The following is a 57,671-nucleotide window of genomic DNA, read 5'->3' on the forward strand; positions in this document are numbered from 1 at the left end:
TCGGCCATGCGCCGCCTGCCGCCCAGATCGGGCAGTGGGATGCCGATGGTACGGACCCGTTCGCTGCCCGCGACCAGCCAGGTGGGCAGGTCGCGCTCCCCGTCGGCGAGCCAGATCACGGGGTTGAACAGCCGCCGTCCGCTTCCCGGGGAGGGGAGCGGCCGGGCGTCCTCGGCCAGCTTCAGGCAGTTGAGGAAGAAGTCCCGCTCCGGATCGCTGAGCCGGGTGACATCGGTGGGGATCCGGGCCGCGTAGTCGATCAACAACACCACCCGGTAGGGCTGTTGACGCTGTGCGGTGTCCGGGCGGGGCCGGCCGTCCGGTGTCTTCGGTTGGCGCCCCTGCTGCTTCCAGCCGGTGACGATGTCGCGCAGGGTCCGCTCCGCGTCGGCCAGGTGGACGGGGGTGTCGGCGCGCCGGGCGCGTCCGGGCCTGGCCGCGTCCCGCCCGTGCAGCAGCTCGCGGACCTCCTTTGCTGCCGGGCCCGCGACGGCGGTGAAGCCGTCCGCGATGTCGAAGCGGATCAGCGCCTCGTACCCCTCCTGCCACAGGGCGTTCCACAGCACCTCGGTGAGGGTGTGGTGGGCGTCGTATCGCCGCTCGGGACCGCCCTCGTCGGGGTTCTTGTCATGGCGGACGAGGTGGATGTCCCGGATGTTGCCGTGCAGGACGTACTGGGACTGGACGCCGAGCGTGCCGACCAGCTCCTCGGCGAAGGCCGGGAGCCTGCGGTCGCCGCGGCCCGGGGACATCACTGACTCGGTCATGACTGTGTCTCCTGGTCACGGCGGCGGACCTTGGGTCCGGTGCGGTGGTCATGGCTGGGCCGGGCCGCCGTGCGCGGGGCCAGCCGCGCGGGTGGCTCGTCGAAGTCGAACGGCATGCTGAGCCCGGCGCGTTCGGCCAGTTTCCGCAGCTCCTCCAGATGGTCGGGGGCCTCGGCGCAGCGCCGCCAGTCGAGGTCCAGGTCGTCGTCGGTCTCCTCACCGGGGTCGCGCTCACGGTGCATGGTGGAAACGCGGGCGGTGCCCCGGGTGTCCAGGCTGATGCGGAGCCAGTGCTCGTCCCCCCAGCCGGGCGGGGTCCAGTCGATGATCTGCACCGCTCCCGAGGTGGTGTATCCGGCCGTCTCGGGCTCCGAGTGCCGGACCGCCGCGCGGATCACCTCCGTGGCGTACATCCGCTGATACGCGTCGACCCGCTCGCCGACGCGGGCCGCGATACGGACCCGCTCGGCCTCCTCCAGCGTCCCGCCCTGGTGCAGAAGCCGCTCCAGGACGGCGATCTCGGCCGTGGCGTCGGGCAGGGGCACGGGGGTGCCGGGGTCGGCGCGGAGGAAGGCGAGCTGCTGGGCGGCCCACTCCTCGGTCTCCTGCCGTCGCTCGGCGTCGCGGGTCACCCGCTCGGCGAACCGGGCGGCCTCACGCAGATGGCGCTTGGCCGCGGCGGGCCGCCGGGCGGCGACCTCCGTGGCGACGGCGACCTTCTCCTCCACCAGCCGGTAGTCGGCCACCGACACCTGACGCGGAAGCATGGCCAGCAGGTCCCCGCCCAGCCGCAGCACCTCCTCCTCGGTGAGGTCCGCGATGGGGGCGGTCGGCGGTTGTGGCAGCGAACCGCGTGCCTCGGTTTCGGTGGCCGCCTCCTCGTACGCCTCCAGCGCCTTGCGGCGGCGGGCGCGCAGCTTGGCGTGCCAGCCGGTGCTCTCGGGGTGCGCTCCGGCCACCGGACGGGCCGCGGCCTCCATCGTGGCGCGGGCGTACGCGGCCTCGGCGTGGCGCAGCCGGCAGTCGGTGTCGGCGAGCCGTCGCCACGCCTCCTCCAGGCTCAGGCCCGTCAGGGCCAGCGGCGGCGGCAGGTCGGGCGGTTCAGGCGGCCCGTCGGGTCCTGCGGCGGTGGCGACCCGCCGTATCCGCGCCCGGAGCGCGTCGATGCGGGCGTTGGCCCGTACGGCGGCGAAGGCGGCGTCCCGCCAGCACTCGGCGGCCTGCTTGGCGTTCAACTGCTGCCTGCGCAGCTCGGCCTGGGCCTCGGCGGCGCGGATGGCGGCGGCCGCGAGCACCTGCGCCCCGGCCATGGTGGCGCGGCCCACGAGCAGCGCCCCGCTGAGCGAGCCGAGGCCGATCAGGGCGGGCACCATCAGGTCGTGCAGCTGGTCCATGGCCGCGTTCACCGCGTGGCCACCGGCGTTGTGCACGGCGTCGGCGATGTGCTGGCCGGCCTGTGTGCCCAGGTGATCCGACACCCCGGTGCCCTGGACCGCCTGGTGCGGCACTCCGGTGTTCTGGACGGTGTCCTGCGCCGTGCTCTGAACGGTGTGCTGGATGGTCTCGGTGGTCGGAGGCGGGGGGAAGTACACATCCGGCATCACATCGCCGATGCTGGGAATCGCCTGTCCCGAGCTCATACGGCCCTCCCTGACGTCGGCGGGGCGGCCGCCCTCCGGCCGCCGGGGTGGAGTCGGCCGCGCAGCTCCGCCACATAGCGGCGCCAGCACCGCGTCCGGTGCCAGGTCCACCAGAGCAGGACCGCCACCGTGGCCACCGGCCACACCCAGGGCGCGTAGGCCACGGTGGCCCACAGCACGGCGATGACCGGGAGGATCAGCAGGCCCTGGACGGGGAAACGGGAGCCGGGGCGGCGGATGAACCGGGCCACGGGGAGCGCACGGTCGATCAGCAGCCCGGCCAGGGAGCGGTCCGGATGGTAGCCGGGGCTGCCGATGCGATACGCGGTCCACAGCTCAAGTGCCAGGACGGCGGCGGCCGCCGGGACGGCCAGCATCCACGCCGTCACCACGGCGCGCTGGGCGGGCCAGCCCACCAGATCGCCCAGGCCGATCACGAAGATCCACGGGAAGACGAGGCCGACGGCTCCGCCGAGGGCCCAGCCGAGGGTGGGCAGCATGTCCTGTCTGCGCACCCACAGCGTGGCCACGTCCAGATCGCGCTCCTGGCGGAGCAGAGCGCGCTCATCGTCCAGCCGGCCCTGTGTCTCCGAGGACTCCTGCTCGGCGAATCCGGCCAGCCATTCGGCCAGTTGCGTCCGCACCAGGTCATCGGGGTCGCGCACCAGCCTGCCGTACCAGGCCACCTGCTGTGGCAGCGTGTCCTGAACACGGGCGATCCGCTCCTGGAGCCTGCGCCGGTGCGCGGTAGGGGCCGCGGCGAGGGACAGCAGGACGGCGAGCCGGGAGCGGTCGAGCCGGGTGGCGGCGCGCACCTCGGCACGGCGGTCGCGCAGCCAGGGCGAGGCGTGGAGCACCTCGTCGACGGTGTGCTGCCAGCGGGAGCGGGCCGTCAGCCAGCGCTGCTGCACCTCGGCGAGCCCCTCGCCGCCGGGCCGTGCGTCCAGCAGCGGCAGGATGGTGTGGTCCCGCAGGTCCGCCACGACGGAGAGGGCGAACTCGTCCCCGCGCACGGCCTCCCGCAGCAGGTCCTCCAGCCCCGCGTGGTCCATCGGCACCCCCCGGTAGGACGCGTCGAGGGTGGGGCCGAGCCAGGAGATCAGCCGCACCATCGTGGCCGGCTTCGGCTCACGCGGCGGAGCCGCGGCGTACTGCGGCTCCAGGAGGGCGAGCAGCGCCGTCAGTTCCTCGCCGTCGCGGTCCGCGGCGCCCTCGAACTGGCGTAGCCAGCGGGTGAATTCGCCGCGGCCGCGCCGCCGGGAGAGAAGCTGCCGGGCGGGCCGCCAGTTCTCGCTGAACGCCCTGGCCAGCTGCCTCGGCCGGGTGTAACGGCCATCGAGGAAGGCGAACGGCTCGATGTCCGGGTCGCCCGCCGGGTCCGAGGCACCGGGGGCCGTGCCCGGCTCCCAGGGCGCGGCCGGCGGCGAGCCGCCCACCAGCCACTGCGCCACCTCGTCGGTTCCCCAGCGGTGGTCGGGGTCCCGGGTGAGCAGCCCCCAGCACAGCAGCCGCAGCCGGTGGTCGGTGACCAGGGACAGATCCGGGGCGCGCGAGCTGATCTCCTCCCGGACGAAGTCGTTGTCGGTGAACCGGATGGGGTGACGCCCACCGGCCATCTCGGCGACGATCATGCCGAGCGACCACCAGTCGGCGGGCGGGTGGATCAGCTGGTGGCGCAGCGACGCCTGCGGGGACATGTAGAGGGCGGTGCCGACCCAGCGCTCGTCCCGGGTGTAGCGCTCGGCGGGCTCATGGGCGGAGACGGCGAAGTCGACGAGGGCGAGGTCCGGGGCGGCCGGGTCGAGGCTGCCGAGCACGATGTTGGCCGGGCTGATGTCCCGGTGGACGATGTCCAGTTCGTGCAGGGTGGTGAGGGCCTCGTGCGTCTGCCGTACGACGCTGTGGATGAGCACGGGGTCGGCCGGGCCCGGGTTGTCCCGCAGATATCCGGCGAGGTCGGTCTCGCCGTAGGAGGGCGCCAGGTCGTACGGATGGCCGTCGGCCCCGGTGTCGCTGGTCTCGGTGAAGTGGGTGAGATGGCGGCGTGGCCGGTCCCGCAGCCGCTCCCACACCCGGCGGTCCGGGGCGTGGCCGCGGTGGTACCACTTGAGGATGTGGCTGCCGCGGTCGTCCTCGACGCGGTAGACGGCCGCTTGGTGCGGATGGTCGGGGCGGCGCAGCACGGCCCTCAGCCGGAACCTGCCGCGCAGCGAGACCGGCAGCGTTCCGGTGTCCCCGCGCAGGTCGCGACCCCCGTCCGCGGCCTGCGCGGAGGCCGCCGAGGGGATCTCGTCCTCGGTGGGCCCGGCAGTCGAGGCGCCCGCCGACGGGGGCGGCTCCTCGTGTTCGGTGGGCGGCGGCCCGGTGTCATGGGCACGCCGCGGCTCTTCGGGCTCCCCGCGGCTGTGGTGGCTGTGGTGGTTCTGGTGATCCCTGTGGTCCCTGTGGTCCCTGTGGTCCCTGTGGTCCCTGTGGTTCTGGTGGTCCCTGTGGTTCTGGTGGTCCCTGTGGTTCTGGTGGTCCTGGTGGTCCCCTTGGCCTTCGTGAGGCGTGTTGTTCCCGCGGTTCGCCGCGTGGTCGTCGTGGGTCGCGTATTGCCCGTTACCCCCGTAAACCCCGTAGTCCTCGTCGTCCTCGGATTCCGTGGGGGGCGGTTGCTGGTGCGGATGGGTCACAAAGGTCACCTCGTAGGCGTGCGGGCGGCGTTGGCTTCATCGCGGCGATGACGGCGACCGCGGTCGCCGGGCCGTGGATCAAGAAAGCGGAGCCATGGAAATCGGAAATCTGTTCCAGCATGGGCGAATTACCGGCGGTACAAAGCCCCGCAGGGCACGGCCGCCGGAAGACCGATTTCCTCTTTCTCGACCGGTCGCTAGCCTGGTGACCATGAGTCAGGAGCCATTTGCGTCAAATTTGCCCACATACGATCAACTCCTGGAAGAACTCAAAAGCATACGCAGACCCGGACTCCCGGATCTGCGCAGAACCGATCGGCCGACGCTGCGCGCCGCGGCCGCGGCGGCCGGCCTCTGCGATGGCTCCGACGACGCCCCGGCCGGTATCGAGGCGCTGCTCAAGGAGGCGGTACGACGGCTCGGCGAGCGGGATCTGCTCGGCCAGGCCGCGGCCCATACCTTCGGACTGCTCCCCGACCGCCGGGGCGCCCCCGCCCATGACCGCCGTAAGATGGCCGCCGCCGTGTACGGAGTCACCTCCGAGCGGTTCCGCAAACAGCAGGAACCGCAGGTCATCCAGCAGCTCGCCGAGGCCGTGCTGACCGTCCTGCGGGAGCCGCCGCCCTTCACGGGAGGAGGCGGCTCGGCGGGGCGGAGCCCCGGACCGGACACCGGAGCACGGAGTTCCGGCGGGCCGAACGCGGCGGGGCCGAGCACGATCGCGCCGAGCGGCAGGATCGGCCAGGAACCTCCGCTGCGGGTCGACGCCGTGCCGGTGGACGCACGGAGCACGTTCACCCTCCATGTCTCGCCCATCGAACTGCTGCGGGACATCGAGGTGCTGGTCTCCTCGGAGAACGTCTACCTGGAGATGTCCAAGACCTTCCGCCCCACCGTCTCCGGCGCGCTGCGCCTGGCCGCCGCCGTACGCGACCCCGCCGGGGAGATCGTCGACGATGTGCTCGCCCGCGAACTGGCCGCGTGGCTGCGCGCCCACGGCCGCCCGGGGCTGCCGATCCGGCCGGGCACGGTGGTGCCCACCTCGCCGGGAGCGCTCGCCGCGCGCGGCGTCCGGCGGATCTACCACGCCGCGGTGGCCACACCGCGGGACGATACGTACGAGGTCCGCCCGGAGAGCATCGCCCGCGCGGTCAGCGCGTGCTTCGCGCTCGCCCGCGCGGAGCGCGACCGTTACGAGCCCGCCCTGTCCTCGATCTGCTTTCCGCTGCTCGGCGCGGGCCGGGGCGGTCTGGCACCGGCGGTGAGCGCGACCTGGCTGCGCTGGGCGATCCGCGACGAACTCGCCCGGGACTCCCGCTGGCGGGTGCATCTGGTGGTCCGCAACCGGGAGATAGCCGAGGCCGTCGGCGCACTGTGACCGCGACCGCAGAGGCCACCGCCACGGTGGCCACCGCCGCCGAGCACCCAGCCATACGGACCACAGCCGCAGAGACGGCAGCCGCCGAGACCACCGCCACAGGACCCTCTGCCACAACGGCTCCTGCCGCAAGCACCACAGCCGCCGAGGCCACCGCCACAAGGTCCGCTGCCGCAGAAGCCCCTGCCGCACAGATCGCAGCCGCCGAGGCCACGGCTTCCGGGGTCGCGGCGCGCCCTGCCACCCGAGCGGGCGCCCCCGCTCAGGGGCGCCAGCTCGCACCGGTGAGGGCGATCCCCGCCCGCCGCAACCGACGCTCCAGCTCGACCAGTTCGCCGCGCCGCGGCACTCCGTAGAGCCGCACATCGCCCTCCCCCTCGACCACCTGTAGACGCGGCCCGCTCTCCGTCCGGGCCAGATGCTCCTGGTAGCGCGCCCACCCGCGCGCCGTACGCGGCCGTATGCGCTGGTTCGCCGAGCCGCGCCACACCAGCGCGGTGGGCTCGGCCACCCGGAAGCGTCCGGTCACCAGCGCATCGGCGTGGCGGACGGCGGCGGAGCGCGCCGCGTCACGCTCCACTTCGTCCTCCTCGTACCCCGTGTAGAGGAGGATGTCGATCTCACGGCCTGCCGCCGGGCCGCCCGGTGCCACCGCCTCCGCACGGGCCCGCACCGCCCCGGCCAGCAGGGCCTCCAGAGCAGCGGGCTGGTCGAGCGGCTCCCCACCGCTGACCGTCAGCCCGTCCGCGCCGCGCGTCAACGCCTCGCGCCACAGCCCGAGCAGGGACGACACCGTACGAGAGGCGCCGCCCCGTGGATCCCAGGTGTGCCGGGACATACAGCCGGCGCAGGCCAGTCCGCACCCCTGTGACCAGATGGCCAGGCGCCGCCCGGGACCCAGGGTCTCCACCGGGAAGTGTGTCTGACTGATCCGGAGCGTGGGCTCTGCGCGCTCTGGGACGTTCTCCACCGACCCATCTCCTATTCCCCCGAGGTCGTGTTCCGAGATCCATGATCAAAGACGCCAGGCCCCCGGAACCGTTCCAGTATGACCCGGCGTCAGGCATCTACGAGGGCGTTCTCCGGTTGACTTCCGGGCGTTTTCAGGAGCGGGCCCTATGGGGAGCATTCCCGGGTACCACCTCACCGATACGGTCTGACAGAGAATCCAATCGACATCCACATCGACATCCACATCGGCATCGACAACGGCATCCACATCGGCATCGGCTACATCGGCCGCGAACCCTTTGCGGGAGAAAGCGGAATACCACTGTCCGCAATGCGGCTGTCCGGTGCGGGAATTTCCGTACCGGGGAAATCGGGGGATCCATTTCCATGATCACATCTGACAGTGTCAACGGGGTGGTGCGCCGCGGCAGGCTCGGCCGTACCGCCCGCTTCGCGGCCCGCTGGCGGGGCAAGCGCGACGGCGCGCGCGGCGTCCCCCGCATCGTGCTCCCGGAGCCGTCCGGGGAGCAGCGGAGCAAGACGCCGCCGCCCATCGAGCCACCCGCTCCCGAACTGCTCATCACCCCTTACGTGATGGAGGTGCGGACCGGCGTCCGCCGGACCACCGAGCAGATGCGCTCCGCCCTCATCGGGCGGGAGCACGCCCTGCTCAGCAGGTTGCGCGCCGAGTCGGTGCGCGTGGTCACCCAGTACGACGTCCGCGAGGACCCCCGGCCCGCGGCGCTCGCGCGCTACGGCCACTGGGTGGGTCAGTGGCGCACCAGCGTGGACCGGTGCCGATCGCATGCCCATGCCGTGGTGGACCAGGCCAATCAGCGACTCGCCTGCTACTGGGACGCGGTGCGCGAGACCCACCCCCAGCTCTCCCGCCTCCCCCGGCGCCCGCCCGGGGACTGGCTGCCCGGCCGAGTGGAGCTGGACCGGTCCTGGTACCAGCCCGACGTCTGGCTGCTGGCCGACGACGACAGCACGCGGACGGCCACCTCCCGGGCGCTGCACATACTCGAACGGCAGAACACCGACCGTGTCGACGGGAGGACCGCGTGATGACCGTCCACACTCCCGCTCCGGAGCGCCCGGCCGCCCGGCGGCACGGAAACCGGCGGCGCGCGCTGCCCGCCGCGCTGGTGCTCGCTCTCGCGGCGGCCGCCACGGCCTGTGGCTCCGACGAGCCGTCACGCTACTCGCAGACATGTGGTGTCGTGGTCGACGGCTCCGGCTCGGCCGACGCCTCCCGGACCGGCTTCGACGCGGAGGCCAAGCTCAAGGCCACCCTCCAGACGTTCCTGTCGGACAAGAAGTGCCGCAAGACGTCCTTCGCCCCCATAACCAAGGTTTCCGAGGCGTCGAAGTGCCAGGTCAGCCCGCTCGACCTGGACCCGGACACCTCGAAGACCGCCGACCGCGAGCGGACCCGCACCGCCATGCGTGCCGTCGCCCTCTCCAACGCCCTGAAGCTGCTGCGCTGCGCCCAGAAGGAGGAGCCCGGCTCCGATGTGCTCGGCGGGCTGTCGCGCATCGCACTGTCCAAGCCGAGCGGTGACGACGCGTCGTTCGACGTCCTGGTGGTCAGCGACTTCGACCAGGGCGACACCGACTTCCGGCTCGGGCGGCAGGACCTGTCCACCGCCACCAGCCGCCGGACCGTCATCGACGACTTCCTCAAGTCGCACGGCAAACCGAAGCTGTCCGGCGCCGATGTCTACCCGGTGGGCTACGGCATGAAGTACCACACCGACACCTCCCGGTACGAGCAGTTCAACGCCTTCTGGACGGAGCTTCTGGAGGGGAGGGTCAAGGCACATGTCAACACCACCTATCGCCGGTGACGACCAGACGCCGCGCCGGCTGAGGCCGCGCCGCCGCAGGGCCGACGCCGACCGCGGGCGCCGGGGCGGGCGGGCATCCGCACGGCGGTTTCCCGATGGCGCCCTGCCGCAGCCCGAGCCCGTCGCGTCGGATGTCATCCGGGCCGGTGACAGCACCTGGCTCCGGGACCGGGCGCGCAAGCACGGCGCGTCGGCGGCCACCCGGAAGGTCTTCGACCCCTGGGTCCTGGCCGGCCCGGACCGGGTGCCCTACTTCGCCGAACTGGCCAGTCTGCGCAACCGGGTCAAGCACCGGCTCGCCGAGGAGCATGCGCGAGCCGAGGAGGACGGCGCGCTGGAGGCAAGCCGGGTCAGGGCGGCCGCCACCGCGGCCGGAGAGCGGCTGGAGCGGGCCGGGCAGCGGCGGGTCGTCCTGGAGCGGCAGCAGACGGTCACCACCGCCCAGCTGGACCGGCTGGCGCGGCGGGCCGACCGGTGGCAGACCTTCCGCGACACCGTGCGGGGCGGTTTCGAGCGCCGGTGGCTGCGCGCCCGTATGCCTGCCGACGGCAGCGACGGGACCGACCCCGGACGGCAGGGCGCCACCCGGCGCGAGGACGAGCCGGAGACCACCGGCCACGCCAGCTGGCAGGCGGTGTCCGAACCCGATCCGGTGGCGGAGGCGGACGCGGCCGACCGCGCCCTGTCCACCAGGGCGGCGTGGGAGGGCGCGGCGGCGCGCCCCGGTATGCCGCGCTGGATGAAGCTCGGTGTGCTGGCCGCGCTGGTCGTGGTGGAACTGCCCGTCTACTACTCGGTGTTCGAGAATCTGCACGGTGTCGGGCGCTTCGCCGATCTGCTCTCCTACAGCCTCATGGTGGCCGTGGCGGTGGCGATGATCCTCGCCCCGCATATCGCGGGCTGGATACTGCGGCGGCGCTCCGCCACCGGTGCGGTCCGGCTGTCGGCCGTGCCCGCCCTCGCCCTGTTGGGCGTCTGGGCGTACGGCGCCTGGGCGCTGGGGGATCTGCGGGCCAAGGTGGCGTTCCGGGAGGAGCCTCCGCTGGATCTGCCGCCCGATGTGGCCGCGGACGTGGGCGACAGCGTGCGCAACCCGCCGAGCCTCCTGGAGTCCCTGCATCTGGACGCGCAGAGCGTGACCTGGATGTTCGTCGCGCTGCTGCTGCTCTCCGGCGGGATCGCCTTCCTGATCGGGCTGGGCGAGGAGCATCCGTATCTCGCGGCGTACCGGACCACGGCCGAGCGGCTGCGGGAGCTGGAGCGGGACATGGAGACGGATCTCGCGGGTTCCGAGCGTGCCAAGGAGGCCGAGGCCACCCTGGGTGCCCGCGCGGAGGCCCGCCGCGCGGCCCATGAGGCGCGGCTCTACGCGGTCGACGATCTCTACGAAGCCGCAGCCCACGCCTATCTGGACGGGGTGGCCATGGAGTCCAGCGATCCGGCGGTCACGGAGGCCGCCATGCGACTGTCCAAGCAGTGGCCGCTGCTGCCGCGCTGAGCGCGTGCGGCACACCGGAAGCACACGGAAGACCCACGGGGGTGGCGATGGAGCCGACGGCACCGGCACAGTACGTACTGATCACTCAGTGCTTGCAGAACGACTTCTTCCTCAACCTGGACTGCCAGTTGTCCCTGCCGGACAGCGCCGTCTCCAAGCTGCTGCTGGACAGCGAGAGCGGTGCGTCCCTCCACACGGAGGGCCACCGCAGGGTCTTGTCCGAGTCGGAGCTGCGCCGTTCGCCACTGGCCCGTTTCCTCGACGCCACCGTGGGCTCCCGTACGCGCGGACACGGGGACGGGGTTCTGCATCTGATCAACATCCGTGACTGGCATGTCCCGGGAGAGACGTACGACCTGGAGCGCAGGCAGTACGGGGCCCATTGCGAGGCCGACACCTGGGGGGCGGCGTACGTCGACGGGCTCACGGACCTGCTGGCCCCGGATGAGTACGCGCCCGCGGACGGCGAGGGCGGCTGGGGCGGGAAACTCCATGTGCACCATGTGCGGTCCAACACCCTCTTCGACTTCCAGCACAGCGCCGGCGGACGTCCCGACCTCAGCGAACCGGCGCCGCTGACCACACTGCTGGACGGTCTGCTGGGCGATGGACGTCAGGAGACGACGCATCTCGCGGTGGTCGGCGTCCTCACCGATATCAAGGTGCAGCTGCTGCTGACCGGTATCCGCTCCCGCTACGACGTGCGGCAGCTCGTCGTCTCCGACGCGCTCACCGCCAGCAGGACCCTGGAGCGCCATCTGACGGCGCTGGACTTCTGCCAGCGTGTGCTGCGCACCGAGGTGATGATCGGCCTGGCGGAGCTGGCCCGTTTCCTGGGCTCCCGGCCGGACGACGACCGGCTGTCCCGTGGCGGGGACGAGGAGTTCGTGGGCTACTCCTCATACATCCAGGACAAGCAGGGCATCCTGTCGTACGAGGACGCCAGGATGCGGGACTATCGCATCCAGACCTCGGAACGCCTCCGGCGAACGCAGCACACGGTTGGCTTCGCCAGCAAGTTCCTGCTGGGGCTGGGCACCTGTCTGCTGGCCAGCGCCCTCGTGCTGTCGCTCGTCGGCGTCTTCCTCCCGGGCCGTATCGGGTGGCAGAGCCCCGCCGTGCTCGGGGCGCTCGGGGTGGGGCAGATCGTCACGTTGTTCTTCACCCGGCCGGTCAGATCGGTGCAGGACGCGCTGGCGGAGGAGACCATCTACCGGATGATCCTGGAGAGCCGCAGCCTGAAGGTGGCCCTGGCGCGGTTCCACATCACCACGGCCACCGCGCTTCGACGGCATGACGATGTGAACGGCCAGTCCGACGCCCTGGCACGGCAGTTGGAGATCCTGGAGAAGATCGACACGGCCGACTTCGAACGGCTGAAACAGCTGGGGGTGACCCCGCGGGCCGAATCGTCCGGGACGGGGCGGCCCCGCAGAAGAATCCGCTCACAGGTTTCCTGAACACGTCGGCCTGCCGGGCGGACGGGCGCGTGTGAAGCGGGCGCCTTCCGAGCAGGCACCTTCCGCGCGGGCGTCTCCCGAGCGGACTTCTTCCGAGCGGGCGGGCCCGTGTGCGCGGGCCCGCCCGCCCGTACCTCCGCCGCGGCCCCGCCGTCAGACCTGGACCACCGGTGTCTGGAGTTCCGTGACCCATTCCGCACGGTTCTCCGGGCACTCCAGGGTGATCTCCCGGGGGTAGCCGGTCGACCGGTAGCCGTTGCCGTCGATCCAATGGGCCAGGGCCTGGGCCGTGGGCACCACGGCGTCCATCGGGCCGCGGTGGACGATGGTGGCGGCGTGGTCGATGGGCGGCAGATCGAGGATCCGGAGGTCATCGCCGTCCCGTGGCGGGGCGGACACCTGGACGGAGGCGTGCACACTGATGGCGCCGCCGCCTTCCGGGGCGTCCTCGTAGTACGCGACACCGGGCCCCGTCGGGGTGATGCCCGCAGCGTCGAGGCGCCGGAACAGCTCCTCGTAGAGGGGTGTGATGACCGGGCTGATGTCCTGCGGGTCGAAGCTGGCGGCGGTCGCGGTGAGCTCCGCCACCCGCACCGCGGGGACCCTCTTGATGACGACGTCGTCGGTGGGCATGTGCCCCTCGCTTTCGATCGACCGGAGCCTCGCCTCGACCTGCACCAGCCGTGCCGCCACGGCTTCCACCGTGGCTTCCAGCTCGGCCCGGCGCAACCGCAGCATGCCGCGCAGCTCCTCGGTGCCGACCTTCTCGTCCACGATGTCCCGCACCTGCTGGAGGGTGAAGCCGAGCTCTTTGAGCGCGATGACCCGGTTCAGGCGGCTGAGCTGGGCGGCCGAGTAGTGGCGGTAGCCGGTGGCGGGGTCGACATGGGCCGGGCGCAGCAGTCCGATGGCGTCGTAGTGGCGCAGCATCCGGACCGAGACACGGCCGTGCCGGGCGAAGTCTCCGATGGTGAACATGATGTCTCCGAGTACAGCGCCTGACACGGTGTGAGGGTCAAACCCCGTTCAGGTTCTACATTCGACGACGGGGAACTCCCGGTCAAAGGCCCCGGCGGTCGCCACGGCGCCTACCGGGGCGGAGGGGGCCGCCTCGTATGTCCCGGCCACGTCGTAAAACCATCGGCCGGACCAGCAGTCGCCGATCAGTCCGGCAGTCCCCTGGCCAGCAGCACGGCGCCGTGCAGTGAGGACAGCCCGCCCAGTCGCGCGGGCCGGACCGGTGGCGGTGGATGGCCGGGGCGCCCCAGCTCCGCCGTCCGCTCGGCCACCATCGCCACCAGCTCCGGCATCGCCGCGGCAAACCCTCCGCCGATCAGCACGAGCGAGGGATGGAGCAGTTCGCATACGCCGGTCACGGCCGCGGCCAGGGCCCTGCCGCTCTCCCGCAGCGACGCCACCGCCCACGGCTTTCCGCCGCGCACCGCCTGGCGCAGCGCGGTGAAGGTCACCTCCTGGCCCCGTCTCCGCGCCGCCCTGCGCAGGGTCGCCGGGCCCGAGGCCGCCGCCTGGACGCAGCCGCGCCGGCCGCAGTCGCACAGCGGTCCGTCGCGGTCCACGACCAGGTGGCCGACTTCGCAGGAGCCGCGGCCCACACCGGGCACGGGTTTCCCGTTCAGCACGATGCCACCGCCTATCCCGGTGCCGACGCCGAGGTAGAGCAGGTCGGGGCAGCGGGCTTCGTGTGCTTCGGCGAGGGCGGCCAGATCGCCGTCGTCGGCGCAGCGGACCTCGGCGTGGCCGAAGAGGGCGGACAGCGCGCCGCGCAGATCCACTCCGGCCCAGCTGGGACGGCCGGGCCAGGCGGTGACCGTGCCGGTGGCGTCGAGGGTGGCGGGCATCGCGACCCCGACACCTGTGAGCCGCTCGGGTCGGCCCGCACACAGCTCCCTGATGTGGCGCGCCAGCAGGTCCAGATCGCGGGTGGCGCCACCGGACGTGGACGTCATGGCGTCCGTACCGTCCGGCTCGGGCCAGCGGAAGGAGGATTCGCTGATACCGAGGTCGTCGTGTTCGAGGCGCAGCGCCACTTTGGTGCCGCCGACGTCGATTCCCAGATGACCGATGGTCGCCTCCCGGCTCGTCAGCCTTGGCTCGTCAGCCCTCGCGGTGTGGGGTGGCGGTGGGGCGGGCGCTCAGTCCGGCACCTTGTCGAGCAGGGCGCGGGCGGCGAGCCGGTAGCCCAGGGCGCCGAGCCCGAAGATGACGCCCGCGGCCAGCGGCCCGGTCACCGACTCATGGCGGAACTGCTCACGGGCCCAGACATTCGACAGATGCACTTCTATCCAGGGCCGCGGATAGTTCGCCAGTGCGTCCCGAAGACCCCATCCGGCCATCATAAGCGCGGCCGGATTGATGATGGCACCGACCGTGTCGTAGTTCCCCTGAATGGTCTGGATGATCTCCGCTTCGCCATCGAACTGGTAGGAATCCACTTTCCAGCCGCGCCCCGCGACCTCTTCCCCGACCCAGCGCTCGATGTCCTGAAGCGTATCCGTGCCGTAGATCTCGGGCTGGCGCTTGCCAAGTATGCCGAGATTCGGTCCGTTCACCAACAACAGCCTGCTCAATGGGCACCTCACCCTGTGGGGTCGACTGAATTACAGCGACTCATCACGGAAGTGCATTTATAGCACGGCACCCTTGGCCTCGACATGATGACTTCGCCAACCGCGTTTTTAAGGGGGATATAGGGGGGCCCTGAGGGGGAATGACGTTTCCCCCGCCGTCCGGTTAGCGTGCTAATGCGTCCGCCGCGGACCCGCCTCCATAACGAATTAAGGGAGTAGGGAATTCATGAGCAATGATGTGCGACTGCGATCCGAGCTGCCCGCATGGCCGCAGTACGGCGACGAGGAGCGCGAGGCCCTCATCCGGGCTCTGGATCAGGGGCAATGGTGGCGTATCGGGGGCGGTGAGGTCGACGCCTTCGAGGCGGAGTTCGCCGCGGCCCATGGGAGCGAGCACGCCCTGGCGGTCACCAACGGGACGCATGCGCTGGAGCTCGCCCTCGAAGTGCTCGGGGTCGGCGCCGACTCCGAGGTGATCGTTCCCGCGTTCACCTTCATCTCGTCCTCGCAGGCGGCTCAGCGGCTGGGCGCGGTGGCCGTGCCCGTGGACGTGGACCCGGACACGTACTGCATCGATCCCTCGGCGGTCGAGGCGGCCATCGGCCCGAAAACCCGCGCGATCATGCCGGTGCACATGGCGGGCCAGATGTGCGACATGGACGCGCTGGGCAAGCTGTCCGCCGACTCGGGGGTGCCGCTGATCCAGGACGCGGCCCATGCGCACGGTGCGCGGTGGCGCGGTCAGAAGGTCGGTGAGCTGGGCTCGGTCGCCGCGTTCAGCTTCCAGAACGGAAAGCTGATGACGGCCGGTGAGGGCGGCGCCGTGCTCTTCCCCGATGCCGAGATGTACGAGAGGGGCTTCGTCCGGCACAGCTGTGGACGTCCGCGCACCGACCGCGGCTACTTCCACCGCACCTCGGGCTCCAACTTCCGGCTGAACGAGTTCTCCGCATCCGTACTGCGCGCCCAACTCGCCCGCCTGGACGGCCAGATCACCACGCGTGAGCAGCGCTGGCCGGTGCTGAGCCGGCTGCTCGCCGAGATCCCCGGTGTGGTACCGCAGTCGCGCGACGACCGCGGTGACCGCAATCCGCACTACATGGCGATGTTCCGGGTGCCGGGCATCACCGAGGAGCGCCGTGCGAAGGTCGTCGACACCCTCATCGAGCGCGGGGTGCCCACGTTCGTCGCGTTCCGCGCGGTCTACCGTACGGACGCCTTCTGGGAGGTCGCGGCGCCGGATCTGACGGTGGACGAACTCGCCCGCCGCTGCCCGCACTCCGAGGCGCTCACCCGCGACTGCCTTTGGCTGCACCACCGGGTGCTGCTGGGCAGCGAGGAGCAGATGCACGAAGTGGCCGCCGTCGTCGCCGATGTGCTCGCGGGCGCATGAGCGCCCCGTCCATCGGCGAGCCGCCGATCAGGACCGCCGTGGTGGGGCTGGGATGGGCGGCCCGCTCGATCTGGCTGCCCCGGCTCCGCCACAACCCCGCCTTCACCGTGACCGCCGCGGTGGATCCCGACGAGCGCGGCCGCGCGGCCGTCGCCGAGGCGGAGGGCATGGACCGGCTGCCGGTGCTGGCGGCCGTCCACGACCTCGACCCCGCCGAGGTGGACCTGGCGGTGGTCGCGGTGCCCAACCATCTGCACTGTGCGGTCGCCGCCGAGCTGCTGGCCAAGGGCATTCCGGTGTTCCTGGAGAAGCCGGTGTGCCTGACCTCCGAGGAGGCCGAGCGGCTGGCCGAAGCGGAGCGCTCCGGCGGCGCGATGCTGCTGGCCGGCAGCGCGGCGCGGTACCGCGCCGATGTGCGCGGGCTGTACCGGATCGCCGCCCGGCTGGGCCATGTCCGTCATGTCGAGCTCGCCTGGGTGCGGTCGCGCGGCGTGCCCGACCGGGGCGGCTGGTTCACCCAGCGGTCGCTCGCGGGTGGCGGGGCGCTGGTCGACCTGGGCTGGCATCTGTTCGACATCGCGGTTCCGCTGCTGGGCACCGCCGCGTTCCGGCACGCCATCGGGACCGTGTCCTCCGACTTCATCGTCCAGCGGTCCTCCCGGGCCGCGTGGCGCGGCGACGACGGCGACGGCCCGGCGCTCCTGGGCGCCAACGGGGGTGCCACCGATGTCGAGGACACCGCACGCGGATTCCTCATCACCGACGACGGCCGTTCGGTTGTGCTGCACGCGAGCTGGGCCTCGCACGAGGAACTGGACACCACCCGGGTGACGATCGACGGCAGCGCGGGCAGCGCCACCCTGCGCTGCACCTTCGGATTCAGCCCGAACCGCCTCGAGAAGTCCACCCTGACCCGTACCGTCGACGGTACGACCCGGCCGGTGGCCGTACCCACCGAACCGGTCGGCACCGAGTACGACCGGCAGCTCGACATGCTTCCCGCGCAACTGCGCGACCCGGCCGGGCGGGGCCGGGTGATCGATGAGGTCCGCCGGACCATCGGTGCCATCGAACGGGTCTACGCCTCGGCCCGGATCCACCGGGAGGTACGGGAGTCGGCGTCGGTGTGACCGCACCGGCCGACCGCCCCGCCGCACCGGCACCGCTCCCATCCGCCCCCTCCCTTCCCTCGCCATCCCTTTCGTCGTCTTCCCCTTCTCCGGACCACGTTCTTTCGGACCACGTTCTTCGGACCGCGTTCTTCGGACCGCACCCGGGACCCGGACCGGCGGTCCGCCGTACCGGCCCGCACCACGGGAGTGCTCAATGAACACCCATCCGATCAGTCATGGCGACCCGCTCTCCGGCGCGGGTGTCGCCCCCATCACCTCCGTGGTCTTCGACCTCGACGGTGTCCTCGTCAACAGCTTCGCGGTGATGCGCGAGGCGTTCACCCACGCCTACGCCGAGGTCGTCGGCGACGGTGAGCCACCCTTCGAGGAGTACAACCGGCATCTGGGCCGCTACTTCCCCGACATCATGCGGATCATGGGTCTTCCGCTGGAGATGGAGGGCCCGTTCGTCCGCGAGAGCTACCGGCTCGCCCACCTGGTGGAGATGTTCGACGGTGTGCCAGAGCTGCTGTCGGAGCTGCGCCACCGCGGGTTACGACTCGCCGTGGCCACCGGGAAGAGCGGACCCCGGGCGCGTTCGCTGCTCGACACCCTCGGCATCCGTGGGCAGTTCCACGTGGTCCTCGGCTCGGACGAGGTGGCCCGGCCCAAGCCCGCGCCGGACATCGTGCTGAAGGCGATGGACATGATGGACGCGGACCCCGACCGGACCGTGATGGTCGGGGACGCGGTGACCGACCTGGCCAGCGCGCGGGGGGCCGGGATCACCGCCGTGGCCGCGATGTGGGGTGAGACCGACGAGAAGACCCTGCTCGCGGCGGAGCCCGATGTGATCCTGCACAAGCCGGCGGAACTGCTGTCGCTGTGCCCCAAGGTGACGGTTCCATAGTCCGTGCCACGTCCGGGTCGATGTCCGTCCCCGCCGTCTCCCGGCGGTGTGGCCGACCGCTGATGCGGGACGTGGCAGGCGACGGCCACCGATGGGCCGCCGCCCGCCACGCCCCGGAACACCGTTGGGCTCAGCCCACCAACGGCACCGGTCCCGCGGCCTTCTCGGCCGCGGCCAGCAGCGCGGAGATGTCCTCACGGGCGCGGGCCACGCGCGAGCGTACGGTGCCGATGGGGCAGCCGGTCGCGGTCGCGGCGTCCGCGTACGGCAGGCCGAGCACCTTGGTGAGGAGGAACATCTCACGGCGTGCCGGGGCGAGCGCCGCCAGCAGGTCCATCAGCGCCACCCCCTCGTCGAACCCGGGGAGCCCGGCGGGCTGCGCCCGTTCGGCCGCCTCCTGCCAGTCGTCCGCGTCCAACGTACGGGGACGGGCGGCGGCCGTGCGGTAGCGGTCGACGACCACACGGCGGGCGATCGACAGCAGCCACGTCCGGGCCGATGAGCGACCGGCGAAGCGCGGCAGCCCGGTCAGCGCCCGCAGATACGTCTCCTGGGCGAGGTCCTCACAACCATGCGGATCGGCGCTGAGGTGGAGCACGAAACGGCGCACATCGCGGTAGGTGGCGCGGATGAAGTGGTCGACCGCCTCGCGGTCGCCGTCCCGGGCGGCCAGCGCCCATTCGGTGACCTGGTGGTCGTTCGCCGCGGTGGCAAGGCCGTGCACGGCTCTTATCGGTGCGGCGGGCAGCATGGCAGAAGGCATCGTCAAAACGTCCTTCGGAAGGCGGTGAGCGGCACATCGGCACGCGCCACCAGCCGCGCGAGTGTGCGGCGGGGCGACGAGGGGCCGACGGTGCCGATGGGTGGGGGCGACGCCGCGCTGGCGCCGGTACTCCGCCCGTCACCGGTGCTCACCCCAGGTCGGGGCGGGGGAAGGACGGGCGGTTCAGCGGATGGCGAACCGCCTCGGTGGCCCTCTGCGCAGGATGACGTGCCGCAGCAGGACTCCGCGCGGCCGGCGGGCGACGGCCGGCGCGGAGGGCCATGCGGGCGGCGGAGTGACACCCGCGCCCAGGATGCGCAGGGCGAGGACGAGCGGGACGAACAGCAGGGCCGCGAGCGCGCGGCCGAGCCGGAAGGCGGCCCGTTCGCCGCGCCACAGCCACAGCCCGCAGATCAGGGCGGCGAGCAGGTGGGCCGTGGCCATGCCCGCCCCGCCCGGACCCGCCCAGGGCCACGGCAGATGGCTCATGGACGGCGCGGCGGAGGAGATCGCGTCCGCGCCATGGCGCATATGGCCCATGCCATCGTGCATATGGCCCATGGCGCCGCTCATCGGGGCGGCGCCCATGCCGCCCCGCATACCGGACATCCCGTCACCCATGGCACTTCCCGCCGCTGGGGCGACTGCCGTCTCCGCGAACCGGAAGGCCATATGCAGGCCGAATTGCGCGACCACGGTCGCCCCGGTCACGGCCAGCGCTCCGCGCTCCCGCCCCGCAACCCACCACGCACCGGCCGCCGTTCCGGCGAAGGCGGCGGCCACGGCCCACACCGGCAGCGTGTCACCGGACATCAGCACGTGTCCGAGCGCCGTCACCACGACGCACATCGCCGCGAACACGGCGGCTCGTGCGAGACGGAAGGGCGGCCCGGCGGACATGGCAGCCATGGTGCCAGCCGTTGCCGGTATGCGTAACGATGGCTCAATCTTCATCACGCCGATGACAAGCGCGGCTCGTCGACGGCCGCCACATGGCCCCATGTGAGCCAGTTCACATAAAATGCCCGGAACTCGGCGATGCCCGCATCCGACGACTCAACCGGCGCGCGTCCGCCTGCCGCCGTTGCCCCGAGCCAGGAGTCGTCCATGTCCGCTGAACCCCTCGCCCCGGCCACCCCGTGGCGCATGGCGACGGGTGCCGTTGTACGTCCTCGTCCCGCTGGCCGCGGCCACCCGCCGACCGCGGCCATCGCCGTGATCGGCTACTACCTGCCCCTGCTCGGCATCCCCCTCGCCGCGTTCCTGGCCGTCGACATCGCCGTGGGCGAGATCGCCCGCCGCCGCACCACCACCCCGGCCGCCTGACCCCGGCTTGCCATCTCGGCAATATGTTTTGCCTCGATGGAGGGAGGGCTCGCATGGTTGCCGTGGAGGTGGTCAAGGTGGCCGATGAGCTGAAGAACGCCTATGACGTGGTGGTGATCGGTGGTGGCGCCGCTGGGCTGAGCGGGGCGCTGATGCTGTCCCGGTCGCGGCGTTCGGTGGTGGTGATCGACGCGGGCGCCCCGCGCAACGCCCCGGCCTCGGGAGTGCACGGACTGCTGGCCCGGGACGGGATCCCTCCGGCCGAGTTGGTGACCCGGGGCCGGGCCGAGGTCCGCGGCTACGGCGGTCAGGTGGTGTCCGGCGAGGTGGGCGCCGTGACCCGGGAGGAGTCCGGCGGCTTCCAGGTGGCCCTGGCCGATGGCCGGACCGTGCATGCGCGCCGGTTGCTGCTGGCCACCGGGCTGGTCGACGAGTTGCCGGACATCCCGGGGCTGCGGTCCCGGTGGGGCCGGGATGTGCTGCACTGTCCGTACTGCCACGGCTGGGAGGTCCGCGACCAGGCCATCGGCGTACTGGGGAGCGGGCCGCTGTCGGTGCACCAGGCGCTGCTGTTCCGTCAGTGGAGCGACGATGTCACCTTCTTCCCCCACACCCTGCCGTCGCCGTCCGGCGAGGAGGCGGAGCAGCTGGCCGCCCGTGGCATCCGTGTGGTGGACGGTGAGGTGGCGTCCCTGGAGATCGTCGAGGACCGCCTCGTCGGCGTGCGGCTGGGCGACGGCGGCGTGGTCGAGCGCGAGGCGCTGGCCGTCGCGCCGCGGATGGTGGCACACGCCGGTCTCCTGGCGGAGCTCGGGCTGCGGCCGGTGGAGCATCCGAGCGGTGGCGGTGAGCACATCCCGTCCGACGCGACCGGGCGCACCGAGGTGTCCGGGGTGTGGGTCGCGGGCAATGTCACCGATCTGGCGGCCCAGGTGGGCAGCGCCGCGGCGGCGGGGGCGACCGCGGCCGCCCATATCAACGCGGACCTGATCGCCGAGGAGACCCGGCAGGCCGTCGCCGCCCGGGCCCGCGGCAAGATGCCGTTCTCCCCGGAGCTGGAATCGCGGGTCTGTGAAGCGGTGTTGGGCGGCCGCCGCCACGGCCTGTGACGGCGGCCCGCCCCGGCGACGCGTCACCCGGCGGCCTGCCCCGGCGAGGCACCACGCGGCGGCCCGCCCCGGTGACACGCCACGCGGCAGCTCAGTCGGGCAGCGCGCCACCCGACGGCCCGACCCGGCGACACGCCACCCGACGGCCCGACCCGGCGACACGCCACCCGGCGGCTCGGTCGGGCAGCGCGCCATGGGGCGGCCCGACCCGGCGAGGCTTCGCACGACGGCCCGACCCGGCGACGCGTCACCCAGCGGCCCGGCCCGGCGAGGCTTCGCACGGCGGTCCGGCCACGCGACGCGCCACGAGACCATCACGGCCGGTAGGCCATGTCAGTAGACGGTGAGGCCGTAGGCGCTCAGCACCTCCTGGATCGGCTGGTAGAAGGTGGTGCCTCCGGTCGCGCAGTCCCCGGAGCCGCCCGAGAGAATGCCGATGATCTTGTCGCCCGCGTAGAGCGGACCGCCGCTGTCGCCCGGCTCGGCGCAGATATTGGTCTGGATCAGGCCGGAGACGACATCACCGCCGCCGTAGTTGACGGTGGCGTTGAGCGCGATGACCTGACCGCACCGGACGCCGGTCGTGGCACCCCGGCGGCAGACCTGCTGGCCGACGTAGGCGGTGGCGGTCCCGGTGATGTCCACGGTCCCCACCGTCCCGGGGTGCGGAACGGCCGTGTTGGTGTACCGGACGACACCGTAGTCATTGCCCGGGAAGCTGGTGGCGGTCGTCGAACCGACCGGGGTGGTCGCATCGGAGCCGGTGTACCAGGTGGGGGCGGCGTCGGTGCAGTGGCCGGCCGTGACGAAGTAATACGTGGTGCCGCTTTGCACATTGACCCCCGCGGAGCAGCGCAGCCCCGTGGTGGAGTGGATCCCGTCGCCACCGGAGAGCAGGGTCCGCAGCGGACCATCGAGCCGCTCCACGGTGATCGTGCCGCCGAAGCGCTCGGCGGTGCGGTCGAGCCTGGCCAGATCGGCTTCCCGGACCGTGGAACCGACGAGGACCCGCAGCGTTCCGGTGCGCTCGTCCACGGTCCAGGCGGTGCCCGGGACATCCAGGGATGCCACGGCCGAGGCGGCGCCGGACACGGACGAGGCGGCGCCGGACACGGGCGTGGATACGGACGGGGGCGTGGCGGTGGCACTGGGCGCGGACGTGGCGGTCATCGCGGAGGAAGCGGCCGCACTCGTACCGACTGTCGCGAGGGCTGCCGTGATGAACAGACCGGACACCGCGGCGGTCAACCGGCCACGTCTCCTGGTACGGCGAGCTGTTCTCACCCGAACCTCCTTGAAAGGGGCGTCAGTTGGTCCAGCCGCCTCATTGTGCCCGTGGTCGGGCGGACACGTAACCCACCATCCCGTACCGTCGAAAAGCGCCCTTGATCAGCACATTGACGATCAAGCCGGACCGCGCACGCCCTGCCGACCACGACACGGAGAGTGTTATAAATGCCGATATGGGCGGACGTGCTCGTCCGGCTCGGCGACGGCTGGGGCCCCTGTCGTATACGCGAAGCGTCGCCGGGCAGGCGTTCATCTTGCAGCTTCTGCTGATCCTGGTTCTGGTGGCCGCGGCGGTGGTGGCCGTCGCAGCGGATGCCCGGAGCCACAGCACGACCGACGCTCGCCGGCGATCCCTCGCGGTCGCCGAGACCTTGGCACACTCCCCCGGAATGGCCCGGGCCCTGACCAGCGACCGGCCGACGTCGCTGCTGGAGTCGCATGCGGAGGCGGCACGGAAGAGATCAGGCGTCGACAGCGTCGTGGTGTTCAACACTCATGGCATCCGCCTCACCCACCCCGAGAAGGCATTGATCGGCAAGCGGATCGTCGGACCGGCCGGGCTGGTGCGGGACGAGCTGAAAGGCAAGACGATCACGGAGTCCTTCCAGGCCAGCCAGGGCCCGTCCGTGGTCTCGGCGGTCCCCGTCACCAGGGCCGACGGCACCTTCCTCGGCGGTGTGTCCGTCGGGGTCAAGATCGCGAGCGTGAACAGCGAGGTGGACCGTCGGCTACCGCTGCTGCTCGGCAGTGGCACCGGGGCGCTGGCCCTGGCCTCGGGCGGGGCGGCGCTGATGAGCAGGCGGGTGCGGCGGCAGACCCACGGACTGGGCGCCGCGGAGATGACGCGGATGTACGAGCACCATGACGCGGTGTTGCGCTCGGTCCGCGAAGGGGTGCTGGTCCTGACCGCGGGCGGGCGACTGCTGGTGGTCAACGACGAGGCCCGGGAACTGCTCGGGCTGGCTCCGGACGCGGAGGGGCGGCGCATCGACGAGCTCGGCCTCGAACCGCACCTGACGCAACTGCTGGCGTCGGGACGGCGCGTCACCGACGAGGTGCACCCCTGCGGGGATCGACTACTGGCGGTCAATATGCGGTCCACGGACCGTGCGGGCGATCCCGCCGGAAACGTGGTGACGCTGAGGGACACCACCGCGCTACGGGTGCTGTCCGACCGGGCCGAGCAGGCCGGTGAGCGGCTGAAGCTGCTGTCCGACGCCGGGGTGCGGATCAGCTCCAGCCTGGAGCTGACGGGCACCGCGGAGAAGCTGGTGGACGTGGCCGTCCCCCGGTTCGCCGACATCGTCTCCGTCGAACTGCTGGAGCCCGTGCTGCGCGGCGAGGAGCCCGAGCCACCGTACGAGCCACTGGCGCCGCACCGGACCGCCGTCGGCGGAGATCCCCCCGACGGCCTCGTCTTCCGCGTGGGCGAGCGAGTCGTCTACGCACCCTCCACACCGCAGAGCCGGGCCGTGAAGGCCGGAGCCGCCGTCCTCCTGACCGATCTGACGGGCCCCGGCGAGTCGCCGAGCGACCACTCCGCCCCGTACCCGGCCCCCGGGCAATCGGCCACGTACGGTGCCGAGACCCGGCGCCTCCTCGACCGCGGGGTCCACTCGCTGATCACCGTCCCGCTGCGGTTCCGCGGGGTCACCCTCGGCCTGGCCACCTTCTGGCGGACCCGGCCCGGTGAGCCGTTCGACGAGGCGGATCTGGCGATCGCCGGGGAGCTGGCCGTGCGCACCGCCGTATGTGTCGACAACGCCCGCCGCTACGCCCGCGAACACACCATGGTCACCACCTTGCAGCGCACCCTCCTCCCCAGCGGTCTGCCCGATCAGGACGCCGTGCGGGTGGCGTCCCGCTATCTGCCCGCACAGGGCGAGACGGGCGGATCCTGGTTCGATGTGATCCCTCTCTCCGGCGCCCGGGTCGCGCTGGTCGTCGGGAAGGTGGCCGGGCAGGGCCTGCACGCCGCGGCCACGATGGGGCGGCTGCGCACCGCGGTGCAGAACTTCTCGGCCCTGGACGTGCCCCCGGATGAGCTCCTCTCCCATCTGGACGAGCTGGTCACCCGTCTCGACCTGGAGCGCGAGGCCGATTCGGACGACGTCCGGATCACGGGCGCCACCTGCCTGTACGCGATCCACGACTCGGTGTCCGGCCACTGCGCCATGGCCCGGGCCGGCGATCCGGGCATCGCCGTGACCCACCCGGACGGCGCCGTGGACATCCCCGCGGTGCCCATCGGCCCGGCCCTGGGCATGGGCGGGGAGCCGTTCGAGGCGGTCGGCCTCTCGCTGCCCGCCGCAAGCCGGCTGGTGCTGTACACCAACGGCCTTCTCGAAGGGGAAGGCCAAGCCGTCGACACCGGCCTCGACCTGCTGCGCCGCACCCTCGCGGCCGAGCCGGACCTCGGCCCGGACGAGACCTGCCGGAGCCTTTTCGACACCGTGCTTCCGGCCCACCCGAGCGACGATGTGGCGCTGCTGGTGGCCCGGACCCGCCTGCTCGCCCCGGAGAACGTGGCCGAGTGGGATGTGCCGTTCGACCTGGCGGCGGTCGCCCCGCTGCGCGCCACCTGCACCCGGAAACTGCGGGCGTGGGGCCTGGAGGACACCGCGTACACCGCCGAGCTGATCATCAGTGAACTGATCACCAACGCCCTGCGGTACGGCTCCCCTCCCGTACGCATACGGCTGCTGCGCGGCCGCGGCCTGATCTTCGAGGTCTCCGACGGCAGCAGCACCGCACCCCATCTGCGGCGGGCCGCGATCACCGACGAGGGCGGCCGCGGGCTGTTCCTCGTCGCCCAGTTCGCCCAGCGCTGGGGCACCCGCTACACCCCGCACGGCAAGGTCATCTGGGCCGAGGCGGCCCTGGACGGCGGCCTCTGAGCGGACGTGTGTGGGGCTCGGCGGCAGTGCTGAGCGACGCAACCCCCCACCGGGGGCGAGGAGTTCACCGAACGCGGCGGGCAGGCGGCGGGGCCGGGCCTGGCTTTCCCCGGCCGCGTCATCGAGACTGTGATCATGCACGAGGGACACGGCCACCAGGAGTACATCGTCACGTCCGACCCCGAGGCGGTGGCCCGTGTCCGGGCCTCCTTGTTGCGCACGCTGCCGGTGGCCGCATGGGCCGGGGTGGCCAGTGCCGTGGTCATCGTCTCGGCCGTGGCCCTCGGCCTCTTCGCCCTCGGCCACAGCGCCTCCCAGCTGTGGGTCCTGGTGTTCGCCTGGCCCGCGGCGTTCCTCGGCTATGACGCCAGGCGCCGATTCGCCGATATACGGCGGCTGAAGCGGACCTGGGCGGCGAAAGAGGTGTCCCCGGTGGCGATGCGCCTCTCCGCCGAGGGCCTGCGCTGCGCCATCGACTCCGCCCCGGAGCCCGTTTTCCTCCCCTGGTCCGCGATCGCCCAGGTGCGAGTGACGGGCCAGGGCCTCAGCACGGTGCGGGTCGATCTCGCCCCCGGCGTGTCCGCCACCACCCCCGGGGTCAGCGGACTGGAGCAGCCCGAGGCCCGGATGCGCATGCGGCGCGCCTGGAACGGCGGGATGCGGCTGCGCTTCACCGTCTACGCCCTCCGCCAGCCGATCAGCGAGATCGACCAGGCTCTCGGCCACTTCTCGAACGGGCGGATCGGTATCCGCTGACGCGGGGCGCCCGAAACGCCATGTCCGAATCCCGCCAGCTTTCCCCGCCCGAAAGACGCATGCTGGGAGCAACGCACCACAGAACGGCGAGAAGAAGAGAGGGACCACAGCCATGACGGTCCACACGACGATCGACAGCCCGCTCGGCGAGCTGCTGCTGGTGGGCGAGGAGTCCGCCACCGCGCCGGGGGGCACCGCACTCATCTCCCTGTCCGTGCCCGGCCAGAAGGGCGGGGCCGTCGTCCAGGACGGTTGGAGCGAGGATGCCGAGGCGTTCACCGAGATCGTCTCCCAGTTGCGCTCCTACTTCGACGGCGAGCGCACCCGCTTCGACATCGAGTGCGTCGAGGGCGGTACGGACTTCCAGCGCAGGGTCTGGCAGGCGCTGGAGGCCATTCCGTACGGCACCACCGTCAGCTACGGCGACATCGCCCGGCAGATCGGCGCCCCGCGCACGGCCGTCCGCTCCGTCGGCACCGCGATCGGCCGCAATCCACTGCTGGTCGTGCGGCCCTGCCACCGGGTCATCGGCGCCACCGGCGCACTGACCGGCTATGCGGGCGGACTGGAGCGCAAGCAGCGGCTCCTCGTTCACGAGGGCGCCCTCCAGACCGCCTGAGCGTGGGCCTCGCACCGCCCGGTGCCGAGGCCCGCACCGCAGACTTCCCGGATCCCGGAGAACACCGATGAGCACCACGAACGACACCGCACGCATCCACCAGCGCGTGGCCGCGGCCGACTGGCCACAGCTGGCCGAGGAGCTGGACACCTACGGGTGCGCGCTCACTCCACGGCTGCTGACCCCCGCCCAGTGCGCCCGCATCGCCGGGCTGTACGGGCAGGACGAGCAGTTCAGGAACACGATCGACATGGCCCGCCACCGCTTCGGCTCCGGACAGTACCGCTACTTCACCCATGACCTGCCCGAACCGGTGGCCGAGCTGCGCGCCGCGCTCTATCCGCGGCTGCTGACCATCGCCCGTGACTGGGCGGAGCGGCTCGGCCGCCCGGCGCCCTGGCCGGACAGCCTCGAGAAGTGGCTGGCCATGTGTCATGAGGCCGGACAGGACCGCTCCGCACAGATCCTGCTGCGCTACGGCCCCGGCGACTGGAACGCCCTGCACCGGGACGTATTCGGCGACATGCTCTTCCCGCTCCAGGTGGTGATCGGGCTCGACGCGTACGGCACGGACTACACGGGCGGGGAGTTTCTGCTGGTCGAGCAGCGGCCCCGCGCCCAGTCCCGGGGCACCACGACCGTCCTCCAGCAGGGCCACGGCCTGATCTTCACCACCCGTGACCGTCCCGTGGCCACCAAGCGCGGCTGGTCGGCCGGTGTGATGCGGCACGGGGTCAGCACGGTGCGCTCCGGGCGCCGCCACGCATTGGGGCTGGTCTTCCACGACGCCGCCTGACACCACCCACCGTCCGGCATCCTGGCATGGCAGCCCTCCATCCGCCCGCGGAGAAGGCGGAGAACGCGGAGAACTCCGTATGAACGCCCTGATCCCCCGTCCACGCCTCGAGGTGGCCCCCGGCGCCGTCCATGTGCCGGGCTGGCTCACCCTCGAACAGCAGCGGGAGCTGGTCCTCGCCTGCCGGGGCTGGGCCACCGGCCCGGTCCCGATCCGGCACACCAAGCTGCCGCGCGGGGGCGTCATGTCGGTGCGCACGGTGTGCATCGGCTGGCATTGGCAGCCCTACGCCTACACCCGCACCGCCGACGATGTGAACGGCGCCCGGGTCGCCGAATTCCCCGACTGGATGGTCGAGTTGGGCCGTCACGCCCTGGTCGACGCGTACGACGACGAGACGGCCGGTGAGGGGTACACCCCCGACACCGCGCTCATCAACTTCTACGACGCCCAGGCGAAGCTGGGCATGCACCAGGACAAGGACGAGAGGTCATCCGCCCCGGTGGTCTCGCTCACCATCGGCGACAGCTGTGTCTTCCGCTTCGGCAACACCGAGACCCGTACCAAGCCGTACACCGACCTCGAACTCGCCTCCGGGGATCTGTTCGTCTTCGGAGGCCCCTCCCGCTACGCCTATCACGCCGTCCCCAGGATCCTGTCGGGAACCGGTGACCCGGCCACCGGACTGAAGTCCGGGCGGCTGAACATCACCATGCGGGTCACCGGTCTGGCCGATCCTCAGTCGTCAGTCGTCCCGTGATCACCCCGCTACGGGCTGCTGAGCCTCGAACTCGACGGGCAGCGCGGTCAGCGAGCGGATGAAGGGGTTCTTGCTGTGGCTGATCTCGGAGGCGGGAACGCTCAGCCGAAGCCCGGGGAACCGCCGCACCAGGCTCTCCAGGGCGATCTGCCCCTCCACCCTGGCCAGCGGCGCGCCGATGCAGTAGTGGATGCCGTGGCCGAACTGGAGGTGTACGGCCGAGTCCCTCGTGAGGTCCAGCCGCTCGCCGTCGGTGAAGTGCGCCGGGTCGGAGTGTGCGGCGTCCATGTCCAGGAGCACCTGGTCGCCGGCGCGGATGGATACGGAGCCGATCTCCACGTCCTCGTTGGCGAAACGCACGATGAGAATGCCCGGCCCGGCGTGCCGGAGCAGCTCCTCCAGACCGCGCCCGGCCAGCTCGGGGTCCTTGCGCAGCAGCTCCATCTGGTCCGGCTGGGACAGCAGCGAGAAAACCGCGTTGCTGATGAAGCTGCCGGTCAGCTCGTACCCCGCGATCAGCATCATCCGGGCGGTGGCGACCACCTCGCGGTGGCTGAGCCGGTCGTCCTCGTGTGCGGACATCAGATCGCTGATCAGGTCGTCCTCCGGGGCCTTCCGCCTGGCCTCGGCGAGGTCCTCCATATACGTCCACAGCTTGGCGGAGGCGTCCTGGGAACGCGCGGCGGTGTCCGGGTCCAGCGGGGGCGTGAGCATCAGATCGGCCCACTGGTGGAATTCGGTGCGGTCGGCGATGGGCACACCGAGGAGTTCGCAGATCACCTGCATGGGCAGCGGAATGGCCAGCGCGCTGACGAGGTCGGCACGGCCGTCGACGGCGATCCGGTCCAGCAGTGTGTCGGTGATCTCCCGCACCCGTGGCCGCAGACTCTCCACTCTGCGTACCGTGAACGCCTTGGCCAGCAGCCTGCGCAGCCGGGTGTGCTGGGGCGGATTGGTACCGGCCACCGTGTCCTCGAACAACCCGCTCACCGGATTGGTCTGGCCCTGGGAGGCGGCGTAGGCGGCGGCCGGGCTCATTCCGGGGTGTCCGAGACAGTCCCGGACCTCCTCGTACCGGGAGACGAGCCACGCCGTGGTGCCGTGCATCGTGATCTGCCGAGGCGGGCCGTGCTTGCGCAGCTCCTGCGCGACGGACTGCGGGTCGAGGATGCGGAGTTCTTCTTCGGGGGTGTCAGCCATGGCGGTACCGCGTTCTCCTTGGTCGAAGTGGCGCCCGGACGCGCGGGATGTCAGCTCTGGCTCCGGGCGGGGATGATGTAGTCGGGGTCGGCCGTCCGTGGCGGCTCGCGCCGGGCCATGGCGGCGTCGATGGCGGGCTGGAGCCGGGTCGTCTTCAGCCGTACGGCGGCCTCATCGCGCTCCTTGAACTCCGGCATCACCTCATTGGCGAAGAGCTCCAGCGATTCGCGGATGTGCTCGTGCCGGGTGCCACCGCCCTGGACGAGGAAGATCGCCTGGTCCAGTCCGGCCTCCTCGTGCAGCCGCAGGAAGTCGCGTATCTGGTGCGGAGTGCCCACCGCGCCCCGGGCCGGATTGCCCAGCGGCATTCCGGGCTTGCCGAAGGAGGAGCGGCCCATGCCGTGCTTGTCGCGATCGCGCTGGAACTCCTCCCACAGCCGGGTGCGGGCCGGTGCGGCGGTGCCGAAGCCCGCGTAGAAGCCGAGGCCGAAGTTGAAGAACTGGACGCCGTCGACGGCGCGTTCCACGGCCGTGGTCTCGTCCCGGTGGCAGAACATCGGGATGGTCGCGGCGATCTGTGCGTTGACGGCGAACGCGGCGGGCACACAGTCCGCCGACTCGATGCCCGAGTAGTAGGCGTCGACCCACTTCTTGGTCTCCGCCGGCCCGAAGAAGGAGAAGTTCAGCGCGCCGAGCCCCTTGGCGGCCGCGGTGCGGATCGCGTCCCGGTTTCCGCAGGCCATCCACATCGGCGGATGTGGCTTCTGCCGGGTCTTGGGCAGCACATTGCGGATCGGGGCGGACACGTACTTGCCTTCGTATCCGGCGAAGGGCTCCTCGACGAACATCCGGGCGACGGCGTCCACCGCCTCCGCCCACTGGTCCCGTTTCACGGAGCGCTCCACGCCGAATCCGCCCAGCTCGGTGGGGGTGGTGGACTCGCCCGTGCCGAAGTCCACCCGGCCGTCGGAGAGCAGGTCCAGCGTGGCGATCCGCTCGGCGACCCGTGCCGTCGGATTGAACGCCGGAGGCATCAGGGCCACCGCGTGGCCGATGCGGATGCGGCTGGTGCGCTGGCTGACCGCGCCGAGGAACGCCTCCGGCGCGGACATGTGCGAGTACTCCTCCAGGAAGTGGTGCTCAGGACACCACACATGGTCGAAACCCAGCCGGTCGGCCAGCTCGATCTCGTCCAACATCTCGTTGAACAGGCGGTGTTCGGAGTCCTGGGTCCAGGGTCGGGGCAGCTGCGCCCCGTACAGCAAACCGAATTTCATGGCGCATCACTCTCATCTGCTGGTCGTCGGCCACGGGCCGGGACGGGGATGGCGGCACCGGCTCGGTCAGTCGCGACCGTCCCAGTACGTGTCGAGCACCTGGGCGCGCCGTTCCGGATCGACGAGGAGGGTGACCTTCTCATGGCCGTCCTCCACGATCGTGAACATGTTGTTGGTGAGGAAGACCTGCCCCTTGTCGATGGCGCGCCTGCGTCGGCGCATCGCCGCAAGGATGGCCGGGCCATTGCCCTCACCGACCCCGGCCCAGGCGTCATAGGTCCTGGGCTGGGTGGTGAAGCGGTAGGTGGTGCGCCAGTCGTGGTCCAGGGTCTTGGCCTGGAGCACGAGATAGCCATCCCGCCGGATCAGCCGGAAAGCACAGCCGTACTGCCACTGCACCTCCTCGGACAGGCGCAGCGGCTCGGTGAAACAGAGACCGGCGTGCCCCACATCGGCCAGCCACTCCTGCCCGTCGATACGGACGAGCATCAGCATGTGTTCGGGGTCGGGGGCGAAGATGTCACCGGGCAGATACGTGCCTCCGCTGATGACGTCCAGGTCATAGCCCAGCTCGCGGAGCAACTGGGCGAACAGGGTGTTCAGCTCCAGACACATGCCACCGGCGCCGGTCGGCACGATAGCCTCGAATGCCTTGTCGATATCGATGTCGGCCATGTTCTCCGCGCTGAGGCGGTGGGTGTGGTTGGTGTCGTAAGGGACCGCCATCAGATGGCCGCGGTGCAACTGCCGGAGGTTCGGCAGGGTGGGGGCGGGCGGCTGGGGAAACCCCAGATGCGCCAGGTACGTGTCCGTGCTGAACATGTGCGATCCCTTTCTTGCCGCTTCGGTCGGTGCCGGTCTGCCGAGTGGAGTTGTGCTGGGCTGGGCAGGGCTCACTCCTGGGCGACCCCAGAAGGCGGGGTGGGAGCGGGTGGCAGGCTGGCTCCGGGTGACGGGGTGGCTCCGGCGGTTGGGGCGGATGCGGGAGTTTCGGCGGATGCGGGAGTCGGGGCGGATGCGGCGGGAGCGTCCGTATCGGCTTTCTCCAGCTCGTCCCACAGCTGCCGGGCCAGCATCCGGAGGGTGGGGTGGTCGAAGACAAAGCTGGGAGGCAACCGCAGCGCGGTGCGCTTGGCCAGGCGATCGCGTAGTTCCACCGCCATCAGGGAGTCCAGGCCGATCTCGGTGAACAGCACATCGGGATCGAGCGTGGCGGCCGCCGAGTGTCCCAGGACCCGGGCGGCCTCCTGCTGGACCATCTCCAGCAGGATCCGCTCCCGCTCCTCGGGGGTCGCGCCCGCCAGCCGGCCGGTCACCAGGCCCTGCTCGGCCGTGGCGCGAGTGGCTCGGCGGACCGGTGGCACCAGCCGGTGCAGCAACGGCTGCACCGCCCCGGTGGCGGCCTGGGCGCGGAGCGCACCGAGGTCCAGTTTGATGGGGAGGACCGTGGGTTCGGCCATACGCAGCGCGGTGTCGAAGAGCTCCATGCCCTCGGCCGGGGACAAGGGGGCCACCCCGCCGCGTGTCATCCGGCGCTGCTCTGCATCGCCGAGACGGCCGGTCATCCCCGTTCCCGCGGCCTGCCGCCACACGCCCCAGGCGAGGGATACTGCCGGCAGCCCCTGGGCCCGGCGTCGATGGGCCAGCGCGTCGAGGTAGGCGTTGGCGGCGGCGTAGTTGCCCTGACCCGCGTTGCCCAGGGTGCCGGCGGCGGAGGAGAACAGGACGAACGCGGACAGGCCCAGGTCCCGGGTCAGCTCGTGGAGATGGAGTGCTCCGTCCACCTTCGGCCGGAGCACCGCGTCCATACGTTCCGGGGTCAACGCGGTCAGCACACCGTCATCCAGAACACCGGCCGTATGCACCACCGCCGACAACGGAGCGTCTGCCGGGACGGCGTCCAGCAGCCCGGCCACCGCGTCCCGGTCCGCCACATCACACGCGACGATGCGTACGCGCGCACCCGCCTTCACCAGCTCCGCCTCCAACTCGGCGGCGCCGGGTGCCTCAAGCCCACTCCGGCTCGCCAACACCACACTCCGCACCCCGTGCACCGCCACCAGATGCCGTGCCACCACCGCACCCAACGCCCCCGTACCACCCGTCACCAGCACCGTCCCACCCGCGTCCTCCAAACCACCCGGACCGGACTGCGGCACATCCAGCACACGGATGAGGTGGCGGGTGAAGCAGGTGGTGTCGCGTAGGGCCAGTTGGTGCTGGTCACCGCCGAGCAGCGCGGGCAGTAGCGGGGTCGGTATCGTCCCTTGATCGATGTCGAGGAGGAGGATGCGCCCGGGGTTCTCCGCTTGTGCGGATCCCATCAGCCCCCATACCGCTGCCATCGCCGGATCGACCGGATCGGTCTCCCGGACGGCCATGGCGCCCCGCGTCACCACGACCAGCCGACTCGACGCCAACGAGGGCTCCTCCAGCCACGTTTGGACGACGCGCAACGCCCGTCCGGTCAGCTCGCGTACGTCGGCCGAACCACCGCCGACACCACCGCCCAGGTCCAGCAACAGCACATCGGGCGGTGAGGTCTCTGGCGTCGTGACCAGACGGTGTACGTCCTCGGCATCGGCCACCGGTACGGGTTCCGCGGTCGTGCCGTCCGGCTGAATCGACAGTTCTTCCCATGCGACGCGGAACATCCGGTCCGCCGTCGCCGCCGTGCCGAAGTGCTCGGCGCCGACCGGACGGGACACCACCGAGCCCACCGAGGCAACCGGGGCCCCGGAGTCATCGGCCAGGTCGAGGGTCATGGTGTTCGGGCCGGACGGTGTTACGCGTACTCGCAGCGCCGAGGCCCCCGAGGCATGCAACGCCACCTCTCGATAGGCGAACGGCAGCACGAGCTCCGCATCGACTTCGTCTCCGTCGTGGAAGGCGATGGTGTGCATGGCCGCGTCGAGGAGTGCCGGATGAAGCCCGAACCCCGCCGCCTGGACCCGATGCTCCTCCGGCAGAGCCACCTCCGCATACACCGCACCATCCAGCCGCCATGCCGCCCGCACCCCCTGGAACACCGGCCCATACCGATACCCAGCCCGCTCCAGGCCGTCGTACAAGCCCTCCACCTCCGCCGGATCCACCGCGACCGCGCCCGTCGGAGGCCACACCGACAACCCCGCGTCGGGAACGGACAGGCCCTCCGGGGGACACAACGTCCCGGTGGCGTGGCGCACCCATGGAGCACCCACACCGGCGTCCTCCGCCCGCGAATACACCCGCACAGCGCGCCGACCGTCTTCCTCGACCTCCCCCACGCTCACCCGCACCTGTGCCGCTGCCGCGCCCTCCGCCAACACCAGCGGAGCCTCCATCACCAGCTCCTCCACCCCACCGCAGCCCACCTCATCACCAGCCCGCACCACCAACTCCACAAACGCCGCACCCGGCAACAACACCGCACCCGCAGCCACATGATCGGCCAGCCACGGATGAGACCCCAACGACAACCGCGAGGAGAACAACACCTCACCCGACCCGGGCACCTCCGTCATCGCGCCCAGGAATGGATGCTCCACCCCCGCCAGCCCGGCGGACGCCACATCGCCGGCTCCACGCCCGTCCCCCACCAACCAGTAATGCTCCCGCTGGAACGCATACGTCGGCAGAGCCGAAATATGGGCGGGCAGAACCGTGGCACCGAACAGGGCACCGAAGTCGAGGTGTACGCCTGCCACATACAGTTGAGCGATGGCGGTCATCAGCGCACGGGGCTCGTCGCCCTCCCGCCGCAACGACGGCACCACCACACTCTCAGCAGCCGACCCTTCCGGCAGGCAATCACCCACCATCGCGGACAACACCGCATCCGGCGCCAACTCCAGATAGGTGCCCACACCATAGTCAGCGAGTGCTCGCACACCATCCGCAAACCGCACGGCAGAGCGCACATGCTCCACCCAATACTCCGGCGAACACACTGTCTCCGCATCCGCCAACCGCCCGGTCACATTCGACACCAGAGGAATCGCGGGCGCGGCGAACGACAGATCGGCGATCGCCTCCCGGAACTCCTCCAGCATCGGCTCCATACGCGCCGAGTGGAACGCATGCGACACCGCCAAACGCCTCGTCCGACACCCCTGATCCGACAAATCGCGCGCAACCCGTAGCACCGGCCCCTCATCACCGGAAAGCACCACCGCCGCAGGCCCGTTCACAGCCGCAATATCCACCCCCGACACCAACAGAGGCCGCACCGCGTCCTCACCCGCCCCTACCGCCACCATCGCGCCACCCTCCGGCAGCGCCTCCATCAGCCTGCCCCGCGCCGCCACCAACGCCGCCGCATCCTCCAACGACAACACACCCGCCACATACGCCGCCGTCACCTCACCCACCGAATGCCCACCCACCACATCCACCACCACACCCCACGACTCCACCAACCGGAACAACCCCACCTCCACCGCGAACAACCCCGCCTGAGCAAACACCGTCCGCTCCAACAACGCCCCGTCCCCAAACACCACCTCCCGCACCGAACCCACCACACCACCCGCACCCAACTCCCGATCCAACACCTCACACACCGCGTCGAAGGCATCCCGGAACACCGGGAACACCTCATACAACCCACGCCCCATCCCCACCCGCTGACACCCCTGACCAGCAAACAACACCCCCAACCGACCACGCACCACCGAACCCGACACCACACCCACACCCCCCTCACCCCGCACCAACCCACCCAACCCCACCAACAACTCCTCACGACCACCCGCCACCACCACCCCACGATCCGACAACCCCGCCCGACCACAACCCAACGCGTAGCCGAGTTCGCTCAAGTCGAGGTGCGGCTCGTCGGCTACGAAGGTCCGTAGCCGTTGCGCCTGGGCGGCGAGCGCCGCGGCGCCTCGGCCGGACACCACCAGCGGCACAGGGACGCCCTTCGGCCAGGACAGCGCCGGATCGGCCGACTCGGTCGCCGTCGGCGCCGCCTGTTCCAGGATGACGTGGGCGTTGGTGCCACTGACCCCGAACGCGGACACTCCAGCCCGGCGCGGACGACCCACCTCAGGCCACACCCGCTCCTCGGTCAACAGCTCCACCGCGCCTGCCGACCAATCCACCTGTGAGGTCGGCTCGTCCACATGCAACGTCCGAGGAGCGATGCCATGCCGCAACGCCAACACCATCTTGATCACACCGGCCACACCCGCGGCCGCCTGCGCATGACCGATATTCGACTTCAACGACCCCATTAGCAACGGCCGATCACGGTCCTGACCGTACGTGGCCAACACCGCCTGCGCCTCAATGGGATCGCCCAGCGCCGTACCCGTGCCATGTGCCTCGACCACATCCACCTCGGCCGCCGACACACCCGCACTGGCCAGCGCCTGCCGAATGACACGCTGCTGCGACGGACCATTCGGCGCCGTCAACCCATTCGACGCACCATCCTGATTCACCGCACTGCCCCGCACCACCGCCAACACCCGATGGCCGTTCCGCTCCGCGTCCGACAGCCGCTCCAGCGCCAGCACACCCACACCCTCGGCCCACCCCGTCCCGTCCGCCGACGCCGAAAACGACTTGCACCGGCCATCGACCGACATGCCGCGCTGCCGCGAGAAGGCGATGAAGATACCGGGAGTCGGCATCACCGTGACCCCACCGGCAAGGGCGATCGAGCACTCGCCCGCTCGCAACGCCTGCGCCGCCAAGTGCAACGCCACCAGGGACGAGGAGCACGCCGTGTCCACCGCGACCGACGGCCCCTCGAAGCCGAGCGCATACGACACCCGCCCTGACAGCACGCTCGCCGAGGCGCCGAGCCCCAGCATGCCTTCGAGCTCGGCGGGAACCGGCTCCACGCCCGAGCCGTAGTTGTGGTACGTCACACCGGAGAAGACACCGACGTCCTTGCCCCGCAGCGTGGTCGGGTCGATCCCGGCGCGTTCCAGCGCTTCCCACGAGGTTTCCAGCATCAGACGTTGTTGCGGGTCCACGGCCAGTGCCTCGCGTGGTGAGATCCCGAAGAAACCCGCGTCGAACTCCCCGGCGTCGTGCAGAAATCCGCCTTGGTGCGCATAGCTGGTAGCGGGGTGGTCCGGGTCCGGGTGGAACAGATTCTCCAGATCCCAGCCACGGTTCACGGGGAAGTCGCTGACCCCGTCCCGCCCCTGAAGCACCAGGTCCCATAGCTCTTCCGGGGTGGAGACGCCACCCGGCAGCCGGCACGCCATGCCCACAATCGCCACCGGCTCGGTCGACACATCCCCCGGCACCCCCTCCGGGGCCGCCGTATCCCCGATGAGTTCGTCACGCAGGAAGTCGGCGAGAATCAGGGGCGTGGGGTAGTCGAAGAGCAGGGTGGTCGGCAGAGTCCGGTCGGTGAGCGCGTTCAGACGGTTTCGCAGCTGTACTGCGGTGGCCGAGTCGAAGCCGATCTGGTTGAACACCATGTCCGGTTCAATGGCGTCCAGCGAGGAGTGGCCCAAGACGCTCGCGGTCTCCTGGCGGACGGTCTCCAGCAGGATGCGTTCCTGTTCCTGCGTGGACTCCCCAAGGAGGCGAGCGGTCAAGGCGCCGGTCTCGGCGGGCAGTTCGACCAGGCCCGGAAGCTGATCGTCGATGGCTCCCGCATCGGTGGGAATGGCGTTCTTCAGCCAGTAGTGCTGATGCTGGAAGGCGTACGTCGGCAGATCCAACGCGGCGCGCGCCGGGATGTCGCCCAGCAGGGCGGTCCAGTTCACGGGGACACCGCGTACGTACACCTCGGCCAGGGAAGTGAGCACCCGACGCATATCACCCTCGTCCCGGCGGAGCGTCCCGGTCACCACGACCGGCCCAACGTCCGCTCGCTCCACCGCCGCCTCGATACCCATCGTCAGCACCGGATGCGCGCTCACCTCAACAAACGCCGCAAAGCCATCCTCGATCAACCGGTCGATCGACGGCCCGAAGCGCACGGTGCTCCGCAGATTCCGGTACCAGTACCCGGCGTCCAACTCCGCCGTGTCCAGCCACTCCGCCGCCACCGTGGAGAAGAACGGAATACGTGAGGACACCGGCCTCACCCGCGACAACGACCGGGCCAACTCCCCCTCGATCGCCTCCACCTGCGCCGTATGCGAGGCGTAATCCACATCAACCCACCGCGCCCGCACCCCCGCGCCCCCACACTCCGCCACCAACTCCCGCAACGCCTTCACCTCACCGGCCACCACCACAGACGACGGCCCATTCACCGCCGCCACCTCGATACGCCCCGACCACCGCTCAACCAACCCCTCCACCTCCGCCACACCCACCGCCAACGACACCATCCCACCCCGACCCGACAACCCCGCCGCCACCGCACGACTCCGCAACACCACCACCCGCACCGCATCCTCCAACGACAACCCACCCGCCACACACGCCGCCGCAATCTCCCCCTGCGAATGACCCACCACCACCGACGGCACCACACCAGCCGCCAACCACACCCGCGCCAACCCCACCATCACCGCAAACGACACCGGCTGCACCACATCCACCCGATCAAAACCCGGAGCGCCATCAGCCCCACACAACACATCCCTCAACGACCAATCCACATACGCCGACAACGCCACCTCACACTCACCAATCACCTCCGCAAACACCGGCGAAGACTCCAACAACTCCGCCCCCATCCCCACCCACTGCGCCCCCTGACCAGGGAAGACGAACGCCACCCGACCCCGGACATCCGCCTTCCCCACCACACCACCCGGCGTACCCTCCGCCACCGCGCCCAGCCCCGCCAACGCCTCGCCGCTATCGCCCGCCACCACCACCGCACGGTCCGACAACGCCGCCCGACCAGCGGCCAGCCCCGCCCCCAACTCCCCAACACTCAAATCTGGATGAGCCTGCACATACGCCAGCAACTTTTCCGCCTGTCCCCGCAACCCCGCACCACCACGCCCGGACACCACCAACGGCACCACACCGCCCCGCGCCTCCACGACCGGTTCCGCGTCTCCCGACGGCTCCGGAGCCTGCTCAAGAATCACGTGAGCGTTCGTCCCGCTCACCCCGAACCCCGACACCCCAGCCCGACGCGGACGACCCACCTCCGGCCACACCCGCTCCTCAGTCAGCAGCTCCACCGCACCCACCGACCAATCCACCTGCCGCGAAGGCTCATCCACATGCAACGTCCTCGGCAACACCCCATACCGCAACGCCAACACCATCTTGATCACACCAGCCACACCCGCAGCCGCCTGCGTATGACCGATGTTCGACTTCAACGACCCCAACCACAACGGACACCCCTCAGGCCGATCCTGGCCATACGTGTCCAAGAGCGCCTGCGCCTCGATGGGGTCACCCAGTGCCGTGCCCGTCCCATGCGCCTCGACGGCATCCACATCCGAAGCCACCAGCCCCGCACTCGCCAACGCCTGCCGGATGACACGCTGCTGCGACGGACCATTCGGCGCCGTCAAACCATTCGACGCACCATCCTGATTCACCGCACTACCCCGCACCACCGCCAACACCCGATGCCCATTCCGCTCGGCATCCGACAACCGCTCCACCAGCAGCACGCCCGCGCCCTCGGAGAAGCCGGTGCCGTCCGCCGCTGCCGCGAACGCCCTGCAACGGCCGTCCTTGGACATCCCGCGCTGCCGCGAGAAGCCGACGAAGATACCGGGGTTGGCCATGACGGTCACACCTCCGGCCAGCGCCATCGAGCATTCGCCCAACCGCAGCGCCTGTACGGCCAAGTGCAAGGCCACCAGTGACGAGGAGCACGCCGTGTCCACCGCGACCGACGGGCCCTCGAAGCCGAGTGCGTAGGACACCCGCCCCGACAAGACGCTCGCCGAGGTGCCCGTGCCCATCACCGCCTCGAGCTCCTCGGGGACCCGCGCCCCGGAGCCGTAGCTGTGGTAGGTCACCCCGGAGAAGACTCCGATGTCCTTGCCACGCAGCGCGGTCGGGTCGATCCCGGCCCGTTCGAACGCCTCCCAGGAGGTCTCGAGCATGATGCGCTGCTGCGGATCCATTGCCAGCGCCTCACGCGGCGAGATCCCGAAGAAGCCCGCGTCGAACTCCCCCGCGTCGCGCAGAAAACCACCCTCGCGGACATAGCTGGTGCCCGGGTGATCCGGATCCGGGTCGAAGAGGTTCTCCAGATCCCAGCCACGGTCCTCCGGAAACCCACCGACCGCATCGCCACCGGACGCCACCAGGTCCCACAGCCCCTCCGGCGTGGTCACCCCGCCCGGCAACCGGCACGCCATCCCGACGATCGCGATCGGTTCCGACAGGCCACGGCGTATGTCGGCGTTCTCCCGCTCGAGCCGCTCGTTCTCCATGAGCGTGACACGCAGCGCTTCGACGACCTTCGCTTCGGGAGTGGTCATCCCGGCCTCCGCATTCCGAACCGACATTACTTCCCGGCCTTGCTCATGGCTCGTTGCACCAGACTGGCGACATCCATATCGGCGATGCCGGCGGCCGGTTGCTCTTCCGGCGACTGCTCTTCCGGTGTCCGCCCCTCCTCCGATGGCCCGTCCACCGGCTGCTCCCCCTCGGATTCCCGGACCAGCGCCATGAGGGTGTCGAGGATGCCCAGCTCCTGGAAGCGGCTCACTGGTGTCCTGGCCAGCGCGCGGCGCAGGCCCTCCTCGCTGTCGGTGGGGCTTTGCGCGGGCGGAGCGTCCGGGCAGAGCTTCGTCCGCAAGTGGCGCATCAGGGCGGTGGGCGTCGGATAGTCGAAGACCAGCGTGGCCGGGAGGCGTATTCCGGTGTGGTTGGCCAACCGGTTGCGCAGTTCCACCGCCGTGAGGGAGTCGAAGCCGATTTCGTTGAACGCCAGATCCGGCCCGATGGCGTGGGCGGAGGCGTGGCCCAGTACCCGAGCCGCTTCCCGGCAGACCAGGTCGAGCAGGATCTGCTCCTGCTCCTCGGGCGTGGCCCTGGTCAGGCGCTGGGTGAAGGCGTCCAGGTCGGCGGCGGTCCGCGCGGTGCGCCGACGCTGCCGGACGAGGCCACGGAGCAACGGTGGCACCGGTTCGGTGGTGGCCTGGGCCCGTAGCGCTCCGAGGTCCAGTTTCATGGGAAGGACCACCGGATGGGGCATGTGCAGTGCGGTGTCGAACAGCTCGCCGCCTTCACCCTCCGACAGTCCGGCCACTCCTCCGCGCGCCATGCGCCGCTGGTCGGCGTCGGTGAGGTGACCGGTGAGCCCGGCGCCAGCGCCCTGTGCCCACAGCCCCCAGGCGAGTGAGATTCCCGGGAGACCCTGCGCGCGGCGCCGATGTGCCAGGGCGTCCAGGAAGGCGTTGGCCGCCACATAGCTGCCCTGCCCCGAGCTGCCCAGCGTCCCCGCGGCCGAGGAGAAGAGGACGAAGGCCGCCAGATCCAGGTGTCGGGTCAGCTCGTGCAGGTGAAGTGCGGCATCCACCTTCGGGGCGAAGACCGTGTCCAGCCGCTCGCTGGTCAAGGCGGTGATCACACCGTCGTCCAGCGCGCCGGCGCTGTGTATCACGGCGGTCAGCGGCGCATCCGCGGGCAGTGAGGACAGCAGCTCGGCCAAGGCGTCGCGGTCCGCCACATCACAGGCGGCGATCCGTACCCGTGCGCCGAGTGAGGTCAGCTCCCGCTCCAGTTCGGCGGCGCCGGCGGCCTGGGCCCCGCTCCGGCTGGTCAGCACCAGATTCCGTACGCCGTGCTCGGCCACGAGGCGCCTGGCGGCCACCTTGCCCAGCGATCCGGTGCCACCCGTGATGAGCGCGGTGCCCCGCGAGTCCAGCCGGCGCGGCAGGGTGAACACGTTCTTGCCGATGTGCTGCGCCTGGCTCATGAAGCGGAAGGCGGCCGGGGCACGCCGGATGTCCCATACGGTCACCGGTGGCGGGGTCAGCACCCCCTTCTCGAAGAGGTCGACCAGCTCGATCAGCATCCGCTGGATGCGCTCGCCACCCGCCTCGGCCAGGTCGAACGCCCGGTAGGCCACACCGGGGTGTTGGGCGCCCACCTCTTCGGCGTCCCGGATATCGCTCTTGCCCATCTCGATGAACCGACCGCCGCTGGGCAGCAGTCGGAGTGAGGCGTCCACGAAGTCTCCGGCGAGGGCGTCCAACACCACATCGAAGCCACGGCCGCCGGTCATCTCCAGGAATCGCTGCTCGAACTCCAGCGTGCGGGAGTTGGCCAGCCGTCCGTCCGGTACACCGGTGGCCCGCGCCGCGTCCCACTTGGCCGGGCTGGCCGTGCCGTAGACCTCGGCGCCCCAATGCCGGGCCAGCTGCACCGCGGCCATGCCGACACCACCGGCGGCGGCATGGATCAGAACCGACTCCCCGCGCTCCAGCCCCGCCAGATCCCGCAGCCCGAAGTAGGCGGTGAGGAAGGCGCAGGGGACCGCGGCCGCCTGCTCGAACGACCACCCCTCCGGCATCAGGACGAGGGTGAGGCAGTCGGCGACGGCGATGGGCCCGCCCGCGCCCTCGAAGAGCCCCATGACCCGGTCACCCGGAGCGAAGCGGGTGACACCCGGGCCGACCTCCGTGACCACACCAGCGCCCTCGTTGCCGATGCTGATCTCCCCGGGGTACATGCCCAATGCCATCAGCACATCGCGGAAGTTGAGTCCCGCGGCACGAGTCTCGATCCGGACATGGCCCGGGGCCAGTGGCGCAAGTGCATTCGGCGACGGCAGCAGTGCCAGACCCTCCAGCGTTCCCGGACCGCGGGTGCCCAGCTGCCACGCGGGCTCGCCCTCCGGCGCCACCAGTGACTCGTCGGCCGTCGCCCGGGTCAGACGACGTAGATGGCAGACGCCTCCGCGCAGTGCGAGCTGTGGTTCGTCTCCGGTGAGCAGGGTGGGCAGAAGGGCTGGCAGCGCCTTGGCGGAGGCCGGTGTGTCGTCCACGTCGATGAGCAGGATCCGCCCGGGGTTCTCCGACTGCGCGGTGCCGACCAGCCCCCAGGCCGCCGCCACGGACGGGTCGATCGGATCGGTGTCCCGCACTCCTACGGCTCCCTGCGTCACCACGACCAGTCGCGTGTCCTCCAGCGTGGGCTCGGTCAGCCATGTCTGGAGCACATCCAGCACCTGGCCGGTCAGTTCATGTACGGCGGCCACGCTGGTGTCATCGCTCACCGCATCACCGGAGCCGATCTCGTACAACAGCACCGGTGGCGCTTCGGCCGACTCGGCGGCAGGGGGTGCGTCGACTCGGGAGGCCAACTGCCGTACGTCCTGCGCGGTGTGCACGGAGACGGTGTCCAGTGGTGTGTCGGCGATGGCGCCGACCCGCAGCTCCTCCCACCCCACGAGAAACATCTGGTCCATGCACGTCCGGGTGGCGGGGTTCAGAAGCGCCGCCGGCATCGGCCGCGATACGAGCGACTCGACCACCGCGACCGCCGCCCCGCTCGGATCGGCCAGCCGAAGGCCCATCCCTTCCTTGCCGTTGGGCGTGATACGTACGCGCAGTGCCGCAGCCCCGGTGGCGTGCAGGGACACTCCGCGATAGGCGAACGGCAGGCTGGGCCCCGCCTGGGCGTCGGCGCGGTCAGGGAACGCGGTGGCGTGCAGGGCCGCGTCGAACAGTGCGGGATGCAGCCCGAACGCGGTGGCTTCGGCCGACAGTTCATCGGGCAGGGCCACCTCGGCGAAGACCTCGTCACCTCGCGTCCACGCAGCCCGCAGACCGCGGAAGGCCGGGCCGTATCCGTAGCCGTTCGCCTCCAGCTCCTCGTAGATGCCGCGCACCCGCTCCTCCGGGACCGCCACGGCCCCCGTGGGGGGCCACTGCGTGAGGTCCGCGCCCAGCTCATCGGGGGTCTCCTGGGCAAGGGTGCCGCTGATGTGGCGAGTCCAGGGGGTGTCCGTGCCGCCGTCCTGGCCGCGTGAGTGCACTGCCACCGGGCGTCGGCCGGAGTCGTCGAGTGCGCCGACGCTCACCCGCACCTGCACACCATCGCGCTCGGGCAGCGTGAGCGGTGCTTCGACGACCAGCTCCTCCACGACACCGCAGCCGACCTCGTCACCGGCGCGCACCGCCAGCTCCACGAACGCCGATCCCGGCAGCAGCACCGTGCCCGCCGCCGCATGGTCGGCCAGCCAGGGATGCGTACGCAGCGACAGTCGGGAGCTGAACAGCAGTCCCCCGGACTCCGGCAGCTCGGTGACGGCGCCCAACAGCGGGTGGTCGGCCCCCGCAAGTCCCAGCGCGGCGGCGTCCGCGGTTTCGCCTCGCCGTCCCAGCCAGTAGTGCTGATGCTGGAAGGCGTACGTCGGCAGATCCAACGCGGCCCGCGCCGGGATGTCACCCAGCAGGGCGGTCCAACTGACGGGGACACCGCGTACGTATGCCTCGGCCAGGGAAGTGAGCACGCGACGCATATCGCCCTGATCCCGGCGGAGCGTCCCAGTCGCCACGACCGGCCCGGCGTCCGCTTGCTCCGCCGCCGCCTCGATGCTCATCGTCAGCACCGGATGCGCGCTCACTTCGACAAACGCCGCGAAGCCTTCCTCGATCAACCGGTCGATCGACGGCGCGAAACGCACGGTGCTCCGCAGATTCCGGTACCAGTACCCGGCGTCCAGCTCGGCCGTGTCCAGCCACCCAGCCTCCACCGTCGAAAAGAACGGAATATGAGACGGCACCGGACGAATTTGCGCCAACGACCGGGCCAACTCCCCCTCGACCGCCTCCACCTGCGCCGTATGCGAGGCGTAATCCACATCAACCCACCGCGCCCGCACCCCCGCCGCCTCGCACTCCAACACCAACCCCCGCAACGCCTCCATCTCACCGGCCACCACCACCGACGACGGCCCATTCACCGCCGCCACCTCGATACGCCCCGACCACCGCTCAACCAGCCTCTCCGCCTCCGCCACACCCACCGCCAACGACACCATCCCGCCACGACCCGACAACCCCGCCGCCACCGCACGACTCCGCAACACCACCACCCGCACCGCATCCTCCAACGACAACCCACCCGCCACACACGCCGCCGCAATCTCCCCCTGCGAATGACCCACCACCACCGACGGCACCACACCAGCCGCCAACCACACCCTCGCCAACCCCACCATCACCGCAAACGACACCGGCTGCACCACATCCACCCGATCCAAACCCGGCACACCCCCAACCCCACACAACACGTCCCTCAACGACCAATCCACATACGCCGACAACGCCACCTCACACTCACCGATCGCCTCCGCGAACACCGGCGAAGACTCCAACAACTCCGCCCCCATCCCCACCCACTGCGCCCCCTGGCCAGGGAAGACGAACGCCACCCGGCCCTGTGCGTCCGCCCTGCCCACCACATCGCTATCGGCCACCTCACCTCCGGCCAGGGCCGCCAGCCCCGCCATGGCCTCACTCCGGTCCCCCGCCAGCACCACCGCACGTTCCGACAGCCCCGCCCGCGACGCCGCCAATGACCGTGCCAAATGGCCCAAATCCGCGTCCGGCCGTCGCTCAACGAAGTCCAGCAACCGCCGGGCCTGGCCCCGCAGCCCCGAGCCGTCAGAGCCCGACACCACCAACGGCACCACGCCAGCCGACGACACACCGCCCGGCGCCTCCACCACCGGCGCCGCCTCAACAGCCGCTTCCAGGGCCTGCTCAAGGATCACGTGAGCGTTCGTCCCGCTCACTCCGAACCCCGACACACCAGCCCGACGAGGACGACCCACCTCCGGCCACACCCGCTGCTCCGCCAGCAGCTCCACCGCACCCGCCGACCAATCCACCTGCCGCGAAGGCTCATCCACATGCAACGTCCTCGGCAACACCCCACACCGCAACGCCAACACCATCTTGATCACACCAGCCACACCCGCGGCCGCCTGCGCATGACCGATATTCGACTTCAACGACCCCAACCACAACGGACGCCCCTCAGGCCGATCCTGGCCGTAGGTCGTCATCAATGCCTGGACCTCGATCGGATCACCCAGCGTGGTGCCCGTGCCGTGCCCTTCCACCGCATCCACATCCGCCGCCACAAGACCCGCACTCGCCAACGCCTGCCGGATGACACGCTGCTGCGACGGACCATTCGGCGCCGTCAAACCATTCGACGCACCGTCCTGATTCACCGCACTGCCCCGCACCAACGCCAACACCCGATGGCCACGTCGCTCAGCATCGGACAACCGCTCCAACACCAGCACACCCACACCCTCGGCCCACCCCGTACCGTCCGCCGACGCCGAGAACGACTTGCACCGGCCATCGACCGCCATTCCGCGCTGTCGCGAGAAGCCGACGAAGGCGCTGGGGGTGGACATGACGGTGGCCCCTCCGGCCAGCGCCATCGAGCATTCGCCCGACCGCAGCGCCTGCGCGGCCAGATGCACACCCACGAGTGATGAGGAGCACGCCGTGTCGATCGTCATCGCCGGGCCCTCGAACCCCAGCTCATAGGCGACCCGGCCGGTGAGTACACTCGCCGAGCTGCCCGTCATCAGATAGCCCTCGACACCCTCGGGCACCGAGTCCACGTCCGTGGCGTAGTCCTGGTTGAGGGTGCCGAAGTAGACGCCGACGTCCTTACCGCGCAGGGCCGTCGGGTCGATTCCGGCGCGCTCCAACGCCTCCCACGACGTCTCCAGCAGCAACCTCTGCTGCGGATCCATCGCCAGTGCCTCGCGGGGCGAAATCCCGAAGAATCCCGCGTCGAACTCCCCCGCGTCGCGCAGAAAACCACCCTCGCGGACATAGCTGGTGCCCGGGTGATCCGGATCCGGGTCGAAGAGGTTCTCCAGATCCCAGCCACGGTCCTCCGGAAACCCACCGACCGCATCGCCACCGGACGCCACCAGGTCCCACAGCCCCTCCGGCGTGGTCACCCCGCCCGGCAACCGGCACGCCATCCCGACGATCGCGATCGGTTCCGACCGCTCGGCCTCGATCTCGGTGAGCCGTTGCCGCGCCTGGTGCAGGTCCGCGGTCACCCGCTTGAGGTACCGGACCAGTTTCTCGTCGTTGTCCACCGGAGGTCACCTTCCCCTTCTCACTCGTAGGCGCGGTCGGAATCCGACGGCTCCACGATTCCGAACTCGTCGTCGATGAAGGCCAGTACGTCGTCGACCGACGCCGCGTCGAGCGTCGCTTCGATATCGGCGCCTCCGGCCGGCCCGGAGGCATCGGCGCTGAGCTTGACCGCCAGGGCCCGGAGCCGAGCCGCCGCGCCCGTGTCCTTGGCGCCACCCGGTGGCCTGGCGGCCACCAGTTCTTCGAGCCTCGCCACTTCGGCCAGCACCGGGTCCTGGGTGGTGTCGGCGCCCAGGCGGGTGTTCAGATGGTCCGCCAGGGTCTGTGGCGTGGGGAAGTCGAAGGCGAACGTGGCGGGGAGCCGCAGTGCGGTACGGGCGAGGAGCCGGTCCCGTAGCTCTATCACCGTGAGCGAGTCGAAGCCGACATCGGTGAAGGCGGCATCGGGGCCGATACGGCCGACCGAGGTGTAGCCGAGCACATACGCCGCCTCCTGCCGGACCAGGTCGAGAAGGATCGCCTGCCGGTCCGCGGAGCCCGCCCCGGCCAGTCGTGCGGTGAGCGTGTCGGCGTCGTGGCCATGCGCCGATCGGGCCTGCTGCCGGGGCTGCCGGGGCTGGGGGACCAGCCCGCGCAGCGGCGGCGGCACCGACCCGGTGGCGGCCTGGGCCCGCAGTGCGCCGAGGTCCAGCTTGATGGGGAGGACCGTGGGCTCGCCCGTACGCAGCGCGGTGTCGAACAGTTCCATGCCCTCTGCGGCGGACAGCGCGGTGAGGCCGTCGCGTGCCAGTCGGCGGTGGTCGGTATCGCCGAGCTGGGCGGTCATCCCCGCGTCGTGGGACCACATACCCCACCCGAGGGAGGTCGCGGGAAGCCCCTGGGCGGCCCGGTGCTGTGCGAGCGCGTCGAGGTAGGCGTTGGCCGCGGCGTAGTTGCCCTGTCCTGAGCTGCCGAAGGTTCCAGCGGCGGAGGAGAACAGGACGAACGCGGACAGCTCCAGCTCCCGGGTCAGCTCATGCAGATGGAGCGCCCCGTCCACCTTCGGCCGGAACACCGCGTCCATACGTTCCGGGGTCAAGGCGGTCAGCACACCGTCATCCAGAACACCGGCCGTATGCACCACCGCCGACAGCGGAGCATCCTCGGGGACGGCATCCAGCAGCCCGGCCACCGCGTCCCGGTCCGCCACATCACACGCGACGATCCGCACCCGCGCACCGGCCCCCACCAGCTCCGCCTCCAACTCGGCGGCACCAGCGGCCCCAGGCCCACTCCGACTCGCCAACACCACACTCCGCACCCCATGCACCGCCACCAGATGCCGCGCCACCACCGCACCCAACGCCCCCGTACCACCGGTCACCAACACCGTCCCGCCCACGCCCGCCAAACCACCCGGACCGGACTCGGGCGCATCCACGACATGGGTGAGCCGCCGCAGGAAGCACGTTCCCGCACGGATGGCGGCCTGGGTCTCGTCGGCCGCGAACAGAGCGGGGACGACGGTGCTCAGTGCCGCGTACGACGACGGCTCGTTGTCGATGTCCATCAGCAGGATGCGCCCGGTGTTCTCCGACTGCGCGGTGCCGACCAGCCCCCAGACGGCGGCGATGGCGGGGTCGACCGGCTCACCCGGGTCGACGGCGACCGCGCCCGTGGTCAGCACGATCAATCGAGTGCTGTCCAAAGCGGGTTCGGTCGACCACGCCTGGACAACTTCCAGTACGCGGCTGGTCAGCTCACGCACACTTCCGGCATCGGTCACCTCGACCGTCATGGCGCCGAACCGATCACCGCGCTCGGCCAGTGCGCGCACGTCCTCAGCCGTGGTCACCCGCACCGTGCCCAGCGTGGTGCCGTCCGGCGTCAGCGCCGCCTCCTCCCAGCCCGGGCGGAGCAGACGGTCATGTGTCGAGGCGGTCTTGAACTGCCCGGGCTCGACCGGGCGGGACACCATCGAACCCACCGAAGCCACCGGAGCGCCGGTCTCATCGGCCAGGTCCAGGGTCAGCGTGTCCTCTCCGGTGGGGACCACCCGCACCCGCAAGGCCGTGGCACCCGTGGCGTACAGCGCCACATCACGCCAGACGAAGGGAAGCGCCGTCCACCGGTCGGCGCGCTCCGCACGGTGCTGGAAGGCGGCCGCGTGCATGGCCGCGTCGAGGAGTGCCGGGTGGAGTCCGAACCCCGCCCCCTGAGCCTGATGGTCCTCCGGCAGAGCCACCTCCGCATACACCGCACCATCCAGCCGCCATGCCGCCCGCACCCCCTGGAACACCGGCCCATACCGATACCCAGCCCGCTCCAGTCCGTCGTACAGGCCCTCCACCTCCGCCGGATCCACCGCGACCGCACCGGCCGGAGGCCACACCGACAGCCCCGCGTCGGGAGCGGACAGGCCCTCCGGGGGACACAACGTCCCCGTGGCATGCCGCACCCACGCAGCGCCCGCCCCGGCGTCCTCCGCCCGCGAGTACACCCGCACCGGGCGCCGACCAGTGTCGTCGGCCTCCCCCACACTCACCCGCACCTGCACCGCCGCGCCCTCCGCCAACACCAGCGGAGCCTCCATCACCAACTCCTCCACCCCACCGCAGCCCACCTCATCACCAGCCCGCACCACCAACTCCACAAACGCAGCCCCCGGCAACAACACCGCACCCGCAGCCACATGATCAGCCAGCCACGGATGAGACCCCAACGACAACCGCGAGGAGAACAACACCTCACCCGACCCCGGCACCTCCACCACCGCACCCAACAACGGATGCCCCACACCCGCCAACCCGGCGGACGCCACATCGCCAGCTCCACGCCCGTCCCCCACCAACCAGTAATGCTCCCGCTGGAACGCATACGTCGGCAGGTCAACCGATCCGTTACGCGCCCCGCCCAGCACCGCCGCCCAGTCCATGTGCACACCACGCGTATGGCAGCTGGCCAGCGCCGTGACGAAGGCACGAGTCTCGTCGCCCTCCCGGCGGAGGGCCGGTACGAAGGCAGCCTGCCCGTCGTCCAGGCACTCGCGGCCCATCGCGGACAGCGTGCCATCGGGGCCCAGCTCCAGATACGTACTCACCCCGTACTCGGCAAGCGCCCGCACACCGTCCGCGAACTGCACCGCCGAACGCACATGCTCCACCCAATACTCCGGCGAACACACCACCTCCGCATCCGCCAACCGCCCGGTCACATTCGACACCAGAGGGATCTCCGGCGCCGAGAACGACAGCCCCTCCACCACCCGCCGGAACTCCTCCAGCATCGGCTCCATACGCCCCGAGTGGAACGCATGCGACACCGCCAAACGCCTCGTCCGACACCCCTGATCCGACAACTCCCCCGCCACCCGCAACACCGGCCCCTCATCACCGGAAAGCACCACCGCCGCAGGCCCGTTCACCGCCGCGATATCCACCCCCGACACCAACAAAGGCCGCACCACATCCTCACCCGCAGCCACCGCCACCATCGCCCCACCCTCCGGCAACGCCTCCATCAACCGACCCCGCGCCGCCACCAACACCGCCGCATCCTCCAACGACAACACACCCGCCACATACGCCGCCGTCACCTCACCCACCGAATGCCCACCCACCACATCCACCACCACACCCCACGACTCCACCAACCGGAACAACCCCACCTCCACCGCAAACAACCCCGCCTGAACAAACACCGTCCGCTCCAACAACCCCCCACCCCCGAACACCACCTCCCGCACCGAACCCACCACACCACCCGCACCCAACTCCCGATCCAACACCTCACACACCACATCAAACGCATCCCGGAACACCGGGAACACCTCATACAACCCACGCCCCATCCCCACCCGCTGACACCCCTGACCAGCAAACAACACCCCCAACCGACCACGCACCACCGAACCCGACACCACACCCACACCCCCCTCACCCCGCACCAACCCACCCAACCCCACCAACAACTCCTCACGACCACCCGCCACCACCACCCCACGATCCGACAACCCCGCCCGACCACAACCCAACGCGGCCCCCAGCTCAGCCACCCCCACCTCGGGATGGGCTTCGGCGAAGTCCAGCATCCGCCGCGCCTGGGCCCGCAAGGCCGCTTCCCCCCGCCCCGACACCACCAACGGCACCACACCACCCGGCACCACGCCATCCGGCGCCTCCACCACCGGCGCCGCCTCCACGGCCGCTTCCGGGGCCTGCTCAAGGATCACGTGGGCGTTGGTCCCGCTCACCCCGAACCCCGACACACCGGCCCGACGAGGACGGTCCACCTCCGGCCACACCCGCCGTTCCGTCAACAGCTCCACCGCACCGGACGACCAATCCACTTGCGGCGAAGGCTCATCCACATGCAACGTCCTCGGCAACACCCCATGCCGCAGCGCCATCACCATCTTGATGACCCCGGCCACGCCCGCCGCGCCCTGTGTATGGCCGATGTTGGACTTGAGCGAGCCCAGCCACAGCGGACGGTCCTCCGGTCGCCCCTGGCCGTAGGTGGCCAGCAGCGCCTGGGCCTCGATCGGATCGCCCAGCGCCGTGCCCGTCCCATGGGCCTCCACCGCGTCCACCTCGGACGGGGTGAGGTGTGCGTTGGCCAGCGCCTGACGGATGACACGCTGCTGCGACGGACCATTCGGCGCCGTCAACCCATTCGACGCACCATCCTGATTCACCGCACTGCCCCGCACCACCGCCAACACCCGATGGCCGTTCCGCTCCGCGTCCGACAGCCGCTCCAGCAGCAGCACGCCCGCGCCCTCGGAGAAGCCGGTGCCGTCCGCCGCCGCGGCGAATGCCTTGCAGCGTGCGTCGGCGGCGAGTCCGCGCTGGCGGGAGAAGCCGATGAACGCACGAGGTGTGCCCAGGACGGTGACGCCACCGGCCAGCGCCATCGAGCAGTCTCCGGCCCGGAGGGCCCGTGCCGCCAGGTGGAGGGCCACCAGCGACGCGGAGCAGGCGGTGTCGACCGTGACCGCGGGGCCTTCGAAACCGAGGGTGTAGGAGATCCGGCCGGAGAGCACACTTCCGGCGTCGGAGGTCATCAGATAGCTCTCCAGGGCCTCGGGCAGCTCCGGGAGCCCGGACCCGTAGTCGCTGCCCGCGAAGCCGGAGAAGACACCGACGTCCTTGCCGCGCCATGCGGTCGGGTCGATTCCCGCCCGTTCGAACGCCTCCCAGGAGAGCTCGAGCATGATGCGCTGCTGCGGATCCATCGTGACCGCCTCGCGCGGGGAGATTCCGAAGAAGGCCGCGTCGAACTCCCCCGCATCGTGCAGAAACCCGCCCTCGCGCACGTAGCTGGTGCCCCGGTGGTCGGGGTCCGGATGGAACAGGTTGGCCAGGTCCCAGCCGCGGTTCACCGGGAAGCCGGTGATCCCGTCCCGCCCGTGCTCCACCAGATCCCACAGCTGCTCCGGGGACGACACCCCGCCCGGGAGCCGGCAGGCCATCGCGACGATCGCGATCGGCTCCGACTTCTCGGCCTCCAGTTCGCGGATCCGCTTCTGGGAGCGGCGGGCGTCCGCCAGCACGCGCTTGAGGTATTCGCGCAGCTTCCCGTCATCTGCCATGAGAGTTCGCTCCTGAACGAAACGGTGGCGTCTGCTGGAGGGTCGGCGGGTGCGGTGTGGATGCGGTCGCGTTGGGTCGGGTGGTCACGATGTGCCGAACTCCCGGTCGATGAGCTCGAACATGGCCTCGTCGGTCGCGGTGTCCACGTCGAACTCCTCCTCGTCGGTGGTTGTGGCGCCCGCCGTGGTCTCCCACTGCTCGACCAGCAGCTGGAGGCGGGCCAACACCGTGGCGTGGGTCGTGGCGTCGGGGGCCGCCTCGGCCAGGGTCGCGGCCATGGTGTCGAGCTCGGCCATCAGCACCTCGGAGGTGTCGACCTCCTGACCCAGTTGGCCCAGCAGGTGGCGGGCGAGTGGCGCGGGGGCGGGGTGGTCGAAGATGAGCGTGGCCGGCAGCCGCACCCCGGCTCGGCGGGAGAGCCGGTTGCGCAGTTCCACGGCGGTGAGCGAGTCGAAGCCGATGTCCTTGAAGGGCTGGTTCGGTTCGATCAGATCGGCCGAGGCATGGCCGAGGACGGCGGCGGCCTCCTGCTGGACCAGGTCGAGCAGGATCTTCTCCTGCTGGCCGGTGGTTGCCCTGGACAAACTGCTGACCAGGTCATCCGTGTCCGCCGCCGCGTTGTCGACGGCCCGGCGCGGGGTTCGTACGAGGGCACGCAGCAACGCGGGGAGCGAGCCGGAGCCGGCCAAGGCGCGCAGGGCGGCGAAGTCCATGTGAGCGGGGACCAGCACGGTGTCGGGGCCACGCAACGCGGTGTCGAACAGCTCCATGCCCTCGGGCACGGAGAGGCCGAGCATGCCGCCCGTGGCCATGCGCCGCTGGTCGGAGTCGTCCAGGTGAGCGCTCATGTCGGTGACCTGCCCCCACAGGCCCCAGGCGAGTGACGTGGCGGGCAGCCCGCTGGTGTGGCGGTGGCGGGCCAGTGCGTCGAGGAAGGCGTTGGCGGCGGAGTAGTTGCCCTGGCCCGGGGAGTCGAAGGTGCCCGCCCCGGAGGAGAAGAGGACGAACGCGGCGAGGTCGAGGTCGCGGGTCAGCTCGTGGAGGTTGAGCACCGCGTCCACCTTGGGCCGGAACACCGCGTCCAGCCGTTCCGGGGTCAAGGTGGTGATCACGCCGTCGTCCAGCAGCCCGGCGGTGTGCACCACGGCGGTCAGCGGGGCGTCCTGGGGGATCGAGCCGAGCAACGCGGCCACGGCGTCCCGGTCCGCGAGGTCGCAGGCCACCGTGTGCACGGTGGCCCCCAGCGCGCCGAGCTCTTCCTCCAGCTCCGGTATCCCCGCGGCGGCCCGGCCGCGCCGTCCGGCCAGGACAAGGTGGCGCATCCCATGCTCGGTGACCATGCGCCGGGCCACCAGACGGCCCAGCGAGCCCGTACCGCCGGTGACCAGGACGGTTCCGTCGGTGTCAAGTGTGCGGGGCAGGGTGAACACGTTCTTGCCGATGTGCCGTCCCTGGCTCATGTACCGGAAGGCGGCCGGGGCGTGTCGTACGTCCCAGGTGTTCAGCGGCAGCGGGTGCAGCGCTCCCCGGTCGAACAGCTCGACCAGTTCGCGGAGCATCTCCCCGATGCGGTCGTTGCCCGCTTCATAGAGGGAGAACGCCTGGTAGGAGACGCCGGGATGAGTGGCCGCGACCTCCTCGGGGCTCCGCAGATCGGTTTTGCCCATCTCCAGGAACCGGCCTCCTCGGGGCAGCAGCCGCAGCGAGGCGTCCACGAACTCCCCGGCCAGGCTGTCCAGCACCACATCGACACCCCGGCCCCGGGTGGCGTCCAGGAAGCGCGGTTCGAAGTCCAGCGTGCGCGAGTTGCCGAGGCGGTGTTCGCCGATTCCGGTGGCGCGTACGGCGTCCCATTTGGCGGGGGCGGCGGTGGCGAACACCTCGGCCCCCCAGTGCCGGGCGAGCTGTGCGGCGGCCATGCCGACCCCACCGGCGGCGGCGTGGATCAGTACGGACTCACCGGACCGGAGTCCGGCGAGGTCCCGCAGCCCGTAGTAGGCGGTGAGGAACGCCATCGGCACGGTGGCGGCCTGCTGGAAGGACCAGCCGTGCGGGATCCTGACCACGGTGCGGTGGTCGGCCACGGCCACCGGCCCGACGGCGTCGGGGAACAGCCCCATCACCCGGTCGCCGACGGTGAGCCCGGCCACTCCGGGGCCGATCTCGGTGACCACTCCTGAGCCCTCGTTGCCGATGGTGGCGTCGACCCGGTTCATGTCCAGCGCGACCAGGACGTCCAGGAAGTTCAGCCCCGCCGCCCGGACCTCGATCCGGACCTGACCGGCGGCCAGCGGCTCCAGCGCGGCGGGCGCGGGGCACAGCGCGAGCCCTTCGAGGGTGCCGTCGGTGCCGGGCTCCAGCCGCCAGGCCGCCGCGCCCGCGGGGAGGGCGAGCGCGCCGGTGGTGTCCGCGCGGGTGAGGCGACGGGCGTAGCGGATGCCGTCGCGCAGGGCCAGTTGCGGTTCCCCGCCGGTGAACACGCTGGGCAGAAGGGCCAGGGACGCCTGGTTCCGGTCGGTGTCGGCCAGTGTGATCCGCCCGGGGTTCTCGGCGTGCGCGGAGCGCAACAGACCGCATACGGCGGCGGCGGTGGGGTCGGTCAGCTCCCGGTCGTGGTGCACGGCCACCGCGCCGTGGGTGAGCACGAGCAGCCTGGTGTCCTCCAGTTCGGGTGCGGCCAGCCAGGTCCGAAGCAGTTCCAGCACCCGGCCGGTCGCCTCCCGTACGCCGCTCGCGCTCGGCTCCTGGCCGTCGCCGGTCAGGTCCAGGAGCAGCGCCTCGGGCACGCCCAGGTCGGCGGTCTCGGCCAGTTCGCGGATGTCCTCGGCGGTCGCGACCGGTACGGGGTGTGGGGTGTCCGGTGTGGTGTCGGCCGCCGGTGCCGGAAGCTCGTCCCAGCCGACGCGGAACATCCGCTCCCGGGTGGGAGAGGTGCCGGTGTCCAGCAGTTCGGTGGCGACCGGCCGGGACACCACCGAGCCGACGGCGGCGACGGCCGCGCCGCCGGTGTCCGCCAGCTGAAGCGCCACCTCCTCGGGGCCGTTCGGTGTGATGCGGACGCGCAGCGCGGACGCCCCGGCTGCGTGCAGGGCGACGTCGCGGTAGGCGAACGGCAGCGCCAGCGTGGCCTCGGCGGCGCCGGGCTCACGGAAGGCGATCGCGTGCATGGCGGAGTCGAGCAGCACCGGGTGCAGGCCGAAGCCGTCCGCCGAGAGCCCTTGGTCCTCGGCCAGTGCCACTTCGGCGAACACCTCCTCGCCCCGGGTCCACACCGCGCGCAGCCCCCGGAAGGCCGGTCCGTAGCCGTACCCGGCGGCGGCCATGTCCTCGTACGTCTCCGCCACCCGCTCCGGGTCCACCGGGACCGCTCCGGCCGGTGGCCACTGGGCGAGGCCGGTGTCCGGTGCGGTGGTGACGGCGGCCGGGGCCAGGACACCGGTGGCGTGCCGGGTCCAGGCCGCCCCCGGTCCGCTTCCCTCCGGGCGGGAGCGTACGGAGAGCGTGCGCCGCCCGGAGTCGCCCGCCTCGCCCACGAACACCTGGAGGCGCGCGCCGTCGCCCTCGGCCAGGGTGAGCGGTGCCTCGATGACGAGCTCCTCCACGACACCGCAACCGACCTCGTCCCCGGCGCGCACCGCAAGCTCCACGAACGCCGCCCCGGGCAGCAGCACCGTGCCCGCCGCCGCATGGTCGGCCAGCCAGGGATGTGTACGTAGCGAGAGCCGGGAGGTGAACAGCACACCGCCGGACTCCGGGAATTCGGTGACCGCGCCCAGCAGGGGGTGCTGGGCCGATTCGAGACCGAGCCCGGCCGCGTCACCGGTGGTTTCGGCCGACTCCAGCCAGTAGTGGCGCCGTTGGAAGGCGTATGTGGGCAGATCGATCCGGTGCGGCTCCGCACCGGCGAACACCGTCGGCCAGTGCACCGGCAGCCCGCCCACATGGCCCTCGGCGAGGGAGGCGAGGAACCGCCGCGCACCGCCCTCCTCGCGCCGCAGGGAACCCACGGCCACCGCCTCGGCCCCGGCGTCCTCGAACATCTGCTGCATGGCCGTCACCAGCACGGGGTGGGCGCTGGACTCGACGAAGAAGCCGAAGCCATCGGCGAGGAGTTCGTGGATCGCGCCCTCGAAGTTCACCGGATGGCGTGCGTTGCGGAACCAGTACTCGGCGTCCAGTTCGCCGGTGTCGAGCACACCGCCGGTGACCGTCGAGTAGAAGGGGATGTGTCCACGGCGCGGGGTGATGTCGGCGAACATCGCCAGGATGCGGTCCCGCAGCGGATCGACCTGGGCGCAGTGCGAGGCCACCGTCGAGCCCACGACCTGTGCCCGGATCCCATCGGCCTTGCAGCCGCCCACGAATTCCTCCAGCGCGGCCACCTCGCCCGCGACCGTCACCGCCGAGGGGCCGTTACGTCCGGCGATCACCAGCCGTTCGTCCCAGGCCGCCAGCCGCTTCTCCACGGCGTCGGGCGACAGCGCCACGGAGGCCACCGCGCCCTTGCCCACCAGCTCCTCGGCGAACAGGGCGCTGCGCAGGACCACGATCCTGGCCGCGTCCTCGAGCGACAGCGCCCCGGCCACGTACGCCGCGGCGATCTCGCCCTGGCTGTGGCCGACCACCGCCGCCGGTTCGACCCCGGCCGCCGCCCACGCCGCGGCCAAGGACACATGCACCGCGAACAGCGCGGGTTGCAGGATCTCGATGCGGTCCAGGGATGGCGCTCCGTCGGCTCCCTGGATCACATCGGTGACGGACCAGTCCAGGAGGCGGCCCAACGCGTCGTCGCATTCGGCGAACCGGGCGGCGAACACCGGTGAGGAGGTGAGCAGTTCGGCCGCCATGCCCTGCCACTGCGAGCCCTGGCCGGGGAAGACGAAGGCGATATGCCCGGTGGCCGGACCGGTGCCGGTGCCGGTGCCGGTGCCGCGGATCAGATCGGGGGCGGGGGTGTTCTGGGCCAGTGCGGCCAGGCCGCGCAGCGCGCCGTCCCGGTCGGCGGCCAGCACCACACCGCGTTGCTCCAGCGCGGCGCGCCCGGAGGCCAGCGACCAGCCGAGGTCCGGCAGGGCCACTTCGGGGCGTTCCTCCAGGAACGACAGC

At 71.0% G+C, this 57,671-nt stretch carries 32 protein-coding genes and 1 pseudogene (2 of these 33 running past the window's edge); 15 read left to right on the forward strand and 18 right to left on the reverse strand.

Translation table 11 applies throughout. The annotated features are described in order from the left end of the window. The 3 genes in view from AB0E24_RS30475 to AB0E24_RS30485 are tightly spaced (each overlapping or abutting the next) and all read right to left on the reverse strand, a layout consistent with a single transcriptional unit that may run on beyond the window. On the reverse strand, positions 1 to 767 hold the 5' end (the start) of the coding sequence (locus AB0E24_RS30475) for an AAA family ATPase (protein ID WP_359381771.1). 1,291 nt of this gene lie to the left of the window's left edge; 767 of the gene's 2,058 nt are visible here — the first part of the coding sequence; its start codon is at positions 765 to 767; the stop codon falls past the left edge of the window. Then, positions 764 to 2,407 carry a hypothetical protein gene (locus AB0E24_RS30480; RefSeq protein WP_359381774.1) on the reverse strand — a complete coding sequence of 548 codons (1,644 nt, stop codon included), beginning with the start codon at positions 2,405 to 2,407 and terminating at the stop codon, positions 764 to 766. The genes AB0E24_RS30475 and AB0E24_RS30480 overlap by 4 nt, the downstream gene beginning before the upstream one ends. Beyond that, positions 2,404 to 5,082 (reverse strand): serine/threonine-protein kinase, encoded by a 2,679-nt coding sequence (locus AB0E24_RS30485; RefSeq protein WP_359381776.1) that lies wholly within the window; start codon positions 5,080 to 5,082, stop codon positions 2,404 to 2,406. Before AB0E24_RS30485 ends, AB0E24_RS30480 begins: the two co-directional genes overlap by 4 nt. 211 nt (positions 5,083 to 5,293) lie before the next feature. Here AB0E24_RS30485 and AB0E24_RS30490 point away from each other — a divergent pair, with 211 nt between their 5' ends. Further along, positions 5,294 to 6,460, forward strand: coding sequence for a macro domain-containing protein (locus AB0E24_RS30490; protein WP_359381779.1), 1,167 nt, complete (start codon positions 5,294 to 5,296; stop codon positions 6,458 to 6,460). 262 nt (positions 6,461 to 6,722) lie between these two features. On the opposite strand, the gene AB0E24_RS30495 is transcribed toward AB0E24_RS30490, so the two are convergent. Then, positions 6,723 to 7,430 carry a 4Fe-4S cluster-binding domain-containing protein gene (locus AB0E24_RS30495; protein WP_347234723.1) on the reverse strand — a complete coding sequence of 236 codons (708 nt, stop codon included), beginning with the start codon at positions 7,428 to 7,430 and terminating at the stop codon, positions 6,723 to 6,725. 368 nt (positions 7,431 to 7,798) lie between these two features. On the opposite strand from AB0E24_RS30495, the gene AB0E24_RS30500 reads away from it, so the two are divergent. Genes AB0E24_RS30500 through AB0E24_RS30515 form a run of 4 tightly spaced genes read left to right on the forward strand, consistent with a single transcriptional unit; the run spans position 7,799 to position 12,219 of the window. Next, positions 7,799 to 8,479: a hypothetical protein gene (locus AB0E24_RS30500; protein ID WP_069867638.1), complete on the forward strand. Its 681-nt coding sequence runs from the start codon at positions 7,799 to 7,801 to the stop codon at positions 8,477 to 8,479. Next, positions 8,479 to 9,261: a hypothetical protein gene (locus AB0E24_RS30505; protein ID WP_359381783.1), complete on the forward strand. Its 783-nt coding sequence runs from the start codon at positions 8,479 to 8,481 to the stop codon at positions 9,259 to 9,261. The genes AB0E24_RS30500 and AB0E24_RS30505 overlap by 1 nt, the downstream gene beginning before the upstream one ends. Continuing rightward, positions 9,236 to 10,759: a hypothetical protein gene (locus tag AB0E24_RS30510; protein WP_359381785.1), complete on the forward strand. Its 1,524-nt coding sequence runs from the start codon at positions 9,236 to 9,238 to the stop codon at positions 10,757 to 10,759. The genes AB0E24_RS30505 and AB0E24_RS30510 overlap by 26 nt, the downstream gene beginning before the upstream one ends. A gap of 47 nt (positions 10,760 to 10,806) precedes the next feature. Next, positions 10,807 to 12,219 (forward strand): hypothetical protein, encoded by a 1,413-nt coding sequence (locus AB0E24_RS30515; RefSeq protein ID WP_359381788.1) that lies wholly within the window; start codon positions 10,807 to 10,809, stop codon positions 12,217 to 12,219. 153 nt (positions 12,220 to 12,372) lie between these two features. Here the strand turns inward: AB0E24_RS30515 and AB0E24_RS30520 are convergent, their stop codons facing one another. The 3 genes from AB0E24_RS30520 to AB0E24_RS30530 form a co-directional block, all read right to left on the reverse strand. Then, positions 12,373 to 13,197 carry a MerR family transcriptional regulator gene (locus AB0E24_RS30520; RefSeq protein WP_174884363.1) on the reverse strand — a complete coding sequence of 275 codons (825 nt, stop codon included), beginning with the start codon at positions 13,195 to 13,197 and terminating at the stop codon, positions 12,373 to 12,375. Between the two features lie 185 nt (positions 13,198 to 13,382). Continuing rightward, positions 13,383 to 14,324, reverse strand: coding sequence for an ROK family protein (locus tag AB0E24_RS30525; protein ID WP_359381840.1), 942 nt, complete (start codon positions 14,322 to 14,324; stop codon positions 13,383 to 13,385). 48 nt (positions 14,325 to 14,372) lie between these two features. Then, on the reverse strand, positions 14,373 to 14,807 hold the full coding sequence (locus tag AB0E24_RS30530) for a type II 3-dehydroquinate dehydratase (protein ID WP_359381792.1): 435 nt from the start codon (positions 14,805 to 14,807) through the stop codon (positions 14,373 to 14,375). A 226-nt stretch (positions 14,808 to 15,033) separates the two neighbouring features. On the opposite strand from AB0E24_RS30530, the gene AB0E24_RS30535 reads away from it, so the two are divergent. The 3 genes from AB0E24_RS30535 (at position 15,034) to AB0E24_RS30545 (ending at position 18,222) form a co-directional block, all read left to right on the forward strand. Next, entirely contained in the window at positions 15,034 to 16,200 is a 1,167-nt protein-coding gene (locus AB0E24_RS30535; protein ID WP_099012597.1) for a DegT/DnrJ/EryC1/StrS family aminotransferase, read from the forward strand. After that, complete coding sequence (locus tag AB0E24_RS30540; protein ID WP_359381795.1) at positions 16,197 to 17,330, forward strand: Gfo/Idh/MocA family protein; 1,134 nt, start codon at positions 16,197 to 16,199, stop codon at positions 17,328 to 17,330. The genes AB0E24_RS30535 and AB0E24_RS30540 overlap by 4 nt, the downstream gene beginning before the upstream one ends. 196 nt (positions 17,331 to 17,526) lie before the next feature. Further along, positions 17,527 to 18,222, forward strand: coding sequence for an HAD-IA family hydrolase (locus AB0E24_RS30545; protein WP_283887826.1), 696 nt, complete (start codon positions 17,527 to 17,529; stop codon positions 18,220 to 18,222). Positions 18,223 to 18,352: 130 nt separating this feature from the next. Here AB0E24_RS30545 and AB0E24_RS30550 read toward each other — a convergent pair whose 3' ends face one another. The 3 genes from AB0E24_RS30550 to AB0E24_RS30560 all read right to left on the reverse strand — a co-directional run bounded on the left by AB0E24_RS30550 (position 18,353) and on the right by AB0E24_RS30560 (position 20,094). Beyond that, entirely contained in the window at positions 18,353 to 18,985 is a 633-nt protein-coding gene (locus AB0E24_RS30550; RefSeq protein WP_174884360.1) for a sigma-70 family RNA polymerase sigma factor, read from the reverse strand. A 183-nt stretch (positions 18,986 to 19,168) separates the two neighbouring features. Continuing rightward, positions 19,169 to 19,885 carry a hypothetical protein gene (locus AB0E24_RS30555; protein ID WP_099016780.1) on the reverse strand — a complete coding sequence of 239 codons (717 nt, stop codon included), beginning with the start codon at positions 19,883 to 19,885 and terminating at the stop codon, positions 19,169 to 19,171. Between the two features lie 53 nt (positions 19,886 to 19,938). After that, complete coding sequence (locus tag AB0E24_RS30560; protein ID WP_176742847.1) at positions 19,939 to 20,094, reverse strand: hypothetical protein; 156 nt, start codon at positions 20,092 to 20,094, stop codon at positions 19,939 to 19,941. 26 nt (positions 20,095 to 20,120) lie between these two features. Here AB0E24_RS30560 and AB0E24_RS30565 point away from each other — a divergent pair. Continuing rightward, positions 20,121 to 20,311 (forward strand): annotated as a pseudogene (locus AB0E24_RS30565) (PepSY domain-containing protein); the annotation flags it as partial. 53 nt (positions 20,312 to 20,364) lie between these two features. Further along, positions 20,365 to 21,420, forward strand: coding sequence for an NAD(P)/FAD-dependent oxidoreductase (locus AB0E24_RS30570; protein WP_359381799.1), 1,056 nt, complete (start codon positions 20,365 to 20,367; stop codon positions 21,418 to 21,420). Between the two features lie 333 nt (positions 21,421 to 21,753). Here AB0E24_RS30570 and AB0E24_RS30575 read toward each other — a convergent pair whose 3' ends face one another. Continuing rightward, a complete protein-coding gene (locus tag AB0E24_RS30575; protein WP_359381802.1) occupies positions 21,754 to 22,704 on the reverse strand; it encodes a S1 family peptidase in 951 nt (316 codons plus the stop codon). A 179-nt stretch (positions 22,705 to 22,883) separates the two neighbouring features. Here AB0E24_RS30575 and AB0E24_RS30580 point away from each other — a divergent pair, with 179 nt between their 5' ends. From AB0E24_RS30580 to AB0E24_RS30600, 5 genes are all read left to right on the forward strand, one after another. Further along, complete coding sequence (locus tag AB0E24_RS30580; RefSeq protein WP_435855329.1) at positions 22,884 to 25,607, forward strand: SpoIIE family protein phosphatase; 2,724 nt, start codon at positions 22,884 to 22,886, stop codon at positions 25,605 to 25,607. A gap of 135 nt (positions 25,608 to 25,742) precedes the next feature. Then, positions 25,743 to 26,363, forward strand: coding sequence for a hypothetical protein (locus AB0E24_RS30585; RefSeq protein ID WP_359381808.1), 621 nt, complete (start codon positions 25,743 to 25,745; stop codon positions 26,361 to 26,363). Between the two features lie 112 nt (positions 26,364 to 26,475). Further along, entirely contained in the window at positions 26,476 to 26,982 is a 507-nt protein-coding gene (locus AB0E24_RS30590) for a methylated-DNA--[protein]-cysteine S-methyltransferase (RefSeq protein WP_069867624.1), read from the forward strand. A gap of 67 nt (positions 26,983 to 27,049) precedes the next feature. Continuing rightward, complete coding sequence (locus AB0E24_RS30595; protein WP_069867623.1) at positions 27,050 to 27,778, forward strand: 2OG-Fe(II) oxygenase; 729 nt, start codon at positions 27,050 to 27,052, stop codon at positions 27,776 to 27,778. Between the two features lie 79 nt (positions 27,779 to 27,857). Next, positions 27,858 to 28,538: an alpha-ketoglutarate-dependent dioxygenase AlkB family protein gene (locus AB0E24_RS30600; RefSeq protein WP_359381811.1), complete on the forward strand. Its 681-nt coding sequence runs from the start codon at positions 27,858 to 27,860 to the stop codon at positions 28,536 to 28,538. On the opposite strand, the gene AB0E24_RS30605 is transcribed toward AB0E24_RS30600, so the two are convergent. The 7 genes from AB0E24_RS30605 to AB0E24_RS30635 form a co-directional block, all read right to left on the reverse strand. After that, entirely contained in the window at positions 28,539 to 29,738 is a 1,200-nt protein-coding gene (locus tag AB0E24_RS30605) for a cytochrome P450 (RefSeq protein ID WP_206331513.1), read from the reverse strand. It abuts the gene before it with no gap. A gap of 50 nt (positions 29,739 to 29,788) precedes the next feature. Then, entirely contained in the window at positions 29,789 to 31,015 is a 1,227-nt protein-coding gene (locus tag AB0E24_RS30610; RefSeq protein ID WP_093707341.1) for an LLM class flavin-dependent oxidoreductase, read from the reverse strand. 66 nt (positions 31,016 to 31,081) lie between these two features. Then, a complete protein-coding gene (locus AB0E24_RS30615) occupies positions 31,082 to 31,837 on the reverse strand; it encodes an arylamine N-acetyltransferase family protein (RefSeq protein ID WP_359381815.1) in 756 nt (251 codons plus the stop codon). A gap of 71 nt (positions 31,838 to 31,908) precedes the next feature. Next, positions 31,909 to 40,233 carry a type I polyketide synthase gene (locus AB0E24_RS30620; RefSeq protein WP_435865340.1) on the reverse strand — a complete coding sequence of 2,775 codons (8,325 nt, stop codon included), beginning with the start codon at positions 40,231 to 40,233 and terminating at the stop codon, positions 31,909 to 31,911. Positions 40,234 to 40,406: 173 nt separating this feature from the next. After that, a complete protein-coding gene (locus tag AB0E24_RS30625; protein WP_359381819.1) occupies positions 40,407 to 46,991 on the reverse strand; it encodes an SDR family NAD(P)-dependent oxidoreductase in 6,585 nt (2,194 codons plus the stop codon). 20 nt (positions 46,992 to 47,011) lie between these two features. Further along, entirely contained in the window at positions 47,012 to 52,525 is a 5,514-nt protein-coding gene (locus AB0E24_RS30630; protein ID WP_435865341.1) for a type I polyketide synthase, read from the reverse strand. A 123-nt stretch (positions 52,526 to 52,648) separates the two neighbouring features. Further along, positions 52,649 to 57,671, reverse strand: the 3' portion of a protein-coding gene (locus AB0E24_RS30635; RefSeq protein WP_359381824.1) for a type I polyketide synthase. It continues 1,622 nt past the right edge of the window; only the last 5,023 of its 6,645 coding nucleotides appear in the window; the start codon falls outside the window, past its right edge; the stop codon is at positions 52,649 to 52,651.

Origin of the sequence: Streptomyces malaysiensis subsp. malaysiensis, assembly GCF_040653035.1 — a bacterium.
Taxonomy (GTDB): domain Bacteria; phylum Actinomycetota; class Actinomycetes; order Streptomycetales; family Streptomycetaceae; genus Streptomyces; species Streptomyces malaysiensis.

What these genes read in the sequence shown, in the direction of transcription:
- AB0E24_RS30545 (WP_283887826.1), top strand. Translation starts at nt 17,527, where the DNA reads ATGAACACCCATCCGATCAGTCATGGCGACCCGCTCTCCGGCGCGGGT.
- AB0E24_RS30540 (WP_359381795.1), top strand. Translation starts at nt 16,197, where the DNA reads ATGAGCGCCCCGTCCATCGGCGAGCCGCCGATCAGGACCGCCGTGGTG.
- AB0E24_RS30585 (WP_359381808.1), top strand. Translation starts at nt 25,743, where the DNA reads ATGCACGAGGGACACGGCCACCAGGAGTACATCGTCACGTCCGACCCC.
- AB0E24_RS30535 (WP_099012597.1), top strand. Translation starts at nt 15,034, where the DNA reads ATGAGCAATGATGTGCGACTGCGATCCGAGCTGCCCGCATGGCCGCAG.
- AB0E24_RS30515 (WP_359381788.1), top strand. Translation starts at nt 10,807, where the DNA reads ATGGAGCCGACGGCACCGGCACAGTACGTACTGATCACTCAGTGCTTG.
- AB0E24_RS30590 (WP_069867624.1), top strand. Translation starts at nt 26,476, where the DNA reads ATGACGGTCCACACGACGATCGACAGCCCGCTCGGCGAGCTGCTGCTG.
- AB0E24_RS30595 (WP_069867623.1), top strand. Translation starts at nt 27,050, where the DNA reads ATGAGCACCACGAACGACACCGCACGCATCCACCAGCGCGTGGCCGCG.
- AB0E24_RS30555 (WP_099016780.1), bottom strand. Translation starts at nt 19,885, where the DNA reads ATGTCCGCCGGGCCGCCCTTCCGTCTCGCACGAGCCGCCGTGTTCGCG.
- AB0E24_RS30480 (WP_359381774.1), bottom strand. Translation starts at nt 2,407, where the DNA reads ATGAGCTCGGGACAGGCGATTCCCAGCATCGGCGATGTGATGCCGGAT.
- AB0E24_RS30560 (WP_176742847.1), bottom strand. Translation starts at nt 20,094, where the DNA reads ATGGACGACTCCTGGCTCGGGGCAACGGCGGCAGGCGGACGCGCGCCG.
- AB0E24_RS30605 (WP_206331513.1), bottom strand. Translation starts at nt 29,738, where the DNA reads ATGGCTGACACCCCCGAAGAAGAACTCCGCATCCTCGACCCGCAGTCC.
- AB0E24_RS30550 (WP_174884360.1), bottom strand. Translation starts at nt 18,985, where the DNA reads ATGCCTTCTGCCATGCTGCCCGCCGCACCGATAAGAGCCGTGCACGGC.
- AB0E24_RS30615 (WP_359381815.1), bottom strand. Translation starts at nt 31,837, where the DNA reads ATGTTCAGCACGGACACGTACCTGGCGCATCTGGGGTTTCCCCAGCCG.
- AB0E24_RS30510 (WP_359381785.1), top strand. Translation starts at nt 9,236, where the DNA reads ATGTCAACACCACCTATCGCCGGTGACGACCAGACGCCGCGCCGGCTG.
- AB0E24_RS30580 (WP_435855329.1), top strand. Translation starts at nt 22,884, where the DNA reads ATGGGCGGACGTGCTCGTCCGGCTCGGCGACGGCTGGGGCCCCTGTCG.
- AB0E24_RS30505 (WP_359381783.1), top strand. Translation starts at nt 8,479, where the DNA reads ATGACCGTCCACACTCCCGCTCCGGAGCGCCCGGCCGCCCGGCGGCAC.
- AB0E24_RS30570 (WP_359381799.1), top strand. Translation starts at nt 20,365, where the DNA reads ATGGTTGCCGTGGAGGTGGTCAAGGTGGCCGATGAGCTGAAGAACGCC.
- AB0E24_RS30520 (WP_174884363.1), bottom strand. Translation starts at nt 13,197, where the DNA reads ATGTTCACCATCGGAGACTTCGCCCGGCACGGCCGTGTCTCGGTCCGG.
- AB0E24_RS30490 (WP_359381779.1), top strand. Translation starts at nt 5,294, where the DNA reads ATGAGTCAGGAGCCATTTGCGTCAAATTTGCCCACATACGATCAACTC.
- AB0E24_RS30500 (WP_069867638.1), top strand. Translation starts at nt 7,799, where the DNA reads ATGATCACATCTGACAGTGTCAACGGGGTGGTGCGCCGCGGCAGGCTC.
- AB0E24_RS30600 (WP_359381811.1), top strand. Translation starts at nt 27,858, where the DNA reads ATGAACGCCCTGATCCCCCGTCCACGCCTCGAGGTGGCCCCCGGCGCC.
- AB0E24_RS30610 (WP_093707341.1), bottom strand. Translation starts at nt 31,015, where the DNA reads ATGAAATTCGGTTTGCTGTACGGGGCGCAGCTGCCCCGACCCTGGACC.